The following is a 55,675-nucleotide window of genomic DNA, read 5'->3' as shown; positions in this document are numbered from 1 at the left end:
GCCGAGCGCGCCCGAGGCCCAGTCGGCCCGCGTCGTGTCGTCGGTGCCGAGCCGCTCCTCCGCGAGCCGCCGGAGGATCGGATCGGTCCAGGTGGCCGCGTGGACGCCGTTCGTCACCGAGCCGATCGGCACCTCCGCCGTCTCGAAGCCGGGCCAGAGGCTCGAGAACATCGAGCGGCTGACCTCGCCGTGCAGCGTCGAGACGCCGTTGGAGCGCTGCGCGAGCCGCAGGCCCATGTACGCCATGTTGAACGCCGTCCCGGAGTCCCCCGGCTCGGCGCCCAGCGCGAGCACGTCCTCGACCTGCACGCCCGGGAGCAGCTCCGTGGAGAAGTACTCCTCGATCATCCCGCGGTCGAAGCGGTCGATGCCCGCCGGCACCGGAGTGTGCGTGGTGAAGACCGTGCTCGCCCGCACCACCTGAAGAGCCTGGTCGAAGTCCAGACCCGCGCCGATCAGGCCGGAGATGCGCTCGAGCCCCTGGAAGCCGGCGTGCCCCTCGTTGGTGTGGAACACCTCCGGGAGGACGCCGCCCGAGACCTCGGCCCAGAGCTCGAGCGCGCGGACCCCGCCGATGCCCAGCAGCAGCTCCTGCAGCAGGCGGTGCTCGCCGCCGCCGCCGTAGAGGCGGTCGGTGACGGAGCGGAGCGAGTCCTCGTTCTCGGGGATGTCGGTGTCGAGCAGGAGGAGGGTCACCCGGCCGACCTCCGCGCGCCAGACCCGGGCGTAGAGCGCGCGTCCCTCGGGGAGCGCCATCACGATGCGGGCGGGCGAGCCGTCGGCGAGACGGACGACGCGCAGCGGCAGCCCGTCGGGATCGAGCGAGGGGTAGGACTCGAGCTGCCAGCCGTCGGCGGAGAGCTTCTGCGAGAAGTAGCCCGACCGGTAGAAGAGGCCCACGCCGGTGAGCGGCACGCCCAGGTCCGAGGAGGCCTTCAGGTGGTCGCCCGCGAGGATGCCGAGTCCGCCGGAGTACTGGGGCAGCGCCGCCGCGATGCCGAACTCCGGCGAGAAGTAGGCGATCGAGCGCGGGGCGGACTCCGGCAGCGACTGGTACCACCGCGGCTCGGTGCGGTAGCGCTCCAGCTCGTCGCGGAGGCGCCACGCCTCGTCGACGAAGCCCTGGTCCCCCGCCAGCTCGGCGAGGCGCTCGGGGCTCACTGCTCCGAGCAGAGCGGTGGGGTCCGCTCCCCCGCGCCGCCACAGCTCCGGATCGACCCGCTCGAACAAGCGCCGGGCGGGCTCGTGCCAGGCCCAGCGGAGATTGCCCGCCAGATCGCCCAGAGCCGAGAGCTCGGGCGGGAGGACGGAGCGGACGATGAAGCGGCGGATCGCCTTCACGGCACCCCTCGACTCTCTGCGGACCCCGGAGCGCCCGGTCGCGGAGCACCGGGGCGGTCGCGCTCGGTCACCCTAGCGGACCCCGACCACCGCGGATCGGCGGGACGCGGACCCGCCGCGACCCTCCGGCACGCGCTCCCCGGGTCCGTTTGCACAGGCCCGAGCGCGGGCGCAACCGTCGTGTGCGAGCCGCCGCCGGTCGCTACTGTCGTGACGTGGCTCAGATACCTTTCGGCAAGGCTCAGAACGGCAAGGACGCACGGCGAGCGGGTCGCGGACGCGCACCCCAGGAGGCGTCGGCGCCTCCCGAGACGGCCGCTCCGGCGCCCGCCGCCGCCCCCGAGGCGACTCCTGCTCCCCCCGCGGCCGACAGTGCTCCGGCCGCCCCGGTGACCGCGGACGCACCCGACGCGTCGCCGGCGCCCGCGACGACCGGGAGCGGCTACCGCGTCCGCGCCGAGCGCCTGCCGATCATCGACCCGCAGCCGCGGCTCGAGGACGACCGCTGGCCCGCGAAGGCGTTCGTCGGCGAGGTCGTCCCCTTCGCCGCCACGGCCTTCCGCGAGGGGCACGACCTCATCGGCGTCGACCTCCTGCTGAGCTCGCCGTCCGGGGCCGAGTCGGAGCACCGCATGTCGCTCCTCGCGACCGGCACCGACCGCTACGGGCGCCTCGTGGCCCTCGACGAGGAGGGCGACTGGAGCTACCGCATCCGCGCCTACGCCGACGACTGGGCGACCTGGCTCCACACGGCCGAGGTCAAGATCCCGGCCGGCCTGGACATCGACGTCACCTTCGCCATCGGCGAGGGCCTGCTGCGCAGCGGCGCCGACGACTCCTCGCGGCCCGAGGGCGAGCGCAGCCTGCTCTTCGACACCGCCGCCCGAGTCGGCGACACCACGCTGAGCGCCGAGGAGCGCCTCGCCGCGGCGACCGATCCCGCCGTCCACGGCGCGCTCGACGCCCGCCCGGTGATGAGCCTCACCAGCGTCTCGGAGCCGCGCACCGTCCACGTCGAGCGCACCCGCGCCGGCGTCGGCGCCTGGTACGAGTTCTTCCCCCGCTCCGAGGGCGCCGTGCGCCACGAGGACGGGACCGTGACCAGCGGATCCTTCCGCACCGCGATCGACCGCCTCCCCGCGGTGGCCGCGATGGGCTTCGACGTGCTCTACCTGCCGCCGATCCACCCCATCGGCCGCTCCTTCCGCAAGGGCCCGAACAACACGCTCGACGCCGGCGAGAACGACCCCGGCTCGCCGTGGGCGATCGGCTCGGCCGAGGGCGGCCACGACGCGATCCACCCGGACCTCGGCACCGAGGACGACTTCCGCGCCTTCCACGCCGCGGTCGAGGCCGCGGGCCTCGAGCTCGCCCTCGACTTCGCCCTGCAGGCCTCGCCCGACCATCCCTGGGTCACCAGCCACCCCGAGTGGTTCACGACGCTCCCCGACGGCTCGATCGCCTACGCCGAGAACCCGCCGAAGAAGTACCAGGACATCTACCCGATCAACTTCGACAACGACCCCGAGGGCATCCGTCAGGAGTCGCTGCGGGTCCTGCGGCACTGGATCGACCTGGGCGTGCGGATCTTCCGCGTCGACAACCCCCACACGAAGCCGCTCGACTTCTGGGAGTGGATCATCCACGAGGTCAACGCCGAGCACCCCGAGGTCGTCTTCCTCGCGGAGGCGTTCACCCGCCCCGCGATCATGCGCGCGCTCGGCAAGGTCGGCTTCCAGCAGTCGTACTCGTACTTCACCTGGCGCAACACCAAGGAGGAGCTCGGCGAGTTCTTCACGAGCATCTCCCACGAGACGGCCGACTACATGCGGCCGAACCTCTTCGTGAACACTCCGGACATCCTCACCGAGTACCTCCAGTACGGCGGCCGCTCGGCGTACAAGGTGCGGGCGGCCCTGGCCGCGACCGCGTCGCCGCTGTGGGGGGTCTACGCCGGCTACGAACTGGTCGAGAACGTCGCTCGCCCCGGCGCCGAGGAGAACATCGACAACGAGAAGTACGAGTACAAGACGCGCGACTGGGCCGGCGCCGAGGAGTCGGGCCGCTCGCTGGCGCCGTACATCACGCGTCTCAACGAGATCCGGCGCTCGCACCCCGCGCTCGGGCAGCTACGGAACCTGCACGTGCACGGCAGCGACGACGACGCGATCCTCGTCTACTCCAAGCACCTGCAGGCCGCGTTCACGGGCACCGGGACCGACGACACGATCATCGTCGTCGTCAACACCGACCCGCACTCGGCCCGCGAGACCACGGTCCACCTCGACCTGCCCGAGATCGGGCTCGACTGGAGCGCGACCTTCGAGGTCGAGGACCTGATCACCGGCGCCGTCTGGACCTGGGGCAGCGACGACTACGTGCGGCTCGACTCGTTCGTCGAGCCCGTGCACATCCTGAGCGTGAAGGCGGACGAGCGATGAGCGGAACCACCCCCGAGGGCACGAGCCCGGCCGCGGAGGCGGGCCTCGGCGCGCACGCCGAGACGGTCCCCACGACGGGCACCAGCTCGGCGTCCACCTCCGGCCACGGCGCGCACGTCGCCGACGCGGCGTCCGACGCACGACAGCACCCCGGAGCGGACGGCGAGAACGCGCGCAGCTACGCGGTCGAGACGGTCCCGGAGGCGCCTCAGCCGGTCGCGGGCGACGACGCCGTGACCGTCGAGCGCGACGCCGACGACGCGGAGTCCGCTCCGGTCGGCAGCGGGGCCGAGGGCGACCTGCCCGACGACACGGACGCCGCCGATTCCGTCGCAGCCGACAGCGCCGCTCCCGTCGAGACGACCGCCGGCCCCGCCGAGACGACCGCGGACCCCGCCGAGACGACCGCGGACCCCGCGACCGCTTCGGGCCCCGTCGACGGCACCGCGGCGATCGCGCTGCCCGACATCCCGGAGTGGGTGCTGCAGCAGCTCGCCACCGGCAGCAACGCGCTCCCCCACGACGTCCTGGGCCAGCACCTCGTCGCGGCCCCCGGCGTCTCCGACCCGGTGACGGTCGTCCGCGTGCGCCGCCCGCTCGCCGAGAAGGTCGCCGTGGTGCTCGCCACCGGCGCCCGCGTCGAGCTGAGCCACCTCAGCGACGGGATCTGGCAGGGCTTCCACGTCCTCGGTCCGCAGGCGTACACGGTCGAGGCCCGCTACGGCGGCGGCGGCGAGTGGACCGCGGAGGACCCCTACCGGTTCTCGAAGACGGTCGGCGACTTCGACCTCTACCTCATCGGCGAGGGCCGCCACGAGCGTCTCTGGGAGGCGCTCGGTGCCCGCCACCGCGAGCACGAGGGGGTCTGGGGCACGAGCTTCGCCGTCTGGGCCCCGCACGCCCAGGCCGCTCGGGTCGTCGGCGACTTCAACGACTGGAACGGCGAGGGCCACTCCCTCCGCAACCTCGGGACGACCGGGGTCTGGGAGATCTTCGTCCCGGGCGTCGAGCCCGGAGCCTCCTACAAGTTCGACCTGCTCTCGCGCGACGGCCACTGGGTCCGCAAGGCCGACCCGATGGCCCGCGCCACGGAGGTGCCGCCTGCGACCGCCTCGAAGGTCCCCGTCTCGCACCACCAGTGGGGCGACTCCGGCTGGATGGAGAAGCGAGCCTCGGTCGATCCGCACACGCAGCCGCTCAGCGTCTACGAGATGCACCTCGGCTCCTGGCGTCCGGGACTGGGCTACCGCGACCTCGCGGACCCGCTGATCGAGTACGTCACCGAGCTCGGCTTCACGCACGTGGAGTTCATGCCGCTCGCCGAGCACCCGTTCGGCGGCTCCTGGGGCTACCAGGTCACCGGCTACTACGCCGCCTCGAGCCGCTTCGGCACGGCCGACGACCTCAAGTACCTGATCGACCGTCTGCACCAGGCCGGCATCGGCGTCATCGTCGACTGGGTGCCCGGGCACTTCCCCAAGGACGACTTCGCCCTCGCCCGCTTCGACGGCGAGCCGCTCTACGAGCACCCGGACTGGCGCCGCGGTGAGCAGATGGACTGGGGCACCTACGTCTTCGACTTCGGGCACACCCAGGTGCGCAACTTCCTCGTCGCGAACGCCCTGTTCTGGCTCGAGGAGTTCCACGTCGACGCCCTGCGAGTGGACGCCGTCGCCTCGATGCTCTACCTCGACTACTCCCGCAAGGAGGGCGAGTGGCTGCCGAACCAGTACGGCGGACGCGAGCACCTCGAGGCGATCAGCTTCCTCCAGGAGGTCAACGCCACGGCCTACAAGCTGCACCCCGGCATCATGATGATCGCCGAGGAGTCGACGAGCTGGCCCGGCGTCACCCAGCCCACCAGCTCCGGCGGCCTCGGCTTCGGGCTCAAGTGGAACATGGGCTGGATGCACGACTCGCTCGACTACATGGCGAACGACCCGCTCTGGCGCCAGTACCACCTGGGCGAGATCACCTTCTCGTTCGTCTACGCCTTCAGCGAGAAGTTCGTCCTGCCGATCAGCCACGACGAGGTCGTGCACGGCAAGGGCTCGCTGATCCAGAAGATGCCGGGCGACCACTGGCAGCAGCTCGCGAACGTGCGCGCCTACCTCGCCTTCATGTGGGCCCACCCCGGTAAGCAGCTGCTCTTCATGGGCCAGGAGTTCGGCCAGTACTCCGAGTGGAGCGAGGAGCGGGGCCTGGACTGGTGGATCCTCGATCAGCCGAGCCACCGCGGTCTCTGGAGCCTCGTCGGTCAGCTGAACCGCGTGTACCGCGACTCGCCGTCGCTCTGGGAGCTCGACCACGAGCAGTCGGGCTTCGAGTGGATCGACGGCGGCGCGGCGGCGGCCAACGTCGTCTCGTTCCTGCGCAAGGACAGCGAGGGTCGCCCGATCGCCGTCATCGCCAACTTCTCGGGCTCGCCCGTGCACGGCTACCGCGTGAGCCTGCCCACGGCCGGCCGCTGGGAGGAGCTCGTCAACACGGACGCCGAGATCTACGGCGGCAGCGGAGTCGGGAACTTCGGAGCGGTCGAGGCTCGCGAGGAGCCGTGGGCCGGCCGCCCGGCTTCCGCCGAGCTGGTCCTGCCCCCGCTGGCCGTGCTCTACCTGCGACCCGCCGACTGATCGGTCCCCGCACGGAAGAGGCCGCCCGCCGCGACGATCGTCGCGAGCGGGCGGCCTCTCGGCGTTCCGGCCGGCGTCAGTAGAGCAGGCCGGTGAGCCGGGCCCGAGCCTTGTTGACGCGCGGGTCGGTCTGACCGACGATCTCGAAGAGCTCCAGGAGGCGCGCGCGGACGGCGGCCTTCCCGTCGGCGTCGAGGCGCGGGAACATCGAGAGCAGCCGGTCGAAGGCGTCCTCGACGTGGCCACCCGAGACGTCGAGGTCGGCGACGGCGAGCTGCGCGTCGAGGTTCGACGGCTCCGCCGCGGCGGTCGAGCGGATGTCGTCGAGCGTGCGGCCCTGGAGGCGGGCCAGTAGCCGCACCTGAGCGAGACCGGCGACCGCGAGGTCGTCGCGCGGGTTCTGCGCGATGGCGGTCTCGTACTCGGTGATCGCCGCGGCGTAGTCGCCCCGGTCGATCGCGTCGTAGGCCTCCTGGTGGTGCGGCGGCAGCGGCTCCGTCTCGGGCTCCGCGCCCTCGGCGGGAGCGGCTCCCTCCACCGGCACCGTGCCCGTCACACCGTTCTGAGCGGCGAGCTGGAGGACCTGCTCGAGCAGGTCGCGCAGCTGCTCCTCGGCGACGAGGCCGCTGAACAGGGGCACCGGGCGGCCGCCGATGATCGCGGCGACCGTCGGCACGGACTGCACCTGGAACGCCTGCGCCAGCTGCGGGCTCGACTCCACGTCGACCCCGACGAGCACGAACGCGCCGGCGTACGAAACGACGACCTTCTCGAGCAGCGCGGTCATGCTCTGGCTCTGGTCCGACCAGGAGCCGCGCAGGTCGACGATCACCGGCACGCGCGACGAGAGCTGGACCACCTGGTCGAACTCGGCGTCGCCGGCGGTCAGCAGCAGCGGATTCGCGCCGGGCGCGCCTCCGGGAGCGGCGGGCGCGGCCGGGGCGCCGGCGGAGGCGGCGGGCGGGGTGCGGCGGTTCACCAGCGACGAGAGGTCGACGGCGCCGCGGAGGTTTCCGGGCAGGGGCGGGACGGTGCTCACGGCAGCTGCACCACCGAGACGAGTCCCTGGCTCCATCCGAGCATCACGATCTTCTCCTCCGATCCGACGGGCGGTACGTAGAACAGCAGTTGGTATCCGTAGGTGGTCTCGATGCCGGTCGTCGACTTGTCCGTGCCCAGCAGGGTCTGCGAGGCGCCGGAGGTCGAGACGGTCGAGCCCTCGGCAGTGGGGCGGACGGTCGACGTCTCGGCGATGCTCGCCGCGACGAGGGCCCCCGAGTCGTTCGTCGCGAGCGCGATCGTCGGCGACGTGCCGGCGGCGTTCGAGAACTCGATCGAGGCGGTGTCCGGCAGCGCCTCGCGGTCGGCGTTCTTCTTGTCGACGCCGACCTGCCCCCGGAGGGTGTCGCCGTCGGCCGCGAAGAGCTCGGCGTACTGGCTCGAGTCGCCGTTGGCGAGCACGTCCGCGTACGCGGAGCCGACGGTCTGCGGGGCGAGCTTCATCAGGCGCGAGTCGGGCGCCACGATCGACGTGCCGACGGTGACGGGCGCGACGTCGGGGATGCGCGCGTTGGCCTCGAGCGAGATGGCGTAGTCGACCTTGTAGTCGACGCGCGGGCTCGCCTGGCTCATCATCAGCGCGATCGGGGCCTGGGTGGAGTCCGTCGAGTTCTGCACGACGGCGGTCACCAGGCGCGGCCACGACTCCGTGTCCTGCGGGAGCACCAGGCTCACCGGGGAGGCCGGGATCGTCTGCGGCGGGTCGATCGTCCCGCCCTTGGCGACGACGTCGTAGTTGGTGGTGCGCTCGGTGAGCGCCTCGCCCTGGAAGCGCTCGGCGAGGATCCCGGCGTCCCGGGCGGCGTCGGCGCGCGACGCGACATCGGCGACCTCGGCGACGACGGCCTCCGCCTGCTGCGTGGTGACCACGGGGGTCGGCTCGGCCGAGACCGGCTCTGCCCCCGCGGTCGCCGTGGCGGACGCGGTCGGCGCCTCGCTCGCGCCCGCGGCGAGATCCGGCCAGTAGTCGGAGCTGCAGCCGGAGAGGAGGACCGTCGTCCCGAGGACGACGGGCAGCACCAGGGCGGCCCGGCGGCGCGAGGGCGCCGGCGACGCCGTGGAGGCCTGGATCCCGGCACGCGGCCGGGGGCGGCGGGTTCCGCGGGGGATCCGACCCTGCGGTCCCTTCCGGCGCGGGCCGTGCTGGCGGCGCAGGTGGACGAAGGCCCAGATGTAGAGGACGAGGCCGAGGAGGAGGAACACGGCTCCTCCGAGCAGCAGCGGGCCGGCGAGGGGCGTCGCGGTGTCCACGGGCCAGCTGACGCGCACGGAGTCGGCTGCCGGCGCGGTGCCGTCGCTCGCGATGAGGATGGAGACGTCCTCCGGCACGTCGAGCGCCAGGGTCACGCTGCCGCTCCCCTCGAACTCCTCGAGCCAGAGGTCGGAGCCGCGCGGATCGACGACCGCCGCGTCGGCGGTCTCGACGTCGGAGGAGAGCTGGACGCGCTCGCCCGTCTCCTCCGCGGAGGTGAGGGTGTCGTCGGCGCGCTCGTAGCCGATGGCGTCGTAGCTCGAGCCGCCCACCCAGCCCAGCACGTCGGAGGTCCGGGCGTAGGCGACGACGAGGTCGCCGCTGCCCTCGACCGTGATCGTCTGGCGTCCCGGGTTGGCGCCCAGGGTGCTGCCGTCGATCACCGCGTAGGGAGCAGAGGAGTCGAGCGCGGTCTCGGCGGTGAGGGACTCCGGAGGAGCCCAGACCGTCCGCTGACCGATGCCGAGCACGATCATCGCGGCAGCGATGACGGTGGCGATGATGGCGAAGACGAACCGCACGAAAGAACTCCTCCTGCGTTGCCGGATCGGGGTGACGGCCGGGGCCGGCTCGGGGTACGCAGCCGGACCGGGGCGCGACGGCAACAGACAAAGACAGTCCACGATAGCCGATGCCCTCCCTTTGATGCCCGGGAGAAGCCGAGAGTGCGGCCCGAGCGGCGCGCGGTGCGGGTGTCGCCCCGGCCGCGGCCTCCCTGCTGAATACACTTTCCCAGTGCCGCGAGCCCCACCGCGGTCCTGCTCTGAAGGAGACGACGTGGCGAACGACGAGGCCGAATTCACCCAGGTGTTCCGTGGCTACGACCGGGACGAGGTCGACAAGGCCGTCCAGGGCCTGCGCCGCGAGCTCATCCACTCGAACACCCAGGCGGCCGAGAGCGGCCGCGAGGTGAAGCGCCTGTCCTCCCGGATCGAGGGCCTCGAGAAGGAGCTGCAGCAGGTCGGCACTCCCACCTACGCCGGCCTGGGCGCCAAGCTCGAGCACACCCTGCGCGTGGCCGAGGAGCAGTCCGAGCGGATCATCGCCCAGGCCGAGAACGACGCCTCCGCCCTCCGCCGATCCACCCGCGACGACGGCGACCGCATCCTCCAGGAGGCGCGCGACGAGGCCGAGCGCCTGGTGACCGAGGCGCGCCGCCGTGCGGACCGGACCCGCGACGAGTCCGAGGCGCAGGCCGCGGCGACGCTCGGCAAGGCCGCCGACGACCGCGACGTGATGACCCAGGACGCCGTCCGCGAGGCCGCTGCGATCCGCGGCACCGTGGCGACCGAGGCCGCCGAGACCCGCGCCACCGCGAAGCGCGAGGCCGCCGCGATCCGCTCCGAGGCCGAGCGCGAGGCTGCGGAGATGCGCGCCGTCGCCGCCCGCGAGATCGAGGTCGCCCGCGCCGAGGCCGCTCGCCTCGCCCAGGCCAACGAGCTCCTGCGGGCCGAGGTCGCCTCCGAGGTGGACCGGCTCCGGGCGGCCGTCGAGGCCGAGGTCGCCCAGGCTCGCGCGGCGGTCGAGGCCGAGGTGCTCTCGACCCGCGCCGCGCTCGACGCCGAGGTCGCCGCCGCCCGCGCCGAGGGCGCCCGCGAGATCTCCGACCAGCGCACCCGGCTCACCCAGGAGCGCGCCGAGGCCGTCGCCGTGCTCGACGCCGAGCTGGCGGGCCTGCGTGCCGCGTCCGCCGACGAGGCCGCTGCGCTCTCGCGCGAGGTCGAGCAGGCCCGGATCGACCTGGTGGTCGAGCTCGCCGCGCGCCGCGAGGAGGCCGACCGCGACGACCTGCTCCGCCACCAGGAGGCCGTCGCGCAGACCCAGCGCTACCTCGACGAGTCGAACCTGCAGCTCGCCGACGCCATCCGACGCGCGAACGACAAGCGCCTCGAGGCGGACGCCCTCCGCAGCGACGCCCTCGACGACACGACGCGACTGCGCCGGAAGGCCCAGGACGACTCCGACGCCCTGCTCGACGACGCGCGCGACCAGGCGCAGAAGCTCGTCGCGGACGCGGAGCGCCGCAGCCGCGAGCTGATGGACACCGCCGAGCGGCGCCTCGACGAGATCCGCACCGAGCGCGACGCGATCGCCGGCTACGTGTCCGGACTGCGCGGGCTCATCGGCCACATCGACGGACTCGCGGACGACAGCGACGGCGACGGCTCCGACGGCAGCGGCTCTGACGGCGACGGCTCCGACGGCGGCTCGTCCGGCCGCTAGGCGGCCGCCGCGCGGGTCGGCTCAGCCGAGCTCGCCCGCCCACTCCGTCGGCAGCGGGGACGAGGCGGGCGCGACCACGCGCACGATCTCGTCGAGGACGCGCCGGGTCTGCGCCTCGCCGACCCAGAGGTGCTTCCCGCCCTCCACAGCGACGAGGTCCAGCTGCGGCACGCTCGCGAAGCGCTCGGCGGCCGCCTCCGGCCGCAGGTAGTCGTCGAACTCCGGGACGAGCGCCACGAGCGGGCGGCCGTCCTCGCCCCAGGCGGCGACCTCCTCCGCGCTCGTGCGGTGCAGCGGCGGCGAGAGCAGGATCGCTCCCTCGACGGGGTGCTCCCTCCCCCACTTCAGCGCGAGCTCGGTGCCGAAGGACCAGCCGACCAGCCAGGGGTGCGGCAGTCCGCGGTCCGCGACGAGGGCCAGGGCTGCGGCGACGTCGGCGCGCTCCTCGATGCCGTGTCCGAACGCGCCCTCGCTCGTGCCGCGCGGCGACGCGGTGCCGCGGGTGTTGAAGCGGAGGACCGCCAGGTCGGCGAGCGCGGGCAGCCGGGCGGCGGCCTTCCGCAGGATGTGCGAGTCCATGAAGCCGCCGTGGGTGGGCAGCGGATGCAGGGTGACCAGGGTCGCGACCGGCTCGTGCTCCAGGGGCAGCGCGAGCTCCCCCACCAGGGTCAGGCCGTCGGAGGTGTGCAGCTCGACGTCCTCGCGGCGGGCGGGGAGGACGACGCCTCCGCGGATCTCGTGGGTCATCGTGCTCCTCGGATTCTCCAGCAGTGCGTGTGCCAGTGGCGGCGGCCGGCCAGGTCGGCCGCGTCGCCGAGCGCGCCGTCGGCCCGCCAGGTGACCAGGTGCGGCTGGCCGATGTCGATGGTGAGCCCGCAGCCCGGGCAGAGGTAGTTCTTCACGGCCCGCGCTGCGGAGACGGGCTGGACGTTCCACTCCCGGCCGGCGTGCGACTCGGTGCGCCGGAAGCCGGCGAGCATCTGCGAGAGATCGCGCTGCTCGTCGTCGTCGTCACGGCGGCCGCCCCGGGGTCTGTTGCTGCGCGGCATCTCCCCAGTCTAGGAGGCCGCCGCCGGGCCCCTCCCGTCAGTGGGAGCTGTCGTCCATCTCGAGCCGGGTCTCCTCGGCGTCGAGCATCAGCTGCGCCCGCCGCAGCGTCCGCGAGGAGTAGACCCCGCGCCCCCGGGCGTCCAGCAGTGCCTCCCGCTCGGCGAGCAGGACCGCTCGGCGCAGCCGCAGGTACTGCGCGTGCGGGCCGAGGGGCGCATCCTCCGCGCGGCCGACCTGTTCCCACGCCACCTGCGAGCGGGTCAGAGTGTCGCGGCGCACGCGCTCGAGGACGCGCTCGCCCGCCTCGCCGTCGGGCAGCTCCGCCACCGCCTCGGGGAGGGCCTGGATGCCCGTGGCCGCGACCTCGTCGAGCAGCGTCGCGAGCTCGCGGCGGTCGGCCTCTCCGTCGGTGCCCTGGATGCCGGTGAGCCGGATCAGCGCGGGGAGCGTCGCACCCTGCAGGAGCAGCGTCACGACGGCGACGGTGAAGGCGATCAGGATCAGCTGGGAGCGGTAGGGAGTCTCGTCCGGCAGCGACTGGGCCGCGGCGAGCGTGACCACGCCGCGCATCCCGGACCAGGACAGGACGACTCCGCCGCGCCAGCCGAACGCCTCGCTCGCGGTCGCGGCCAGGTCGGTCTCGCGCCGGAGGTAGAGCCGCTCCGCTCTCACCTGCCGCCGCCGGAAGCGCTCATCGCTGGTGGCGCTGTTGCGCAGTCGCATGAGGCCCACCGCCAGCCGCCGGTTGATCCGCTCCGCCCGCCGACCGGAGCTGCGCAGCCACAGGAGCAGCGGCCACACGAAGAGGGCCCGCAGCACGATCAGGATGACCACGGTGGCCAGACCCAGCAGCACCGCGGTGCCCACTCCGAACTCGCCCGGGTCCACGACCCCGGAGACGATCGCCTTGATCTCGGCGCCCATGAGCAGGAAGACGCCGTTCTCGAGCAGGAACTGCGCCGTCCGCCAGTTCACCCGCTCGCTGATCCGCGACTGCGGCGAGAGGAAGCGCGCGCTGTTGTGCCCCGTGTAGATCCCGGTGACCACGACGGCGAGCACCCCGGACGCGCCCAGCTCCTCGGCCGGGATGTAGGCCAGGAACGGCACGGCGAAGGACACGGCGGTGTCGAGCACCGGGTCCCGCAGCTTCGAGCGCACGAAGACGGTGAGCACGCCCATCACCAGTCCGAGGACGATCGCCATCAGGACGGAGTAGACGAAGAGGACCCCCACCTCGCCCACGTCGATCGCGTCGGTCGTGACGGAGGCGCCGACCACGGCCGCCGCAGCCGTCGCGGCGCGCAGCAGCACCAGCGCCGACGCGTCGTTCACGAGGCTCTCGCCCTCGAGCACCGTCACCAGGCGGGGCGGGAGTCCGAGCTTCTTGCCGATCGAGGTCGCGGCCACCGCGTCGGTCGGGCTCACGACGGCGCCCAGAGCGATCGCTGCGGGCAGGCTCAGATCGGGGAACACGAGGTAGAGGAAGCCGCCCACCACGAGGGCGGTCACGACGACCAGCAGCACCGAGAGCCCGAAGATCGAGCGCAGGTTCCGCCGGAAGTCGGTGAGGGGCACCTGGATCGCGGCCGAGTACAGCAGCGGCGGCAGCACGCCCGCGAGGATCAGCTCAGGCTCGACCTCGATGTCCGGGACCCCGGGGAGGTAGGACGCGCCGATACCGATGACGACCAGGAGCAGCGGTGCGGCGATCCCGAGGCGGCTCGAGAACCGCGCGACGGTGACGACCGTGATGATCCCGACGACCCCGAGCAGCGCGTAATCCACGGCACCAGGGTAGCGAGAGCCTCAGCCCGCCGGACGCGGTGCCGAGCGGAGGGGAACGATCAGTACCAGCCGACCGATTCGGAGTGGGCCCAGGCACCGCAGGGCGAGCCGTAGCGGCCGGAGATGTAGCCGAGGCCCCAGGTGATCTGGGTGCTCGCGTTGGTCGCCCAGTCGGAGCCGGCCGACGCCATCTTGCTGCCGGGGAGTGCCTGCGGGATGCCGTAGGCACCGCTGGACTTGTTCTCGGCGTAGACGTTCCAGCCGGACTCGCGGTTCCAGAGGAGGACGAGGCAGTCGTACTCGCTGTCGGCCCAGCCGCGCTGCACGATCATGTCGTACGCGATCGCCTTCGCGGATCCGGGATCCGGAGCGGCGGCGCGCTGGACGGGAGCGGCGGTCTCGGCCTCGGCGGAGCCCGACTCCTCCTCGTCGACGGTCGCGGAAGCGGTCTGAGTCTCGGTCGGAGTGGGCGTCGGGGTCGGAGTGGGCGTCGGCTTCGCCTCGGCGCCGAACGAGTCGCGCTGGACGGTCCGCTCGACGGCGTCCGCGACGACGAGCCGCTGCGCGGAGTCGCCGTTGAAGCGCGCCGGGGCCTGGTAGTAGGGGGAGGCGACCGCGCCGCTGGACGGATCGACGACGTTCACCATGGCGAACGCGATCGACGCCGTGAAGGCCAGCACCGTCACCGGGATCCGAGCCCAGGAGCGCCGCACCGGGGTCTGGTGCGGGACCGCCGGGCGACCGCTGGTGCGGTTCGCGGGCGTGTGGGCGACGGAGGTCTGAGGATGCTGAGCCACGATTACGAAAGCATAACGGACGATGACCTGATCGGCCAGCAGATCCGGCTCCGGTCAGCGGACCGCCAGCATCACATCGACGACCGTGTCGAGCAGCAGGTCGACCTGCGCCTCGGCGTACCCGCCGCGCTGCGGGGCGAAGGAGACGGTCCGCACGTCGTCCACGGTCAGCACCGATCCGTCGCGGAAGTACCCGGAGATCCGGTCGGCGAAGGCGTCGACCTGGCGGATGTTGTAGCCCGTCGTGAGAGCGCCGGCCCGGGTGAACCGCTCGCGGGGAGCGCGGGCCAGCCGGTTCACGATCTCCTGGGCGGTCGACCGCGCGTCCGCGAGCCACGCCTCCTCGCCCCGGGCCGCGATCGCGTACTGGCGCTCCCGCAGGGCGAAGGCGTCCTCGAGGCGCTCGAGCGCCGCATCGACGTGGGGCGCGGAGTAGCCGCCCTTGCGCAGGGTGAACGCGGTGTGGCGCAGGTCGGCGGCGCGGAGGTCCGCCGGTCCCCCGGAGAGCTGCGAGTAGGCCTCGCGCGCCGACGCGAGGAAGGAGTCGACCTCGGCCGTGTCGTAGCCGGGACGGGACTCGCGGGCTCGGGGGAAGGGAGCGGTCATCCCGACATCATGCCAAGCCGCGCGCCGGGAGCGGAATCGGCACGCCCCGGTGAGGCGTGCGCTCAGTGGGCGAAGAGGAAGTACAGCACGTAGGCTGCTGCGGCCGACGGCAGGATCGAGTCCAGCCGGTCGAGGACTCCTCCGTGGCCGGGCAGCCAGGAGCTCATGTCCTTGATGCCGATGTCGCGCTTGATCAGCGACTCGGCGAGGTCGCCGAGCGTCGCGGTGAGCAGCACCACGGCCCCGAACACCGCACCGACCCACCAGGGCTGGCCGAGCATCAGCAGGGCGAGCAGGACGCCGACGACGATCCCCGCGACGGCCGCACCGGCGAACCCCTCCCAGGTCTTCTTCGGGCTGATCCGCGGTGCCATCGGGTGCTTGCCCCAGGTGAGTCCGCTCACGTAGGCGCCGGTGTCGACGACGATCACGAGCACCAGGAACGCGAACGCCCAGAGCTGGCCGCCGGGCTCGGCGACGAGACGGATCGCGAAGGCGCCGAGGAAGGTCGTGTAGCCCTGGACGAACGCGCCGAGGCCGATGTCGAGGGCGAGGTCCCTCCGGCTGGAGGCGGTGCGCCGGAAGAGCTGCTCCCCCAGCCGCCAGAGGCCGACGAGGACGGATCCGCCGAGGACCGTGGCCCACGCGGCGCCGAGGCCGCCGTAGTAGGCGGCCGGCACGGCGACGACCGCCACGATCCCGGTCGGGATGCGCGGGATGTCGCGACCGGCGTGGCGCAGGGCGTTCGAGAGCTCCAGCGCCGCGAGCAGCACCACCACCCCCGCGAGCACCATGAAGAGCTCCTTGACCAGGAGGAGGCTGACGACCATCGCGCCGCCGCCGAGGAGTCCGATCGCGGTCGCCGACACGAGGTTCCGGCCCGAGCGCGCGGTGAGACGGTCGTTCGTCGCCTCGAGCTGGGCACGGGTCGCCTCGAGCTGGCGCTCGACGTCGGCCCGGCCCTGCTGGGCGCGCGCACGCAGCGCGTCGCGGGTGACCATCCGGGATCCCCGGGCACCCGGGACGTGCGGAGACGGTCTCTTCTCGCCGCCCTCGGGTCCTTCGGGGATCTCGGGCACCGCTACACCTCGAGCAGTTCGGATTCCTTGCGCTTGAGCGCCTCGTCGATCGCGTCGACGTGCTGCTTCGTGAGCGCCTCGAGCTCCTTCTCGCCGCGGGCGAGCTCGTCGTCGCCGATGTCGCCCTTCAGCGCGTCGAGGTCGTCCTTGCCCTTGCGGCGGATGTTGCGCACCGCGATCTTGGCGTCCTCGGCCTTGGTGCGGACGATCTTGACGAACTCCTTGCGGCGCTCGGCGGTGAGCTCCGGCAGGGTCACGCGGATGATCGTGCCGTCGTTGGTCGGGTTCGCGCCGAGGTTCGGCATGTCCCGGATGGCCTGCTCGATGTCGCGCAGCGAGCCCTTGTCGTAGGGCGTCAGGACGAGCGTGCGGGCCTCCTGGTTCTGCATCGAGGCGAGCTGCGACAGCGGCGTCGGGGTGCCGTAGTAGCTCACCAGCACCTTCTGGAACATGCCGGGGTTCGCGCGTCCGGTGCGGACCGTGGAGAAGTCCTCCTTGGCGACCTCGACGGCCTTGCCCATCTTGGTCTTCGCGTCGGCCAGTACATCCGAGATCACAGGGAGCTCCTTAAGAGAGGGAAGTGGTCAGTCTAGTTCGAGACGAGCGTGCCGAGCTCGGCGCCGCGGATGGCCTTCGCGACGTTGCCCGAGGGCTCCATGCCGAAGACCTGCATCGGCATGCCGTTGTCCATGCAGAGGCTGAACGCGGTGGAGTCGACCACCTTGAGGCCCCGCTGGAGCGCCTCCTGGTAGGTCAGCGCGTCGAGCTTCTTCGCGTCGGGGTTCGTCCGCGGGTCGGCGTCGTACACGCCGTCCACGCCGTTCTTGGCGACGAGGACCACGTCGGCGTGCGTCTCGAGCGCGCGCTGCGCGGCGACCGTGTCGGTCGAGAAGTACGGGAGTCCGGCGCCGGCGCCGAAGATGACGACGCGGCCCTTCTCCATGTGCCGGATCGCCCGGCGGGGGATGTAGGGCTCCGCGACCTGCGTCATCGCGATCGCTGACTGCACGCGCGTCTCGGCGCCCGCCTGCTCGAGGAAGTCCTGGAGGGCGAGGGCGTTCATCACCGTGCCCAGCATGCCCATGTAGTCGGCCCGGCCGCGGTCCATGCCGCGCTGCGAGAGCTCGGCTCCGCGGAAGAAGTTGCCGCCGCCGACGACCACCGAGATCTCCACCTCGGTCGCGGCATCGGCGATCTCGCGCGCCAGGGCGCTGATCACGTCAGGGTTCACGCCGAGCGTGCCGGCTCCGAACGCCTCCCCCGACAGCTTCAGAAGCACCCTGCGGCGCTTGCCCGTCGTCATCGCATCCGTCTCCGTCATGGACGTTTCCTCCCGTAGACCCGTACAAACCTATCCCGCGCGGAGCGGGCCCCGCGACCACGCCCGGGACCGCCCCGGGCAGAGCGAAGGGAGCCCGGGTCGACTGAACGACCCGGACTCCCTCCTGCAGTGCTGTTAGGCGCCGACCTTGAAACGGGCGAAGCCCGACACGGTCAGGCCCGCGTCGCTCAGGACCTTGCTGACGGACAGCTTGTTGTCCTTCGCGTAGTCCTGGTCGAGCAGGGCGACCTGCTTGAAGTACGCGTTCACGCGTCCCTCGATGATCTTCGGCAGGGCGGCCTCGGGCTTGCCCTCGCCGCGCGAGATCTCCTCGACGATGCGGCGCTCGTTGTCGACCTCGGACTGCGGCACGTCCTCGCGCGAGAGGTAGGACGGGTTCGCGAACGAGATGTGCTGGGCGACGGAGCGCGCGGTCTCGGCGTCCTCACCCGCGTAGCCGACGACCACGCCGACCTGCGGGGGCAGGTCCTTGTTCGTCTTGTGGAGGTAGATCGCGAAGTGCTCGCCCGAGACGGAGGCCACGCGGCGCAGCTCCACCTTCTCGCCGAGGATCGCGGCCTCGTCGTTGATGAGGTCGGCGACGGTCTTGCCGTCGGCGGGGGCCGCGAGGGCCGCCTCGACCGTGGTGGAGCCGGCGGCGACCACCGCGGTGAGCACGGCGTCGGCGAGGGCGATGAACTTCGTGCCCTTGGCGACGAAGTCGGTCTCGCAGGCGAGCTCGATCATCGTGGCGACGCCGTCCTTCTCGGCGGCGGCGACGAGGCCCTCGCTCGTCGAGCGGTCGGCGCGCTTCGCGTTGCCCTTGGCGCCCTTGAGGCGGAGGATCTCGACCGCCTTGTCCAGGTCGCCGTCGGCCTCGACCAGCGCGTTCTTCGTGTCGACCATGCCGGTACCGAGCTGCTCGCGCAGCGTCTTGACGTCAGCGAGGCTGAAATTTGCCATGTTCTCGGAACTCCTCTTGGTTCGGAAACCCTGTGGCGCCGTCACTCGCGGCGGGCTCACGGGAGGAGCCCAGCACGCCGAGGTGACGGCGGTTCTTACTCGTGGTGAACGTGCACCGACCGAGCGGGGGCCGGACGACCGCGGGTGCGGCGTCCGACCCCCGTCACGGAACGGGGTGTCAGGCGGTGGCGGTCTCGTCGGTCGAGGTCGCGGCGGCGTCGGCCTCGGGGGCCTCCTCCGCGGCGGGGGTCTCGGCCTCGACGACGGCCTCGTCGGCGGTCTCGGCCTCGGCGTCGGCGACCTTCTCGGTCTCCGCGCCGGCCTGCTCGTTCGGCTCCTGCACGTCGGCGGCGGGCGCACCGGTGGAGAGCAGCTCCTGCTCCCACTCGGCCAGCGGCTCGACGGCGGAGACGTTGCCCTCGGCCTCGGGCTTCTGGTGGCGCTGGATGAGGCCCTCGGCCGCGGCGTCGGCGACGATGCGGGTGAGCAGGCTCACCGAGCGGATCGCGTCGTCGTTGCCCGGGATCGGGTACTGGACCTCGTCCGGGTCGCAGTTCGTGTCGAGGATGCCGATGACCGGGATGCCCAGCTTCTTGGCCTCGTCGATCGCGAGGTGCTCCTTCTTGGTGTCGACGACCCAGAGGGCCGACGGCGTCTTCGAGAGGTTGCGGATGCCGCCGAGCGACTTGTGCAGCTTGTCGAGCTCGCGCTTCTTGATGAGGAGCTCCTTCTTGGTGAAGCCGCTCTTCGACGTGTCGTCGAAGTCGAGCTCCTCCAGCTCCTTCATGCGGGCGAGGCGCTTCGAGACCGTCTGGAAGTTGGTCAGGAGGCCGCCGAGCCAGCGCTGGTTCACGTAGGGCTGGCCGACGCGGGTCGCCTGCTCCGAGATCGCGTTCTGCGCCTGCTTCTTGGTGCCGACGAAGAGGATGGTGCCGCCGTGGGCGACCGTCTCCTTGACGAAGTCGTAGGTCTTGTCGATGTAGGCCAGCGACTGCTGGAGGTCGATGATGTAGCTGCCCGAGCGCTCGGTCAGGATGAAGCGCTTCATCTTCGGGTTCCAGCGACGGGTCTGGTGCCCGAAGTGGACGCCGCTGTCGAGCAGCTGGCGCATGGTGACGACTGCCATGAGTCGTTCTCCTTGTCTCGGGGCCTGGGCGCACGACGGCGCCGAACTCCCGTTCGGTTGTCTGCGACGGCCGGTCGGCACGTCGCCCTGGCGCCCGGCGCACTCCCGCCCCGGCCGCGTGAGCGGAGAGGGACCGTGGGGAGCGGAGGCCGAATGGGCGCGCGTAGTCACCCCGACGAGCGAGGTGCTCCGTGGAGTCTAGCACCAGGACGGCCGCCTCCCCCGCTGCTGCGGGAGGGCGGCCGTCGGGGCGCGGGAGGCCGGTGCTACTTGCGCGCCGACTTCATCACGGTGCGGATGTGCAGGGTGTCCATCTCCTCCAGCGAGCGGCCCTTGGTCTCGGGCACGAACATGAAGACGAAGACGAACGAGATCGCCGCGAAGGCGGCGTAGAGGCCGTAGGCCAGGGTGAGCGACACGTCCTGCGAGAGGATCGGGAAGGTCACCGTGATGGCGAAGTTCGCGATCCACTGGGCCGAGGCCGCCAGGCCGAGGGCGGCCGCCCGGATCCGGTTCGGGAAGATCTCGCCGAGGAGGACCCACACCAGCGGGCCCCAGGTCGCACCGAAGAAGACGACGAACGCGTTCGCCGAGACGAGGGCGATCGGCCCCCACGCGCCGGGCAGCGAGACGTCCTCTCCGCTGATCGTCGACTGGCTGAAGGCGATGGCCATCAGCGCGAGCGAGACGGCCATGCCGGCCGAGCCGACCAGCAGCAGCGGCTTCCGGCCGACCTTGTCGACCAGAAAGATCGCCACGAAGGTGACGACGACGTTCACGACCGAGGTGAAGACCGAGATCGCGAAGGAGTTGGACTCGTCGAATCCGACCGCGCTCCAGAGCGAGGTGGAGTAGTAGAAGATCACGTTGATGCCCACGAACTGCTGGAACACCGACAGCAGGATGCCGACCCAGACCACGGGGAGCAGGCCGAGGGCGGGGCCGCGGAGGCTGGAGCGCTTCGCGTTCTCGGAGTCCTCGTCGATCTTCTTCTGGATGTCCGCGAGCGCCTCGTCGACCTCGTCGCGCGGCGTGACCGTCGCGAGCACCGCGCGGGCGTCCTCGGAGCGGCCGCGGGTCGCGAGGTAGCGGGGCGACTCCGGCAGGGTCAGGGCCAGGAGGCCGTAGATGACGGCCGGCACGGCGCAGGCGATGAACATCCAGCGCCAGGCGGCGACGCCGAACCAGAAGGGCTCGGAGGCGCCGTCCGCGCCGTTCGCGATGAGGGTGTCCGAGAGCAGTGCGGCGAAGATGCCGAGCGTGATCGCCAGCTGCTGCAGCGACGCGAGGGCTCCGCGGATGGCCTTGGGCGCGATCTCCGAGATGTAGGTCGGAGCGATCACGGAGGCGATGCCGATGCCGAGGCCTCCGACCACGCGCCAGAGCACGAGGTCCCAGACCGCGAACGCCGCGCCGGCGCCGATGGAGGAGATGAAGAAGAGCCCGGCGCCGAGCAGCATGACCTTGATGCGGCCCCAGCGGTCGGCCAGGCGCCCAGCGAGGTACGCGCCGAGCGCACAGCCGAGCAGCGCGGAGGCGACGGCGAAGCCGATCAGGGCGGCCGAGAGCTGGAACTCGCCCTGCACCGCCTCCACGGCACCGTTCACCACCGACGAGTCGAAGCCGAAGAGGAAGCCGCCGACCGCCGCCGCGATCGCGAGGCCGATCACCTTCCTCTTCAGCTTCGCCGCCGAGGGGTTCGGGATGTCCGCTCTCCCGCTGGTCGTGTCAGATCGTCCGCTGGTCATGGTCGTCTCCGATTCTCGCCGCCGGTGGGGGCGGGGTGCCGCTCCCGAGCCGGATCACCGGCACGTTACTCCTCGCCGCGGCACCGCCGGGACGGGTTGCGCTCTCCCCCGGCCGATGTCCTCCCTCCACAGCCGGGCCCGTCGCGCTCTCCTCCCCTGATCCGCTCGGCCGACCACCGGTCTCGGACCGGCTCCAGGAGGGTGGCCGCATGCTCCGATCCCGACTCCTGCGCCCGGGCGTGTTCGCCCTCGCCGCTCTGCTCGTCGGGGCGCCTCTCGGCGCCTCGCCCTCCGGCACCTCGTCCCCCGGCCGGTCCGACCCGCGGTGGACCTCCCCCGTCGCGGGCTTCTCCGTCGTGGAGCCGTGGGGCGCGCCAGCGCACCGCTACGCCCCCGGGCACCGCGGGATCGACCTCGCCGCAGCGGCCGGGCAGCCCGTGGTCGCCGTCGCTGCGGGTACCGTGTCGTTCTCGGGCAGGGTGGTCGACCGGTCCGTGGTGAGCATCGTGCACGCGGACGGTCTGGTCTCGACGGTCGAGCCGGTCGACGGATCGGTGACGGCGGGGCAGGTCCTCACCGCGGGCCAGCCCGTCGGAGCAGTGGGTGCGGGCGGCCACTGCGACGGGAGGTGCGTGCACCTCGGCGTCCGCGAGGGTGGCGACTACGTTTCGCCGATGCGGTTCTTCGGCGGGATCCCCCGGGCGGTGCTTCTGCCGATGGACGACGTGGCGCAGGGTGTTCAGCGAGTGGCGCGGAAGGGTGCGTCCAGCGACTCGCGCGTCCGGTCAGGCGCGGGGGTGGGCGAGGCGGTAGGCGTCGCGGATCCGCTCGGTCGAGACGTGGGTGTAGATCTGCGTGGTGCCCAGGCTCGCGTGGCCGAGCAGCTCCTGGACGGCGCGGAGGTCGGCTCCGCCGTCGAGCAGATGGGTCGCCGCGGTGTGGCGGAGGGTGTGCGGACCGGACGGTCCGGAGCCCTGCCCGCCGTCGAGGAGCCTCGCCACCACGCCGTAGACCGTGCGCGGGGTGAGGCGCGCGCCCCGCCGTCCCAGCAGCAGGGCCCCGCTCCCGTCGCCGGTGGCGAGAGAGGGTCGGGCGCGCTCCAGGTAGTCGACGAGCGCCTCCTTCGCGGGGACGCCGAACGGGACGACCCGCTGCTTGGCGCCCTTGCCGGTGACGAGCACGGTGAGCCGGCCGAGATCGACGTCGCCCAGGTCGACGGCGACCAGCTCGGAGACGCGGATGCCGGAGGCGTAGAGCAGCTCGACGATCGCGAGGTCCCGCAGCGCCACCGGGTCATCGGTCGCGCCTCGCGCCGCGACCGTGTCGAGCACCTGTTCCGCCTGCGGGAGCGTGAGGACCCGCGGCAGTGTCCGTCCCGACTTGGGCGTCTTGAGGCGTGCGGCGACGTCGACGGGGAGCCGCTCGGTCCGATGCGCCCAGGAGGAGAAGGAGCGGACGGCCGCGGTGCGCCGGGCGAGGGTCGCGCGGGCGATCCCCGACTCCGACTCTCGCCAGAGCCAGTCGCGCAGCAGCTCGAGGTCGAGCTCGGCGGTGAGGAGCCGCCCCTTCTCCTCCGTGTGGGCGATCAGGCGCGCCAGGTCGGAGCGGTAGCCCTTCGCGGTGGCGGGCGAGAGGGATCGCTCATCGAGGACGTACCGGAGGAAGTGCTCGACCGAGTCGGCGAGCGTCTCGCCGGTCATGATCCGTCCGGAATCCGCGACCAGAGGTCGATGCGCCCCTGCTCGTCGAGCCCCTCGAGCCGCTCGATCAGGTCGGTGCCGAACCGCGTCGCGATCGGGGCCGGTGCCGTCGGCACGAACGAGGCGGCCACCGTCTCCGGGTGGACGTGGACGAGCGAGAGGCTCTGCGCTCCGTCGACGCCGGCGAGCTCCCGCTCGGGCGCTCCGAGGTCCATCGTGTAGCTGGTGGCGCCGGCGACGAGCACGGGCACGCCCGCGAAGGTCGCAGCCGTGGGGTAGTGCAGGTGGCCGCCGAGGATCGCGCGGACGTCGGTTCCGCGCACCACCTCATCGAGGCGGTCGATCCCCCGCAGCTCGAGCACGGTCATCGCGCCGAGCGGCGTGGGCAGCGGAGGGTGGTGCAGGGCGAGGATCGTCCCCAGCGGGGCCGGTGCGGCGAGCTCGTCCTTCAGCCAGGCCAGCTGGGCGTCGGTGAGGTCGCCGTGGTGGAAGCCGGGCACCGCGCTGTCGAGCGCGATGAGCCGGAGCCCGCCGAGGTCGACGACCTGGTCCACGGGTCCCGCGCCCGCCGGGTCCTGCCCGAGGAGCACCCGCCGGAACGCTCCGCGCTCGTCGTGGTTGCCCATCACCCAGACGATCGGGCAGCCGAACCGCTCGCCGACCGGGTCGAGCTGCTCGCGCACGAGCAGGTAGGCGTCCTCCTCGCCACGGTCCGCGACGTCCCCGGTGACGACGATCGCGTCCAGGCGTCCGCCGCGCTCGGCCAGCCGGCCGACCGCCTGCGCGAGGCGGGCGGCCGTGTCGACCTTCCCGTAGAGCGGAGCGCCGTCGGCCAGCAGGTGCGTGTCGCTCAGATGCGCGATGACCCTGTCGGCGGCGCGGAAGTGCCCGAGCTGCGGGCGCTCTCCGCCGTGTCCTGCTGCCGTGGCGTCCATGCCGCTCCCCTCGCCGATGCCCCTTCAGCGTAGGGCGGACCGCCGACAGCGCCGCGGCGGCGGGGCCGCTCACCCGGGCGCCCGCTCCCAGTCCCCGTCCTCGGAACGGTGGACGCGTCCGTCTGCGAGGAGCGCACCCAGCGCCGACAGTGCCGAATCGAGCGATTCCCCGGAGAGCCGGGCGACGGTTGCGGCGTCACAGCCTCCTTCGGATTCGACGACGGCCAGGACTCGCGCCTCAGCCGCGGTCAGCGCTCGGCACGATCCGTCGGCGTCGCCGACGGCGAGCAGTTCGAGCACATCCGCCGGCGAGGTGACGCAGGTCGCCGCGTACTCGCGGAGGAGCCGGTGGCAGCCGGCGGAGGAGGCACTGGTGACCGGGCCCGGGACCGCACCGAGGGGGCGGCCCAGGGCAGCCGCGTGGCCGGCGGTGTTGAGGGATCCGGAGCGGGCGCCGGCCTCGACGACGACGGTGCCCGCGGTGGAGGCGGCGATGAGGCGGTTGCGCTGCAGGAATCGCCAGCGAGTGGGCGTGGTGCCCGGCGGGACCTCCGTTGCGACGGCGCAGCCGGGGGTGGCGATGATGCGGTGGAGGAGGTCGGCGTGGGCCGTCGGGTAGAGGCGGTCCGCTCCCCCGGCGAGGAAGGCGACCGTCCGGCCTCCGGAGCCGAGGGCGGCACGGTGGGCGACCGCGTCGATCCCGAAGGCACCGCCCGAGACGACGGAGACGCCTCGCACCGCGACGCCCGCGGCGAGCTCGGCGGCGACGTGCTCGCCGTAGCCGGTGGCAGCGCGGGCGCCGACGAGGGCGAGGCGGTGCGTCGGATCGAAGGCGGCGGGATCACCGCGCAGCCAGAGCAGGAGTGGCGCGTGCGGCCCGAGGTCGTCGAGCGACTCGGGCCACACGGGAGCCCCGGGCAGGAGCAGCCGGGCGCCGAGTCGCTCGGCGATCTCGAGACGTCGGAACAGGAGCCTGCGGTCCAGGCGCGGTCGCCAGCGCGCCAGCCCCGACTGCAGGGCGGCGACCTCGGAGTCGAGGGGCGCGGGTGCCGGGCCTTCTTCGTCGGAGGGAGCGCGATGCGGGGGCGCGAGGATCTCCTCCGCGGACGACGAGGACACGACGTGGGCGAAGGCCTCGGCCGCGCCGACCCTCTCGATGAGGAGGGCGGCGACGGAGTCGCCGGGCTCGGTCAGAGAGTTCCAGCCGCACCGGGCAGCAGCGTCGACGAGTGACCCCCGACCACCGTCAGACTCATCGGTCGCCTCGCCGTCGGCAGCTGACCGGGGCTCGGCTGCACCGCTCGGCAGCAGTCGGCGAACAGCGTCGAGCTCCGCTCCGTCGAAGAGCGCGTCGGGCCGGATCACGCGGCACCTCCTCGAAGGACGAGCGCGCGCGCGAGGTGGGCTGCTGACGGCCGGTCGGCTGCGTCGAGGTCCGCGAGCGTCCAGGCCAGGCGCAGGACCCTGTCGTAGCCGCGCATGGTCACCAGACCTCGCTCCAGAGCCCGGTCGAGCGTGCGGGACTCGGCACTGGTCGGGCGCACCGCGTCCGAGCGCAGCCAGGCGCCGGAGACCTCCGAGTTGAGCGTCCACGGCGTGGAGGCGAGGCGAGCCGCTGCGAGGGACCGCGCCGCGGCGACACGGGCGCGAGCCTGCGCCGTCGACATTCCGGACGTGTTTCGACGTGCGGCCAGCTGAGCCGCGCTGATCCGGCGGACCGTCAGGCGGATGTCGACGCGGTCGAGCAGCGGTCCGCTGAGCCGCGCGAGGTAGCGGCGGCGGACCGAGGGAGCACAGGTGCAGGTCTCTCCGGGGATGCCGAAGCGGCCGCACGGGCACGGGTTCGCCGCGAGGACGAGCTGCACCCGCGCGGGGAACTCGGCGACGGCGTTCGCGCGGTGGATGCGGATCACTCCGGATTCGAGCGGCTGGCGCAGCGCGTCGAGGGCGACGGACGAGAACTCGGGGGCCTCGTCGAGGAACAGCACTCCCCGGGTGGCGCGGGCGACCGCGCCGGGCCGGATGCGGCCGCTGCCCCCGCCGACGATCGCTGCGGACGAGGCGGAGTGGTGCGGACTCTCGAACGGCGGTCTGCGCACCAGCACGCCACCGGTCGGCGCTCCGACCAGCGAGCGCATGCAGGTGGCCTCCAGCGCTGCGTCGTCATCGAGGTCGGGGAGGATGCCTGGAAGGCGCGAGGCGAGCATCGTCTTCCCGGCGCCGGGAGGCCCGAGCAGGAACACGTGGTGCCCGCCCGCCGCCGCGACCACCATCGCCTCGGCCGCCTCCTCGTTCCCCACGACGTCGGAGAGATCGAGACGGGCCTCCGGCTCGGACACGACCGCAGGTGCCGGCGCGGTCTCGGGGAGCACCGGCACCTCCCACTCGGCGCCGTGCCAGATCGCGGCCGCCGCGAGCGACGAGACGGCGATCACCTCGACGCCGTCGACCAGCTCCGCCTCGAGCCGGTCCTCGACAGGGACCATCACGCGGCGCCTGCCCTCGCTAGCGGCCGCGAGCACCGCGGGCAGCACGCCCGGGACCGAGCGCAGCCTGCCGTCCAGCCCGAGCTCGCCGATGTGGACGACCGCGGCGACCGACTCCGCGTCGACCTCCCGGAGCGACGCGAGCGCGGCCAGCCCGATGGCGAGATCGAAGGCCGAGCCGTGCTTGGGCATCGCGGCCGGCGAGAGGTTCACCGTGATCTTGTACTCGGCGATCGTGCTGCCGGAGTTGATCGCGGCCGAGCGGACCCGCTCCTTCGCCTGCGCGAGAGCCGCGTCAGGCAGGCCGATGAGCACCATGCCGGGCGTGCCGTCGGCCGAGTGCGCCTCCACCCCGACCACGGCTCCGGCGAAGCCGACGAGACCGACGGCGGACGTCCTCCCCAGCCCCATCACGCCACCGCCCGCAGGTGACGGATCTGCGACGGGACTCCCCCGGGCGCGACGATGCCGACCGCGTCGATCCGCAGATGCCGGGAGCGCTCGTGGTGCTCGTCTGCCCAGGCGTAGGCGAGCCGGCGCAGGCGCTGAGCCTTGGCGCGCGTGATCGCCTCGACGGGGAGGCCGAAACGCGTCGACGAGCGCGTCTTCACCTCCACCACGACCAGCGCCGAGCCGTCGCGGGCGATGATGTCGAGCTCGCCCTCGCGCACCCGCCAGTTGCGGTCGAGGATCTCGAATCCGTTGTCTCTCAGGTGCGCCGCCGCGATCTCCTCGCCGCGCCGCCCCAGTTCGTCCTTGTCCATGCGTCCTCCTGCCGGAAGCGTGACGGAGCAGGCGGGCGCGCCGGGGTGGAGGGTGACGGTTCCGTGGAGAACGGGCCGGATCGACGGCTGTGGAGGGAGGCCGGGCACCGGCAGGACGGCGGACGGCGGCTGCTCGACCAGCACGTGACGGGGACGGGGGTCTCGATACGCCGCCGGAGGCGGCTACTCGACCAGCAAAGACGGGGGGCTGCTCGACCGGGACGTGACGGGCCGGGGGTCTCGATACGCCGCCGGAGGCGGCTACTCGACCAGCGAAGACGGGGGCTGGTCGACCGGGACGTCCGGGGACGGGGGTCTCGATACGCCGCCGGAGGCGGCTACTCGACCAGCAAGGAGTTCAGAGGCGGCTTCTCGACCAGCAAAGACGGGGGGCTGCTCGACCGGCGAAGACGGGCGGCTGCTCGACCGGCAAGGGGGCCGGAGGCTGCCGCGACAGCGCCCTACTCGTCGAGCGCGAGCTCCTTGGGGAGCTCGAACTCCTTGCGGGAGAGCTCCTCGACGTTGACGTCCTTGAAGGTCAGCACGCGCACCGACTTCACGAAGCGGTCGGAGCGGTAGACGTCCCAGACCCACACGTCGCGCATGGTGAGCTCGAAGTAGAAGTCGTGCTCGGTGTCGCGGCGGACCAGGTCGACCTCGTTCGCCAGGTAGAACCGGCGCTCGGTCTCGACGACGTACGAGAACTGCGAGACGACGTCGCGGTACTCCCGGTACAGTGCTAGCTCGACCTCGCGGTCGTAGTCCTCGAATTCGTCCTCATCCATCGTTGGACAATCCTACGCCGAGCCGACGGGCCCGAGCGCCGGGAGCGGCTCCTCGACGCTCTCCCGCGACTTCGACAGCCAGGTCACCCGGTGCAGCGGGGACGGGCCGACCCGCTCGATGCCCGCCCAGTGCGCGGCGCTGCCGTAGCCCTTGTTGCTGTCCCAGGCGTAGTCGGCGAAGTCGTCGTGGTGGCGCACCATCTGACCATCGCGGCCCACCTTCGCGAGCACGGAGGCGGCGGAGACGGCGGCGCAGTCGCGGTCGGCCTTCACGCGGGTGACGATCGTCAGCTCTGCCGCCCTCTCGCCCAGCGCGGGCGTCAGCCAGTCGTGGGCGCCGTCGAGGAGGACGACGGCGGTGGCGAGGTCGACGCCCTGGTCGGCGAGGCGCTCGATGCCCCTCGACGCGGCGCGGCCGAGGCCGGCGATGATCCCGGTCTCGTCGATCTCGTCCGCCGAGGACTCGCCGATCGCCCAGGCCGAGACCCACTTCGCGACTCCCGGCAGGAGCGCCTCGCGGCGGGCGGGAGCGAGCATCTTGGAGTCGCGGAGCCCCTCGGGGAAGCGCCCGCAACGGCTGCCGATCGACACGACACCGACCGACACCGGGCCGGCGATCGCGCCGCGGCCGACCTCGTCGCAGCCGATGACCGTCTCGTAGCCCTGCCGGAAGAGGCGCCGCTCCTGCGTCAGCGTCGGCTCGGCGACGACCACCTAGCCCTGCCCGCTCTGCGCGTCGTCCGAGCCCTCCTCGGAGGCCTCGGTGTCGACTCCGCGGAACACCGACGGGTAGTCGTCGAGCCACGCCCACTGCTGCACGGGCCAGGTCACGAGGATCGCGCGGCCCACGACGTTGTCGATCGGCACGAAGCCGCCGCCCGGCTTGTCGGTGTTGTAGCGGGAGTCGGCGGAGTTGTAGCGGTTGTCGCCCATCACCCAGAGCGAGCCCTCGGGCACGACGACGTCGAAGGGGGTGGCCGAGACGGCCTGCACCCCGTCGGGCAGCTTCACGTAGGGCTCGTCGATCGGGTTGCCGTTGATCTCGACCTGGCCGAGCGGCGTGCAGCAGGTCACGTGATCGCCGGGCAGGCCGATGACGCGCTTGATGAGGTGGTCGTTGCTGTCGGGAGCGGTGAGGCCGACGAGTGCGAGGGCGGAGTCGACCGCGGCCTGGAACGGCGGCACGGAGGGCTCGGAGCTCGGCGAGAGCCATCCGCCGGGATCGCGGAAGACGACGACGTCGCCCCGCGAGATCGGCACGACTCCGGGCACGAGCTCGTTCACGAGGATGCGATCGTTCTCGACGAGCGTCTGCTCCATGGAGGAGGAGGGGATGTAGAACGAGCGGATCAGGAAGGTCTTCACGAGGAAGGAGACGAGCACCGCGACCACGAAGATGATCAGCACGTCGCGGAGGAAGAGCAGGACTCCCCGGCGCTTGCGCGGGCGCTTCTCGGACGGATCCGCCGAGTGGCGGGCGTGGTCCTCGCCTCCGGGGAGGCGGACCGGGGCCGTGCTGTCTGTCATCGCTCGCCGTCGCCCCTACTGTGCATCACCGGGTGGACTCCCCGGACGGATCGCCCCCGAGAAAGGGAGGAACCCCGGTCCATCATAGGTGGACCGGGGTTCCCGAGAAGTCGTGCGGATGCCGCTCAGGCGTCGCGCTTCTCCTTGATCTTGGCCTTCTTGCCGCGCAGGTTGCGCAGGTAGTAGAGCTTCGCGCGACGGACGTCACCGCGGGTGACGACCTCGATGTGGTCGATGACCGGCGAGTGCACGGGGAACGTGCGCTCGACGCCGACCTGGAAGCTCACCTTGCGGACGGTGAAGGTCTCGCGGACGCCCTCGTTGGAGCGGCCGATGACGACGCCCTGGAAGACCTGGATGCGCGAGCGGGAGCCCTCGACGATGTTGACGTGGACCTTGACGGTGTCGCCGGCGCGGAAGTCCGGGACATCGCTGCGGAGGGACGCCGCATCGACGGAATCGAGGATGTGCATGCTGTATCGCTCTCCGTGCCCGCCACAGGTCGAACACCGTTTCGTTGATGGAAGTCGGTCGTGCCCACGTCGTCGCGGCTCCCCTGTGGCAGAGCCTGCGCGAGGCACAAGCGCTCATTCTGCCATGCCGCGTCGATCCGAGTCAAAGCAGGCTCGTCTGGAGGGCAGGGTCACCCTGAGGCCAGAGCCGCGCAGAGGGCGGATCCGTCGAGAGGGCCGAGCCGTGGAGCAGGGCGGGGCCCCGCAGGGGACAGCGCCTCTCGGGACGCCCGACCCCTCAGAGGACGATGGTCTGCCCGTCCTGCGGGCGCTCCGGGTCGAAGCCCTCCCCGGCGACGGGGCGGTGAGCGCCCTCGGCCTGCACGGACGCCGCCTCCGAGAAGGCGAGGAGAGTGGCCCTCGCGTCGGCGAGGAACCGCCACGCCGAGTGCCAGAAGGCCGCCACTCCGAGGACCACCGAGAGCAGGCCCAGCGCCCAGGCGCCGGGCGGGAAGAAGCCGAAGGCGATCAGGGAGAGGTGCCAGGCGCCGACCACGGCCACGTCGCCCCACGCGGGAGTGCGGGTGGGCCGGACGGTCACCCGGAATGCGACGATCGCGGCCACAGCCGCCAGCGCGACCGCCAGAATGGGGAGGGCGATCACCAGGCCGAGCACGGTCCAGCCGCTCGATCCTCCGAAGACCCCGTAGCCGAGGAGGATCCACAAGGGCAGCACGATCGCCGCCGGGAACTGCCAGGAACCGAATGCCCGTCGCGTGCGCATGCACCGACCGTACCCACCACCGCTGAGCGACGGCTCAGCGGACCCCGAGAGGATCAGGATGATCGAGCTACGCACCCCCGCCGAGATCGAGGAGATGCGTCCCGCCGGCCGCTTCGTCGGCGAGGTACTGAAGGCCACCTCCGCTGCCGCCGCGGTCGGCGTGAACCTGCTGGAGCTCGACCGGCTCGCCCACGACATGATCCGCACGGCCGGCGCCGAGTCCTGCTACATCGACTACCACCCCTCCTTCGGCGCGAGCCCCTTCGGCAAGGTCATCTGCACCTCCGTCAACGACGCGGTGCTGCACGGCCTGCCCTTCGACTACCGGCTGAAGGACGGCGACCTGCTCACCCTCGACTTCGCCGCCTCCGTGAACGGCTGGGTCGCCGACTCGGCCATCAGCGTCGTGGTCGGGACGCCGCGCGAGGAGGACCTCGCCCTCATCGACACCACCACACGCGCGCTCGAGGCCGGCATCGCCGCCGCGCAGCCCGGGAAGAAGATCGGCGACATCTCCGCGGCCATCGCGGCCGTCGCACACGCCGAGGGCCTGTCCATCAACACCGACTTCGGCGGCCACGGCGTCGGCCGCACGATGCACGGCGATCCGCACATCCCCAACGACGGACGCGCCGGCCGCGGCTACCCGCTCCGCCCGGGCCTCGTCGTCGCGATCGAGCCGTGGTTCCTGCAGACGACCGACGAGATCTACACGGACAAGGACGGCTGGACCCTCCGCAGCCGCGACGGCTCGCGCGGCGCCCACATGGAGCACACGATCGCCATCACCGAGACGGGGAACATCGTCCTCTCCGCGCGGGACTGACTGCAGATGGACAGTACCGCTATCGGATAGCGATACTGTCCACGTGCGAATCTCGGAGCTCAGCCGCAGCAGCGGCGTCAGCCTGCCTACGATCAAGTACTACATCCGGGAGGGGCTGCTGCCGCCGGGCGACGCCGCCGGCCCCCAGCGGGCGGAGTACGGGGACGCCCATGTCGCCCGCCTGACGCTGCTCCGGGCGCTCATCGAGAGCGGCGGCGTCGGTATCGCCGGCGCGAAGCGGATCACGGCCGCGCTCGACGCGGGCGTCGGTCCGACAGCAGCGTTCGAGGTGGCGCAGGACGTGGTCTCCGTGAGCGCCGACTCGACCGCGTCCGCCACCGAGGCGTCGACGCGGCGGATCGCCGAGGCCGCGGGCTCCGACCACTGCGGCCACCCTGCCGTCGCGACGGCGGCACGGGCGCTCGATGCGCTCGAGCTCTCCACCGGACCGATGAGCGCCGGCTGGCTCGAGATCTACGCCCGCGCCGCCGCCCTCGTCGCCTCCGCCGACCTCGACGAACTGCAGGCCCGCGAGAGCGTGAGCGAGCAGGCTGCCGTCGCCGCCGTCGGCACCGCGCTCGGAGACGTGGTGCTGCAGTCGCTCCGGCGCGTCGCCCAGGCGCGCGAGACGCAGAGCCGCTTCGGCTCGACGGAGGTGCCCCGATGAGCGCCGCGACCGAGACGCCCGCGCCCACAGCCTCCGCTGCTCCGCACCGGCCGCTCCTGGTGCTCGCTGCCGCGATGGCGCTCGGCGCCCTCCTCTGCGCGATCGCGCTGGTCGTCGATCCCCGCGAGCTCGGCGGACAGCCGCTCTGGGGCAAGCCGCTGAAGTTCTGCCTCTCGATCGCGCTGTACGCCGTGACGCTCGCCTGGCTGATCGGGCTCGTGCCCCGCCGGCGCCGCCTCGCCCGAGCGCTGGGCACGGTCGCGGCGGTCGGTCTGGCGGTCGAGATGGTCGTGATCGGAGGCGCCGCCCTGGTCGGCGAGCGCAGCCACTTCGACGTCTCCACTCCCCTGCACGCCGCGCTCTGGGCCTCGATGGCCGTCTCGATCATGGTGGTCTGGCTGGCGACGCTGGTCCTCGCCGCCCCCTGGCGCGGGTGCCGCTCGGCGACCCTGCGCTGACGCTCGCCGTCCGCGCCGGACTCGTGATCGGGCTCGTCGGGATGGCCCTCGCGTTCCTGATGACGGGGCCCTCGCCCGGCCAGATCAGCGACTACCAGGGCGTCGTCGGTGCGCACGCCGTCGGAGTCGCGGACGGCGGACCCGGCCTCCCCCTCCTGGGCTGGAGCACCACGGGGGGCGATCTGCGCATCCCGCACTTCGTCGGGATGCACGCTCTGCAGGGGCTCCCGCTGCTCGCGCTGCTGCTCGGACGGCTGGCAGCCCGGATCCCCGTCCTGCGCCCCGGATCCACCCGGCTGCGGCTCGTCGCACTGGCCTCGGCGGGCTGGGCGGCCGCGGTCGCCCTCACCTGCTGGCAGGCGCTGCGCGGTCAGGCGCTGACCGCACCGGACGCGCTGACCCTCGCCGTCGCTACTGTGGCCGTGGTCGCCCTCGCCGGAGGGACGATCCTCACCCTCGCACGAACGGAGGCCCGCGCATGAGCCGGCTGCACCGCGGCTGGACGCCGCTCGGGATCGTCTACCTCGTCCTCGCCCTCGCCGGGCTGATCGGGACCTGGACCTGGAACATGAGGGCTATGCAGGAGGGCGCGGACCTGCTCGCCGGCCTCGCCGCAGGCGGGCCGTGGGTGTCGTCGTTCTCGACCGACCTGCTGGTCGTCGCGATCGCGGCCGTCGCCTTCATGGTGGTGGAGGGCCGCCGGATCGGGATGCGCCGCGTGTGGATCCTGGTGCTGCTCGCGCCGCTGGTCGCCCTCGCGTTCGCGTTCCCCCTCTTCCTCGCCCTCCGCGACCGGCACCTGGCCCTCGCGGCCCGGTGACCGTGCGGCTCGGGGCTAGGGAAGCAGTTCGGGGCGGACGCGGCGCGTGCGCTCGACGCTCTGCTCGTGGCGCCAGGCGGCGATCGCCCCGTGGTTGCCGCTGAGGAGCACCGGAGGGACGTCGAGGCCGCGCCAGGAGGCCGGCTTGGTGTAGCTCGGGTACTCGAGCAGCCCGTCGGAGTGGCTCTCCTCGACCAGGCTCGCCGGATTGCCGACCACGCCCGGGACCAGGCGTCCGACGGCCTCGATCATCGCCATCACGGCGACCTCTCCTCCGTTGAGGACGTAGTCGCCGAGGCTGATCAGCCGGACCCGCGCGCGCTCGGCGGTGTGGTCCACGACGCGCTGGTCGATGCCCTCGTAGCGGCCGCAGCCGAAGACGAGGGTGGACTCCTCCGCGAGCTCGCGGGCGGTCGCCTGGGTGAACAGCTCGCCCGCGGGCGACGGGAAGATCACGACGGGGTCGTCCGCGCCGTCGAGGATCGTGTCGAGCGCCTCGCCCCACGGCTCCGGTCGCATCACCATGCCGGCGCCGCCGCCGTAGGGCGTGTCGTCGACGGTGCGGTGGCGGTCGTGGGTGAAGTCCCGCAGGTCGTGCACGCCGAGCTCGATCAGCCCGCTCTGCCGAGCACGGCCGAGCAGGCTGATGTCGAGCACGCCGAAGAACTCCGGGAAGATCGTGACGATGTCGATCCTCACGACCGGGGCTCCTCCTCGGAGGCGGCCGGGGGCTCGTCGTCGGCGGGCTCCTCGAGAGCGGCGTCCGCGTCAGCGGAGTCCGCGTCATCGGAGGCGTCCGTCGCGTCGGCGTCCGCAGGCGCGCTCAGCGCCGGGTCCGCGAGGTCGACACCGCTGAGGTCGACCGCGGCGGGCTCCTCCTCGGGGGCCTCCTCGAACAGGCCGATCGGAGGCGTGACCGTGACGATCCCGGCCGCGGCGTCGACGGAGGGGACGATCGCGTTCACGAACGGCACCATCACCTCGCCGGAGGGGGTGCCGACGATGAGCAGGTCCTGCGCGGGGAAGTGGTCGACGCGGCGGACGGTGCCGACCTCGACGCCGTCGCGGACGACCTTCATGCCGACCAGCTGGTAGTCGTACCAGGAGTCGTCCTCGCCCGGCTGGGTCTGCACCTCCTCGTCGATCCAGAGGATCGCCTTCAGGAGGGTCTCAGCGGCGTTGCGGTCGTCGACGCCTCGGAAGAACGCGACGGGGTGGCTGTTGTACCAGCGCAGCTCGACGAGCTCGAGCTTCTTGCCGTGCCACTCGGAGGTGCGCGGGACCTGCAGCGTGAACGTGGATCCGGGGGTGAAGCGCTTGTCGGGCTCGTCCGTGTAGAGCTCGAGCTTGATGGCGCCCTTGAGTCCGTGGGCCTTGGTGAGTCGGGCGACGCGGAGCTGCGTCGTGCCCGGTCCGGTGACCGACACCTCTACTTGTCGGTGTCGACGACGTCGACGCGCACTCGGCGCCCGTCGGCGAGCGCGGCGACGAGAGTGCGGACGGCCTTGGCGGTGCGACCGGAGCGTCCGATCACGCGGCCGAGGTCCTCGGGGTGCACGCGCACCTCGAGGACCTCTCCGCGCGGGGAGCTCGTGGCCACGACACTGACCTCATCGGGGTTCTCGACGATCCCCTTGACGAGGTGTTCGACGGCGGGAGCGAGCACTGACTACGCCTCGGTGGAGGTCTCGTCGGCGGTGTCCTCGACCGGGGCGGCCTTGGCCGGAGCCTCGGACTTCGGCTTGAGGACGGGCTTCTTCTTCGCGTCGACGACGAACGGAGCCTTGGGCTCCTTCACCTGGACCGTGCTGACGGCGTCGGCGTCGCCCTTGAAGCGGCCCCAGTCGCCGGTCAGCTTGAGGATCGCGGCGACCTGCTCGGTCGGCTGCGCGCCGACTCCGAGCCAGTACTGCGCGCGCTCCGAGTCGACCTGGATGAACGAGGGCTGCTCGGTCGGGTGGTACTTGCCGATCTCCTCGATCACGCGGCCGTCGCGCTTGGTGCGCGAGTCGGCGACGACGATGCGGTAGTAGGGCGCCCGGATCTTGCCGAGGCGCTTCAGACGAATCTTGACAGCCACAATTCTCCTGTGTGGTCGTTGACCGGTGTCCGGTCGATGATGGATGAACTGAGCCGTGAGCGTGGGGGCACACCCGGCGGAAGCTCGAGGGGGTTTCGTCGGCGGTGAGTAGAGGGTCGACCGCCTCGGACCCGACGGATCATTCTGCCAGAAAAACCGCCCCGGTGCGGGCCCGGCACGCCGCCGACCAGCGGCACCCTCGCGGGAGCGGGCCGCGCGGGACCCCGAAGGCCGCCGCCGGGGCTCTGCGTCCGCCCCGGCCGCAGGTGGCAGGATGGCGAGGCGCGTCCCGATCGGCGGACGCCCGGATCCGATGAGGACCACGCCATGGAGATCAGCTTCGCCGCATCAGACCGCTCCACGCTCGGGATCGAGTGGGAGGTCGCGATCGTCGACCGGCAGACGGGCGATCTCGCCAACGTCGCCGATGTGGTGCTGGAGGCGCTCCGCAGCGACGACGGCGCCCCGCACGCGCACATCACCGGCGAGCTCCTGCGCAACACGGTCGAGCTGGTCTCCGGCGTGCACTCCTCCGTCCGCGACGCGGTCGCCGACCTGCAGGATCAGCTGCGGCAGGTGCGCGAGATCACCGACCCCATGGGACTCGACCTCGTGTGCTCGGGCACGCACCCGTTCGCGCAGTGGTTCGACCAGGCCATCACGGACAAGGAGCGGTACCACCGCCTGATCGACCGGACCCAGTGGTGGGGCCGGAACATGATGATCTGGGGCATCCACGTGCACGTCGGCATCGAGCACCGCGACAAGGTGCTGCCGATCCTCAACTCCCTGCTCGACTACTACCCGCACCTGCAGGCGCTCTCGGCGTCGAGCCCGTTCTGGGGCGGAGTCGACACGGGCTACGCCTCGAACCGCGCGCTGATGTTCCAGCAGCTGCCGACGGCGGGCCTGCCTCCGCAGTTCGGTGCCTGGGCGAACTACGAGGAGTACGTCGACGACATGATGCGCACCGGCGTCATCGACGACCACACGGAGGTCCGCTGGGACATCCGCCCCTCGCCGCAGTGGGGCACTCTCGAGATGCGCGCGTGCGACGGCCTCTCCTCCGCGGAGGAGATCGGAGCGGTCGCCGCGCTGATCCAGTGCCTCGTCGAGCACCTCTCGTCGCGGCTGGACGCGGGCGAGGACCTTCCGACGATGCAGCCCTGGTACGTGCGCGAGAACAAGTGGCGCGCGGCCCGCTACGGACTCGACGCCGAGATCATCCTCGACGCCGCTGGAGCGGAGCGGCTGGTCACCGACGACATCCGCGACCTGCTCGTCACCCTCGCACCGGTCGCCGAGCGTCTCGACTGCGTGAAGGAGCTCGGCGACGTCGAGCTGATCCTGGTCGCGGGAGCGAGCTATCAGCGCCAGCTGCGGACGGCCGCGGCGAACGACGGCGACCTGAAGGCGGTGGTCCGGGCGCTCGCGGGCGAGCTGCGCGACGGGCTCCGGGATCCCCGCTCATGACGCGTCCCGTCCTCCTCGCCGCAGCCGCGATCGGCGCGCTGGCCCTCGGCCTCGCCGGCTGCTCGTCCTCGACGACGACCGGCCCGGCGACCGCGTCCCCCGCCGGCACCGCCACTCCCCTCCCGACCGTCACCGCCGATCCGCTGCCGCTCTCGATCGGCGGCTCTCTTCCCGTCGGCTCCCGGGTGACGATCGTCGGCGACAGCATCGTGCGCGGTCTGACGGTCGACCCGGAGCAGGCCTGGCCCGCTCTCCTCGGCGACGACCTCGGCTGGGAGGTCACGAACCTGGGCTGCGACGGCGGCGGCTTCATCGAACCGGGCGACTGCGGCGTCGCGATCGGCGACCGCGCGGAGGAGATCGCCGACACCCGGCCCGACGCGATCGTGCTGATCGCCAGCAGCAACGACCTGGGCTGGGATCCGGAGGACGTGGACGCCGCGATCGGGCCGGCGGTGGACGCGATCGTGTCCGCCTCGCCCTCGGCCCGGCTCATCGCGCTCGACTCGGTCTGGGGCCCCGACCCGCGCCCCTCCGATCTCGACGAGTACGACGCGGCGCTGGTCGAGGCCGTGACGGCCGCCGGCGGCGGTGCGCTGGAGTACCCGGACCCCCTCCGCGAGGACGGGCTGCTCGGCGAGGACGGCGTGCATCCCACCGTCGAGGGCCAGCGCGCCCTGGCCGACGCCTTCGAGGTGGCGGCCGAGAAGTCCGGCCTCGCCCGGGCGGTGCCGACCGGCCAGAAGGCGACGGACGCGCCGGCGGCCTGACTCCGACGCGGGGCGCCGCCGTGACGGCGCCCCGCCGGGTCAGCGCGCGGTGCTGTTCCGGCCGTCGCGCCAGCCGAGCAGATCGCGCACGGGCGCGAGGTCGATGTCCGGACCGGTGATGCCGAGCGTGAACAGGCGGGCGCCCAGGTCGTACTGCTGGTCGAGCACGTCGAAGGAGGCGTCGCCGACACCGCCGCGCACGCTCGCGCCGGTCGAGATCTCGATCGCGGCCGGGTCGCGGTCGACGCGGCCGCACCACTCCGAGAGCACACCGAGCTTGCGCTCGAGCGTCGGGACGTCCGAGAAGCTGTGCCAGATGTCGGCGTGCTCGGCGACGATCCGCAGCGTCTTCTTCTCGCCGCCGCCGCCGATCATCACCGGGATGTCGCGGGTGGGCGCCGGGTTGAGCATCGACCACCGGCTGCGGATGCGCGGCATCGCCTCGGAGAGCTCGTCGAGGCGGGAGCCGGGAGTGCCGAACTCGTAGCCGTACTCCTCGTAGTCGCGCTCGAACCAGCCCGAGCCGATGCCGAAGATCAGACGGCCCTCGGCGCCCTTGGCGCTGATGTGGTCGACCGTGCGCGCCATGTCGGCGAGGAGGTCGGGGTTCCGGTAGCTGTTGCAGGTGACCAGCGGGCCGAACTCGATGCGGCTGGTCTGCTCGGCCCAGGCCGCGAGCATGCTCCAGCCCTCGAAGTGCAGGCCGTTCGGCTCTCCCGAGAGCGGGAAGAAGTGGTCCCAGTTGAAGGCGATGTCGACGCCGAGGTCCTCGAGCTCGGCGAGCGTGTCGCGGATGACCTCGTAGGGGACGTGCTGCGGTGCGATCTGGACGCCGATGCGGACGGGGCGCGCGTGTGCGGTTGTCATGCCCTCACGCTAGCGAGCGGTGCGCCTCCCGGGGATCCCCGCTGCGGCCCCCGGAGGGACGGCGCGCTACTCCCCCGCCGGGTCCGGCGACGCCGAGGGCGCCTCGTCGCTCGTGGAGCGGGCGAGCTTGACGACGGTGGCCCCCTCCTCGTCGAACAGGCGGAGCCGTCCGCCGTCGATCGAGGCCATCGCCGCCTCCGAGAAGATCATCGGCAGCGCGACGCCGTCGCAGGCGATCAGCGTGCTCGGCCCGGCCGAGACGGTGAGCGCGCCCGTCTGGTCGATCGACCACTCGCCCTGCGCGCCGTTGCAGCCGTCGGAGCCCGTCCAGGACCCGTCCTCCGCGATCAGGAGGAACGGCACGTCGGGCGCGTCGTAGGAGACGCCCGTCACCCAGCGGCCGACCAGGTCCTCCGGGGAGGGCGCCGTCATCGCGTCGACCCCGGAGCCCTCGGCGCAGCCGGTGAGCCCGAGCACGGCCGCGAGGACGAGGATCCCGCCCGCGCGTCCGGCCGCGACCCGCCTCATCGCCCGAGGAGCTTCTGCAGCTGCTCGAGCTCCTCCGGCGTGGGCTGGGCGCCCTTGCCGGCGCCGCCGCCCAGGCCGAAGCCGGAGCCGCCCGCATCGCCCGGGCGGGGCCCGGAGGTGATCGCCGCGTTCTCGGCCGCGCGCTTGGCGGGGTTGCCGGACTTGCTGCTCTTCTTCTTCTGCGGCTTCGGGCGGCCCTGGTAGCCGGCGCCGGGCACGGGGCCCATGCCGGGGACCGAGGGCATGCCGCCCTTGGCGACCGTCTTCATCATCTTGGCGGCCTGCTCGAAGCGCTGGACGAGCTGGTTGACGTCCGTGACCGTCATGCCGGAGCCGCGGGCGATGCGCAGGCGCCGCGAGCCGTTGAGCAGCTTCGGGTTGACCCGCTCCGCCTTCGTCATCGACTGGATGATCGCCTCGGTGCGCACGATCTCGCGCTCGTCGAACTGGTCGAGCTGCTCTCGCATGCCCTTCGCGCCGGGCAGCATGCCGATCATCTTCTTGATCGAGCCCATGTTGCGCAGCTGCTGCATCTGGCCGAGGAAGTCGTCGAGGGTGAACGTGTCCCCCATGATCTTCTCGGCGATCTTGCGCGCCTCGTCCTCGTCGAACGCGGACTGGGCCTGCTCGATGAGGGTCAGCACGTCGCCGAGGTCGAGGATGCGGCTCGCCATGCGGTCGGGGTGGAACTGCTCGAAGTCGTCGAGCGACTCGCCCGTGGAGGCGAAGAGGATCGGGCGGCCGGTGAGCGAGGCGACCGAGAGCGCCGCGCCTCCGCGGGCGTCGCCGTCGAGCTTGGAGAGGACGACGCCGGTGAAGTCGACTCCCTCCTGGAAGGCCTTGGCGGTCGCGACCGCGTCCTGGCCGATCATCGCGTCGATGACGAACAGGACCTCGTCGGGGTTCGTGACGCGGCGGATGTCGGCGGCCTGCTTCATCATGTCGGCGTCGACGCCGAGGCGTCCGGCCGTGTCGATGATGACCGTGTCGTACTGCTTGTCGGTCGCGAAGCGGATCGCGTTCTGGGCGACCTTGACCGGGTTGCCGACGCCGTTGCCCGGCTCCGGCGCGTAGACCGCGACTCCGGCCTGCTCGCCGACGACCTGCAGCTGCTGCACGGCGTTGGGGCGCTGGAGGTCGGCCGCGACGAGCAGCGGGGTGTGGCCGTCCTTGCCGAGGTACTTGCCGAGCTTGCCCGCGAGGGTCGTCTTGCCCGCGCCCTGGAGGCCGGCGAGCATGATGACGGTCGGCGGGCGCTTGGCGAACTCGAGCCGGCGCGACTGCCCGCCGAGGATCGCGACGAGCTCCTCGTTGACGATCTGGACGACCTGCTGGGCCGGATTGAGCGCCTTGTTGACCTCGTCGCCGAGGGCGCGCTCGCGCACCTTGCCGGTGAACTCCTTCACGACCTCCAGCGCCACGTCGGCGTCGAGGAGGGCCCGCCGGATCTCGCGGACGGTGCCGTCGACGTCCGACGCGGAGAGCTTGCCCTTCGTGCGGAGGTTCTTGAAGGTCTCGACGAGTCGATCGGAGAGGGTGCCGAAAGTAGCCATGATGCCCGGAATTCTACCGGAGGCCCGGAGGGTCGGCGGGCGGGGCCGCCGATCCGCTCACGATAGGCGCGATCACCACGGAGCGGATTAACTGGTCCGGGTCCAAGAACAGGGCTAGGGTGGCCCGGTGATCGAGACACTGGTGGCGGGCGACTCCGCGGACCCCCTGGACTACTCCGACGGCTGGGAGCTGCAGCGCCGCCTGCACGCCGAGGTGGTGGCGGGCTCGAGGCCGGACACCCTCGTGCTCTGCGAGCACTCCTCCGTCTACACCGCCGGCAAGCGCACCGAGGCGCACGAGCGCCCGGACGACGGCTCGCCCGTGGTCGACGTCGACCGCGGAGGGCGGATCACCTGGCACGGTCCGGGCCAGCTCGTCGGCTACCCGATCGTGCGGCTCGGCGAGCCCGTCGACGTGGTCGCCTACGTCCGCTCGCTGGAGGGCGTGCTGATCGCCGCTCTCGACGACCTGGGCGTGCAGGGGCGGCGCGTCGACGGGCGCTCGGGAGTGTGGATCCCGTGGGACGGCGGCGCCGACAAGATCGCCGCGATCGGCATCCGCGTCGCCTCGGGCGTGACGATGCACGGCTTCGCCCTCAACGTCTCGAACAGCCTCGAGCCCTACGCCCGCATCGTCGCCTGCGGCATCGCCGACGCCGGGGTGACCACGCTCGAGCGCGAGCGCGGCGAGGCTCCGCCCATGGAGGCGGTGCGGGCGCGGGTGGCGGCGCGCTTCTCGGAGGCGGCCCCCGCCTTCTCCGCCCGCATCGAGGAGGTCGCCGCGTGAGCGCCGAGGCCGGCGGCCGCAAGCTCCTGCGGCTGGAGATCCGCAACGCCGAGACGCCGATCGAGCGCAAGCCCGAGTGGATCCGCACGAAGGCCTCGATGGGCCCGGAGTACCGGCAGCTGCAGTCGCTGGTGAAGAGCGAGGAGCTGCACACCGTCTGCCAGGAGGCGGGCTGCCCCAACATCTTCGAGTGCTGGGAGGACCGAGAGGCGACCTTCCTCATCGGCGGCGCCCAGTGCACCCGCCGCTGCGACTTCTGCCAGATCGACACCGGGAAGCCCGCGGACTACGACGCGGACGAGCCCCGGCGCGTCGGCGAGTCCGTGGCGCGGATGAACCTCCGCTACGCGACCGTCACCGGAGTCGCCCGCGACGACCTGCCGGACGAGGGCTCCTGGCTCTACGCCGAGACCATCCGCCAGATCCACGCCCAGGCTCCGGGCACGGGGGTCGAGATCCTGGTCCCGGACTTCACCGGCCGCGCCGAGCACCTGCAGCGGGTGTTCGACGCGGAGCCGGAGGTGTTCGCCCACAACGTCGAGACGGTGCCGCGGATCTTCAAGCGCATCCGGCCGGCCTTCCGCTACGAGCGCTCGCTCGACGTGCTCACCCAGGGCCGGGAGGCGGGGCTGATCACGAAGTCGAACCTCATCCTCGGCATGGGCGAGGAGCGGGAGGAGATCTCGCAGGCGCTGCAGGACCTCTACGACGCCGGCACCGACATCGTGACCATCACGCAGTACCTCCGCCCGACGCCGCGGCATCTGCCGGTGGACCGCTGGGTGCACCCGGAGGAGTTCGTGGCGATCAAGGAGGAGGCCGAGGACATCGGCTTCCTCGGCGTCCTCGCGGGGCCCCTGGTCCGCTCCTCCTACCGGGCCGGCCGGCTCTGGGCGCGCTCGATGGAGTCGAAGGGGCTGCCGGTCCCGGAGCACCTGCGCCACCTCGCCGACGCGGCACTGGGCTTCTCGCAGGCCGTGTAGCCCGCCACCGGGACGGCGCCGGCGCGTCGTCCCGGGCGGGGCCGCTCAGCTGACGAGCTGCTGGGCGAAGACGTGGGGGGTGAAGCCGGTGAGGTCGCCGATGCCCTCGCCCTGGCCGACGAGCTTGATCGGGATGCCGGTGCGCTCCTGGACCGCGAGGACGAAGCCGCCCTTCGCGGAGCCGTCGAGCTTGGTGATGACCAGGCCGGTGACGCCCGCGTGCTCGATGAACGCCTCGGCCTGGCTCAGCCCGTTCTGACCGGTCGTCGCGTCGAGCACGAGCAGGATCTCGGAGATCGGGGCCTGCTTCTCGATGACGCGCTTGATCTTCGTGAGCTCGTCCATCAGCCCGCCCTTGGTGTGCAGGCGGCCGGCCGTGTCGATGATGACCATCTCGACGCCGGTGTCCTTCGCGAACTGCACGGTCTGGAAGGCGACGGACGCCGGATCCTGGCGCTCCTGCTGCGGGCGGACGATCTGGGCGTCGGCGCGCTGCGCCCAGGTGGCGAGCTGGTCGACCGCCGCGGCGCGGAAAGTGTCGGCCGCGCCGACCACGACGCTCCGGCCGTAGTTGCGGAGGAACTTGGCGAACTTGCCGATGGTCGTGGTCTTGCCGACGCCGTTCACGCCGACCACGAGGATCACGGCGGGGCGCTCGCTGAGCTTGAGGGTCGTGTCGTACTTCGACAGACGCTCCTCGAGGGACTCGCGGAGCATCCGCTGCAGGTCGCGCGGGTCGGTGGTGGAGTAGCGGGCGACCTTGGCGCGGAGGTCGTCGACGATCTCCTCGGTGATGTCGGGGCCGAAGTCGGCGGTGATCAGCGCCGTCTCGAGGTCGTCCCAGGTCTGGTCGTCGATCGTGCGCTTCTCGAACAGGCCGCGCAGTGCGCGGCCGAGCGACCAGGAGGTGCGTTCTGCCATGGGTCCAGGCTACCGGCGGGCGCGCCTCCGAGCGGTCGGGGAGGCGGGTTCAGGCCGGGGGCGCGGCGACGCGCTGGCCGACGACGGCCGAGACGCCGTCCTGCCGCATCGAGACGCCGTAGAGGGCGTCCGCGATCTCCATGGTCCGCTTCTGGTGGGTGATGACGATCAGCTGGCTCGAGGTGCGCAGGTCCTCGAAGATGCTGAGCAGTCGGCCGAGATTCGCGTCATCGAGGGCGGCCTCCACCTCGTCCATGATGTAGAAGGGGCTCGGCCGCGACTTGAAGATGGCGACCATGAACGCCACGGCCGCGAGCGAGCGCTCCCCTCCGGAGAGGAGCGACAGCCGCTCGATCTTCTTGCCGGCCGGCCGCACCGCGACCTCGATGCCGGTGGTGAGCAGGTTCTCCGGGTCGGTCAGGCGGATGCTGCCGGTGCCGCCGGGGAAGAGGACGGGGAACACGTCCGCGAACGCCGCCTGCGTGTCGTCGAACGCGGAGGCGAACACGGTCTGCATCGTCTCGTCGAGCTCCTCGATGATGGTGAGCAGGTCGCGCCGGGTCCCGGTGAGGTCGGCCAGCTGCTCGGTCAGGAACGCGTGCCGCTGCTCCAGCGCGGCGAACTCCTCCAGCGCGAGCGGATTGACGCGGCCCAGCTGCCCGAGCTGCTTCTCGGCCTTCTCGAGGCGGCGGCGCTGCTCCTCGCGGACGTAGGGCCGCGGCTCCTGCTCCACGTCCGTCTCTTCGGGGACGCCGACTCCGGGACCGTACTCCTCCACCAGCACGTCCTCGGTGAGCCCGAGCTCGGACGCGGCGCGCTCGAGCAGACCGGTGAGCTGCAGCCTCTTCTCGTAGATCTGCAGCTCGAGGCCGTGGACGCTCTCGGTGACGGACTGGAGCCGGTCGCGCACGCTCCCCTCCTCGCGGCGGAGCCCCTGCAGCTCGGCGTTCTGCTGCGAGCGCGCCGCCTCGGCCGCGACGAGCTCGGCCCGGGCCTGCTGGACGGAGCGGTCGACGGAGGCGAGGACGGCGGGGAGCGCGGCGGTCACCTCGGCCGCCGCGTCGCGCTGGCGACGGCGGATCACGGCGCGGCGCGCGGCCTCGTCGGCGGCGGCGCGGTCGGCGGCCAGCTGGCGGGCCAGCGCCTCCCCGCGGGACTGCTCCGCCCGCACCCGCTCCTTGGCGGTCTCGACGCCGAGCCGCGCCTCGATCTCGCGCTCGCGTGCGGTGTCGACGTCGCGCTGCAGACCGTCGCGCGCGCTCGCGTCGAGCACCGGCCGGGGCCTGGCGCGCGCGGCGTCGAGCGCCGACCTCGCCTCCTGGGCCGCGCGCTCGGCGTCGCCGACCCGGTCCGAGGCGACGGCCAGCGCCCTCGAGCCCCGGCCGTGCTCGGCGGTGGCCGCCTCGAGCTGGGCGCGCACGCCGCCGAGCCGCTCGGTGTGGGCGGCACGGGCGGCGTCGTGCTCGCGGAGGGCCGAGAGCGCGCTCGCGGCCTGCTCCTTCGCGCCGCGGAGCGCTCCGGTCTGCTCGGCGAGTTCGAAGCGGAGCCGGTCGATCCCGCCCTCGACCTCCTCCAGCCGGGCGGCGGCGGAGTCGCGCTCGGAGACGAGCTCGATCCGGCTGCGCTGCCCGCCGGAGCCGGCGCTCTGCACGGCGTCGGAGACGGTCGCGCCGTCGCGGGTGACCAGGACGGTGCCCGGATCGATGCGCTCCCTCAGGCGCCGCGCCGCGGCGAGGTCCTCGACCACGAGCACGCGCTCGAGGAGCGAGAGGACCCCGGCCGGCGCCGAGACGAGGTCGCCCGCGCGTTCCGCCCCCTCGGGAACGGTGAGAGCGACGTACGGCCGGGCGGCGTCGGCGACCAGCAGCTCGACGCGTCCGAGGTCGCGCTCCAGCGCGGCGTCCAGAGCCGCGTCGGCCCGGGTGGTCGACTCGACCAGCACGGCGTCGGCGACCGCGCCGAGGGCGGCGGCGATCGCGGCCTCGGAGCCCGGCCGCACCTGGATCCGCTCGGCGACCCGGCCGCGCACCCCCTCGATCCGGGCGGCGATCAGCTCGGCCGAGCCGTCCGAGACGTCGAGGGCCAGCGACAGGGCACCCGTGCGGGCGGCCAGCGCCTCGCGCTCGCGCTCCAGGGCGTGCAGCTCCTCGCGCAGCCGCTCGATTCCGGCCTCGGCGGCCGAGACCGCGGACTGGGCGAGCTCGTAGCCCTCGTCGAGGCCGCCGTCGGGGCCACGGCCCGCGTCGTCCAGCTCGGCCTCCAGAGCGTCGAGCGCCCGCCGCGCCGCCTCCTTCCGCCGGTCGGCCGCGTCGAGGGTGTTCTGCGCGCGCAGGACCTCGCCCCGGACGGACGCGAGACGGGAGGCGGCGGTGTCGGCCTGCCCCGAGAGGGTGGAGAGCTCGAGGTCGTAGCGCGAGACGAGGGCCGCCTGCGCGGCGATCTCCTCGTCGACCGCGTCGAGGGCGGAGCGGGCGGCGACGGTCGTGCGCTGCGCCTGGACCCACGCCGTCTCCGCGTCGAGGACGGCCTGCCGCAGGCGCTCCAACTCGACCCGCGCCTCCTCCACCTGCGCCGGCGTCACGCGCGGCTGGATCTGCGGCTGCTCGGACTCGAGCTCGAGCATCGCGAGCCGCTGCCCGGCGAGGGCCGAGAGGTTGCGCAGCCGCTCCTGCACCGACTCCAGCTCGAACGAGGTGCGCCGGGCGTCGTCGACCGCGTCGCCGACCACCTCCGCCTCGATCCGCGCTCGCCGGAGCGTCGCCTGCTCGAGCCGCTGCTGCAGGACCACCCGCTCGCTGTGCCGCTCGCTCTCGGTGCGGGCGAAGCCGTCCAGAGCGGTCCGGAGCTCGACCACGTCGTCGGCGAGCAGGCGCGCCCGGGCGTCGCGCACCACGGCGGCGATCGTCTGAGCCTGCCGTGCGACCTCGGCCTGGCGCCCGAGGGGCTTGAGCTGGCGCCGGATCTCGCCCGCGAGGTCGGAGAGGCGGGTCAGGTTCGCCTGCATCGCCTCGAGCTTGCGGAGCGTCTTCTCCTTGCGGCGTCGGTGCTTGAGGATCCCGGCGGCCTCCTCGATGAACCCGCGCCGCTCCTCGGGGGTCGCGTGCAGCACGGCGTCGAGCTGTCCCTGCCCCACGATGACGTGCATCTCGCGCCCGAGACCGGAGTCGCTCAGCAGCTCCTGCACGTCGAGCAGCCGGCAGCCGCGTCCGTTGATCGCGTACTCGCTGCCGCCGTTGCGGAAGAGGGTCCGGGTGATCGTCACCTCGGTGTACTCGATCGGCAGGGCGCCGTCCGAGTTGTCGATGGTGAGCGCGACCTCGGCGCGGCCGAGGGGTCCGCGGGTGGAGGTGCCCGCGAAGATGACGTCCTCCATCTTGCCGCCGCGGAGCGTCTTCGCCCCCTGCTCCCCCATCACCCAGGCGAGCGCGTCGACGACGTTGCTCTTGCCCGAGCCGTTGGGGCCGACGACGCAGGTGACCCCCGGCTCGAAGGCGAACGTGGTCGGCTGAGCGAAGGACTTGAACCCCTTGAGGGTCAGGCTCTTCAGGTACACCCGGCCGCCTCGCTCCCGTCCACAACGCCTCCACGGTAGCCGACGGCCGCGGCCGGGCCGGGAGGCGGAGCCCCGACCGGCCGACGGACCGCCGCGATCCCGCACCGGAACAGGCGCAGGAGGCCGCCGCGGGCGCCGGGACGTGCACACTGGGGTGGTGAACCGCACCCCCGACCCGGCGCTCCGGATCCGCGAGCTCGCGATCCCCGAGGCCGTGGGCGCCGACGGCTGGAGAGACTTCCTCGCCCTGACCGCGATCGGCGATGCGGTGGGGACCGCCCCGGACTGCCGGGCCGTCTACACCTGGAACGCCGAGGAGAACCGACCGATGCTCGCCGTGAACGAGGCCGTCGGCTTCACCCCCGTCACCCACGAGGGCCAGTGGAGGAAGGAGCTCTCATGACCCCGCTCGTCGAGCCCGGACCGCCGCTGACCGCCGCCGAGCGCGAGCGGTTCGCCCGGCAGATCCGCCTGGCGCCCCTCGGGGAGCTCGGACAGCGGCGCCTCCGGAACGCGCGCGTGCTGATCCTCGGCGCGGGCGGCATCGGCTCGCCGGTGATCACGGCGCTCGCCGCGGCCGGGATCGGGCGGCTCGGCATCGTGGACGGCGACGTCGTCGAGCTCTCGAACCTGGCGCGGCAGACGGCGCACGACGACTCCTCGGTGGGCCGGTCGAAGGCGGAGTCGGCGGCGGCGACCGCGCGGCGGCTCTCCCCCGGCATCGACGCCCGGGCCTTCCCGGTGTCGCTGACCTCGGCCAACGTCGACGCCCTGGTGGCGGGCTGGGACGTCGTGGTCGACGGCTTCGACACCTTCGGCGCGCGCTACCTCGCCTCGGACGCGACGACGCGCGCCGGGATCCCGCACGTGTGGGGGTCGGCGCTCGGCTTCGACGGGCAGCTCTCGACCTTCTGGGCCGGCGCTCCGGGCGGAGGGGTGACCCTGCGCGCGCTGCACCCCGAGGCCGAGGACGCGGGCGACAGCTGCTCGACGGTGGGCGTGCTGGGCGCGCTCTGCGCGCTGATCGGCTCGGCCATGGCGGCCGAGGTCGTCAAGCTCGTGACCGGGGCGGGCGAGCCGCTGTTCGGTCGCGTCCTCGTGCACGACGCCCTCGACTCCTCCTGGGCCGAGCTCCCACTCGAGCGGCGGGTGCCGCCGGTCCCGGAGCGGCGGGCCGCGGCGGGCTCGATCACGGCGGCCGAGCTGCGGGAGCGGCTGGCCTGGCCGACGCCCCCGACCGTCGTCGACCTCCGCGAGGACGACGAGGACCGGTCCGTCGCGGTGCCCGGTGCCGTGCGGATGCCGATGTCGCGCTTCGACCCCGTCGCTCTGCCGGCCGGTCCGCTCGTGCTGCACTGCGCCTCCGGGGTCCGGTCGCGTCTCGCAGCGGAGCGCGCGGCGGCGGCGGGCGTGGCGTCCGACTCGCTCGACGGCGGGATGGCGTCGTGGCGGGAGCGGTGACCCGCGCCGCGGCCTCGTGCGCCGCGGAACGGGTGGGGTGAGGCGCACCCAGCGCCCTGCCGATCGGCGACCCGGGATGTTCGGTGCTCGCAGCGGAGAGGATCCGTCCTTCTCCGCGGATCAGGGCGGAGCAGTGTCCGAAGCTGAGCGGCGGTGGCGTGCTCGCGGCCACCGTTCCGAGGAGAGCACCCATGCCGACGCCTTCACCGCACTCCGCGCGGCAGGCGGCGCTGCTCGATCCTCCCGACCCGCTCGACCGCGGCGCGGAGGCGTGATGCCCGAGGTCTGGAGTCCCGCCGAGAGGCGGCTGCGTCGGCTCGGCTGGATTCCGCGGCGCCCCCTGCCGCGAGGTGCCGTCTGCGACGCGATCGTCTCGCCGCGCCTCAGCCTCAGCCGCGCCTGGCTGCAGACCGGGGAGTTCGAGGTCCTCCCCCATCCCGGAAGGCTCCGCGTGCTCTTCAGCCTCGACGGGACCGGCCGCCTCTCCGCCCGGGGCCGCGACCACCGGCTCCCGGCCGGCAGCGCTCTCGTGACCCGCGCCTCGACGGTGCAGTACGCGGCGGCGCTCAGTCCGTGGGCGCGCTTCGAGTGGCAGCTGCGCCCCTCGGTGCTCCGCGCGAGCGAGTTCGCCTCGCTCACGGACCGGGTCCTCGCCCTCCCCGAGGCCTACTGGCGCGCACTCACCGGTGCGGCGAACACCGTCCTCACTTTCGGCGTCGAGCCCTCGGACGCGGCCTTCGAGCACTTCGAGATCGCGAGCGAGCACCTCCTGGCCTCGGCCTTCTCGGCGCTGCTGCCCTCCTCCGACCGGGAGGACCGGTCCCCCGCCGCCGTGTACGCGAACGGCACGCGCCTGATCGAGCGGCACTACCGCGACCGCTCCTTCACGGTGGAGACGCTCGCGGAGAGTCTCGGCGTGTCGGTCAGCCACCTGCACCGGGCGTTCTCGGCCGCCGGCACCACCCCTCGTCAGCGGATCGAGCGCGCGCGGGCCTTCGAGGCGCAGCGCCTCCTCGACGAGCTCGGCCCGCGGGCGGCGACGGACCTGGACCGCGTGGCGCGGTCGGCCGGCTTCAGCTCGCGGATCCACATGCAGCGGACCCTCCGCCGGATCGACGACGCGGGCTGACGTGCGCCGCCGCGTCCCCCGCGCCGGACGGGCTCCCGGCGAGGAGGCGCCCTGAGCGGCTCCCCCGGTCCGGCGGCGCGACGGAACGTCCACGGTCGGGCATGGAACCTCGTCGCGGCCCGTTCCGCGTCGACCGGAGGCCGGACGTTCGGCAGGATCGGCGCGTCCACCACCCCTCGCACGAAAGAAAGAAAAGGAACACCATGACGGACACCAACGCCCTGGACCCGACGGCAGCGCACTCGCGCTCCCTCCCACCGCGGATCGACTCGACCGGCGGGGGGCCCGCCCGGCGGACGATCATGTCGGGTGCGGCCTGGTCCGTCCCCGTCGTCGCCGCGGCGGTCGCGACCCCCGCGGCCGCCGCGTCCACCGGCCTCACCCTCGCCTTCGACGCCCCGATGTACTCCTTCCCCGCCTGCACCACGAGAACGGTCTCCGTCCTCGCCACGACCAACGGCGCTCCCGCTGCCGGCGACACGGTCACCATCACTCTCCCCGCCGGCCTGACCAGCGGCGGCGCGCAGACCGTCAGGGCGACGACCGGCGCGGACGGACGCGTGAGCATCCCGGTCACGGCCGGGAACGTGGCGCAGAACGGCATCACCCTCTCCGCCGTCTCCGGCGCCGCGGGCGCGACGGCGACCGCGAGCACCACCGCGACCACGGGGACCGCCGTCCGGTACGTCACCGACGGCGGACGGACGACGACGGAGTCGAACGGCAACGTGCCCTCGGGAGCCAAGACCGTCGGACCCCGGTACTACCTGACGGAGTCGGGCGAGCTCTATCACGGCGGGGGGCGGATCGCGCGCGGCGTCACCAGCGTCGAGGGCTTCCGCGACGAGCAGAACCGCGACGTCGCCGACTTCGTCGTCGACGGCGTCTTCTACCGCTTCGTCACCGGAGAGGCCGCGCCGAAGGCCATCGGGAGCGGCGTGCCGGCCGGATCGACGGTCCATGCGCCCGCCTTCTACGTCACACCGAACGGCGAGCTGCGGCGCGCCGGCGGAGCCCTCGTGACCACCGGAGTGACGAGCGCGGACTCCTTCCGCGACCAGAGCAACAACGACGTCATCGACGTGATCGTCGGCTCGGAGCTCGTCCGCTACATCTCCTCCACGAAGAACCAGGTCTACGCCAGGAACGTTCCGGCAGGATCGACGGCCTTGGCGCCCTCGTACCACCTGACGCCGGACGGGCGCCTCTTCAACAGCAGCATCCTGGTCGCCACCGGGGTGACCAGTGCCGACGCCTACCGCGATCGACAGAACCGTGACGTCGTGGACGTGATCCAGAACGGCGCTCTCGTCCGGTACGGCGCGTTCGCGGACAGGACGCAGCCGCAGATCCGCGTCGCCTCCGGTGTGCCCTCCGACGCCACCATCTTCGCGCCGGACGCCTACGTGACCCGGGACGGCCGGGCCTTCGTCAGCGGCGTGCTGGTCGCCACCGGAGTCTCCTCGGCGTTCGGATTCCTCGACGTGCAGAACCGCAACGTGCTCGACACGATGACCAACGTCCTGTGCCCGTGACGCACGGAATCGGCCGCTGATCCGGTCCTGCCCCGCCGCACGCGGGTCCGAGGGAGGCGTCCCGCGGGTCCCTGTGCGGCGGGACAGGACCAGTCCGTCCTCGGGATGCAGCGTCCTCCAGAAGCGCGGACGCACCTGCTGCGGACCGCCCGGAGCGGACGCACCGGTCCGGTCGAGGACGGCTCGTCACGGAGGGCTCTTCGGGGTCAGCCGCCGGCGAACGGCGGCAGGACGTCGACCGCGGCATCGCGACGCAGCGGCGTGGCCCTGTCCGCGGTCGACACGCCGTCGACCAGGTAGGTGCACCGTGCGAGCACGTCGGCGGCCGAGGGCGCGGAGGCGACGAGTCTCTCCTCGAGAGCGCCCAGGTCGGGCACCTCGTCGAGCTCGTCGGAACCACGGCCGAGGGCGGCTTTAGCCGCCGCGAAGTAGCGAACCCGCATGCTCATCCGCCGATCGCGCTCATCGTGCGCTCGGGCTGCACGAAGCCCGCCCTGTTCATCTCGTGTCCCGCGGGCTTGGCCCACATCGCCCCACGCCAGAGCTGGGCGACCTCGTGGTCGTCCGCGCCCGCGCGCATCGGGCCGAGCAGGTCCGTCTCCTCGTTCGAGAAGAGGCAGCTGCGGACACCGCCCTCGGCGGTGAGCCGGGTGCGGCGGCAGTCGTCGCAGAAGTTCTCGGTGACGGACGCGATGATCCCCACCTGGCCGAGCACCTCGGACCCCCCGGCCTCGCGGACGTCGAAGAGCTCGGCGGGGGCGCCGTCACGGGGGGCCGCGTGCGGGCTGAGCGAGAAGCGCTCCGAGAGCAGCGCCCGGATGTCCGCGGCGGTGATCATGGTCGCGCGGTCCCAGCCGTGGTCGGCGTCGAGCGCCATCTGCTCGATGAAGCGGAGCTGGTGGCCTCCCGCGAGGGCCCAGGCGAGCAGCTCCGGGGCCTCGTGGTCGTTGATCCCGGGCAGGAGCACCGCGTTGATCTTGGTCTGGTCCAGGCCGGCGGGACCGAGCGCGTCGATGCCCGCGAGCACGCGGTCGAGGAACGGGCGACGGGTGACCTTCGCGAAGGTCTCGGCGCAGATCGAGTCGAGCGAGACGTTGACGCGGTTCAGGCCGGCGTCGGCGAGCGCCGCCGCCCGACCCGACAGGCCGATCGCGTTCGTGGTGAGCGAGATCTCGGGGCGCGGGTCGAGGGAGGCGACGTCGCGGATGATGTCGACGAGGTCCTTGCGCAGGAGCGGCTCGCCGCCGGTGAAGCGGATCTGGCGGACGCCGAACTGCTCCACGGCGATGCGCGCGAGGCGGAGGATCTCCTCGCGGCTGAGGAGGGACGCGGGCGGCTGGAACGGCAGGCCCTCCGCCGGCATGCAGTAGGTGCAGCGCAGATTGCACTTGTCCGTCAGCGAGATCCGCAGATCGTCCGCGACGCGCCCGTAGGTGTCCAGGAGGAGCGGGGTGGCGGGGCGGTCGGCCGGGAGGACCGCGCTGCGCTGTCGGGGCCGGAAGCCCGGGATCCCCAGTGCTGTGCTCATCCGCTCACACTACGCCGCGGAACCGGGCGCGACCCGGCAAGATGGACTCGGTCCCGCCGCCGGTCGGGCTCCGCCGCTCGCGAGAGGACACGATGACCTCGATCGACCTGCACGCCGCCCGGGTGCGGGCGCTGCTCGCGCCGCTGGCCACGCGGGGCGCCCGCGAGACGCTGAGCCTGGAGCCGGCCGCCGTCGCCGCCGATCCGGGCGCGTACGACCGGCGGGTCCTCGCCCGCTCCGTCGACTCCCCGCTCGACCTTCCGCGCTTCGACAACTCGCAGATGGACGGCTTCGCGGTGCGGGCGGCCGACCTCGACGCGGCGGCGCCGGAGCATCCCGTCGCCCTGCCCGTCTCGGCGCCGATCCCGGCGGGCGACCGGGCGCCGCGGCACGAGCCCGGCACGGCGACACCGATCATGACCGGCTCGCCGCTGCCGGAGGGAGCCGACGCCGTCGTCCCGGTCGAGCGCGTCGATCCTCCGCGCTTCCCCGCGGCGGGCAGCGTCGCCTTCGCGCATCCGGTGGTGCCGGCGACCTTCGTCCGCGCCCGGGGCAGCGACGCCCGCCGCGGCGAGCTCGCCCTCCCGGCCGGCACGGTCCTCCGCGCGGCCCACTACGGACTCCTCGCCTCCCTCGGGTTGACCGAAGCGGAGGTGCTGCCGCGACTCCGGGTGCTCGTCGTCCCCACCGGCAACGAGATCCGTCCCGCAGGCGCCGTCCTCGAGGAGGCGCAGATCCACGACGCGAACGGCGCCCTGCTGGCCGAGGCCGTCCGCGAAGCGGGCGCGCTGCCCGTCGTCGCCGCCTGCACGAGCGATCGGGCCGAGGACCTCCTGGCGCTGCTCGAGGAGCACGCGGGCGCGGCCGACCTGGTGATCACGGTCGGCGGTGTCAGCGCGGGCGCCTACGAGGTCGTCCGCGACGCGCTCGGCCCGGCGGGCTCGGAGTTCGGCCACGTCGAGATGCAGCCGGGCGGCCCGCAGGGCCTCGGTCTCGTGCGCGTGGCCGAGGGTCTGCACCTGCCGGTCGTCTCGCTTCCCGGGAACCCGGTGAGCGCCCTGGTCTCGTTCGAGGTGTTCCTCCGGCCCGTGCTGCGCTCGCTCGCGGGACGGACGCCCGCCGAGCGGCCGCGGCTCCGTGCGCGCCTCGGCACGGCGCTCGACTCGCCCGCGCACCTGCAGCAGATCCGCCGCGGAGTCCTCGACGACGAGGGCCTCGTGCACCCGGTGGGCGGGCCCGGCTCGCACCTGCTGGCGTCCTACGCCCGCTCCACCGTGCTCATCCACGTCCCCGTCGGGACGGACCACGCAGCGACCGGCGACACGGTCGAGATCTGGAGGATCGATGACTGAGAGCGATCGGCTCACCCATGTGCGCGGCGACGGAGCCGTGCACATGGTCGATGTGAGCGCGAAGGAGGTCACGGCGCGCACCGCCGTCGCCGAGGGCTACGTCGAGACCTCACCCGAGGTGGTGCGGCTCCTCGAGCAGGGCGAGCTGCCCAAGGGCGAAGCGCTCGGCGTGGCGCGGATCGCCGGGATCCTCGGCGCGAAGGCGACCTCTACCCTCATCCCGCTCTGCCACCCGCTGGCGCTGGACGGCGTCGACGTGGACCTCGAGCCGCAGGACGGCCGCGTCCGGATCGAGGCGCGCGTGCGCACGACCGGGCGCACCGGCGTCGAGATGGAGGCGCTGACCGCGGTCAGCGTGGCCGCCCTGACGGTCTACGACATGATCAAGGCGGTCGATCGCGATGCCGCGATCACCGGTATCCGTGTGCTCGCGAAGGCGGGCGGGAGGAGCGGCTCGTGGACGAGCGGAGGAACCCCGTGACGCGGCGGGCGGTGGCGGTCGTCGCCTCCACCCGTGCCGCCTCCGGCGTGTACGAGGACCGGACGGGACCGGCGCTCGAGGCCTGGTTCACCACCCGCGGCTGGGAGTCCCGGGTGGTCGTCGTGGCCGACGGCGACGCGGTGGGCGAGGCGATCGCCGACGCGATCGGCAGCGGAGTCGACGTGGTCGTGACCACCGGCGGGACGGGCGTCGCCCCGAGCGACGTCACCCCGGAGCAGACCGCCCCCCTCCTGGAGCGGCCCCTGCCCGGCCTCGCCGAGGCGGTGCGCGCCAAGGGCGCCGCCCACGTCCCGACCGCCGTGCTCAGCCGCGGGCTCGCCGGCGTCAGCGGCCGCACCGTCGTGGTGAACCTCCCCGGCTCCCCCGGCGGCGTCCGCGACGGGATCGACGTGCTCGACCCGGTGATCGGGCACCTCCTCGATCAGCTCGGAGGCGGCGACCATGCCCGCTGAGCCGGTCGCCCTCGCCCGGCTCGCGGCCGAGGCCATCACCGTCGACGAGTGCGAGCAGGCGGTCGACTCCCCGACGCACGGCGCCGTCGTGACCTTCGCGGGCGTCGTCCGCGACCACGACGAGGGCCGCGGCGTGCTCCGGCTGTCCTACGAGGCGCACCCGGACGCCCCCGCCGCACTCCTCGCCTCCGCCCGCCGCATCGCCGAGCGCTGGCCCGACGTCCGGATCGCCGCCGTGCACCGGGTCGGCGACCTCGTGGTCGGCGACCTCGCCCTCGCCTGCGCCGTGGCCTCAGCCCACCGCGCGGCGGCCTTCGAAGCCTGCGCGGCACTGGTCGACGACATCAAGGCGTCGGTGCCGATCTGGAAGGAGCAGTCCTTCGTCGACGGCAGCTCGGAGTGGGTCGCGAGCCTCGGCTGAATCCCGAGCCCGTCCCTGCCGGGCTCGGCGCAGTCGGCTTTTCGGGGTGGATGCGATTCGCAGAGCGGGGAGCGATCGCCTAGATCGATCCGCTGGCACGCGGATCGATCGTTCGGCTCGGGGGGAGAGCGGAGGGGTGGCGGGTCGACGTCGGG

General features: G+C 72.8%; 55 protein-coding genes and 1 pseudogene (1 of these 56 cut by a window edge). 21 read left to right on the top strand and 35 right to left on the bottom strand.

Features of this window, described 5'->3' with window-relative positions:
- Positions 1-1,341 carry the 5' portion of an alpha-glucan family phosphorylase gene (glgP, locus tag C5C36_RS12565; RefSeq protein WP_104260595.1) on the bottom strand. 1,233 nt of this gene lie to the left of the window's left edge, so only the first 1,341 of its 2,574 coding nucleotides appear in the window; the start codon lies at positions 1,339-1,341; its stop codon lies off the left edge, out of view.
- A 470-nt stretch (positions 1,342-1,811) separates the two neighbouring features.
- Here glgP and C5C36_RS12560 point away from each other — a divergent pair, with 470 nt between their 5' ends.
- Together C5C36_RS12560 and glgB are read left to right on the top strand one after the other, a co-directional pair.
- Positions 1,812-3,782: an alpha-1,4-glucan--maltose-1-phosphate maltosyltransferase gene (locus tag C5C36_RS12560; RefSeq protein WP_258072290.1), complete on the top strand. Its 1,971-nt coding sequence runs from the start codon at positions 1,812-1,814 to the stop codon at positions 3,780-3,782.
- Positions 3,779-6,412: a 1,4-alpha-glucan branching protein GlgB gene (glgB, locus tag C5C36_RS12555; protein WP_181133812.1), complete on the top strand. Its 2,634-nt coding sequence runs from the start codon at positions 3,779-3,781 to the stop codon at positions 6,410-6,412. Before C5C36_RS12560 ends, glgB begins: the two co-directional genes overlap by 4 nt.
- A gap of 76 nt (positions 6,413-6,488) precedes the next feature.
- Here glgB and C5C36_RS12550 read toward each other — a convergent pair whose 3' ends face one another.
- Together C5C36_RS12550 and C5C36_RS12545 are read right to left on the bottom strand one after the other, a co-directional pair.
- The gene (locus tag C5C36_RS12550; RefSeq protein ID WP_104260593.1) at positions 6,489-7,451 is read right to left on the bottom strand and encodes a tetratricopeptide repeat protein; all 963 of its coding nucleotides are present in this window, start codon (positions 7,449-7,451) and stop codon (positions 6,489-6,491) included.
- Positions 7,448-9,244: a hypothetical protein gene (locus C5C36_RS12545; protein ID WP_104247619.1), complete on the bottom strand. Its 1,797-nt coding sequence runs from the start codon at positions 9,242-9,244 to the stop codon at positions 7,448-7,450. The genes C5C36_RS12550 and C5C36_RS12545 overlap by 4 nt, the downstream gene beginning before the upstream one ends.
- Positions 9,245-9,500: 256 nt before the next feature.
- Between C5C36_RS12545 and C5C36_RS12540 the strand changes: the two genes are divergently transcribed.
- The gene (locus C5C36_RS12540; protein ID WP_104260592.1) at positions 9,501-10,946 is read left to right on the top strand and encodes a DivIVA domain-containing protein; all 1,446 of its coding nucleotides are present in this window, start codon (positions 9,501-9,503) and stop codon (positions 10,944-10,946) included.
- A gap of 21 nt (positions 10,947-10,967) precedes the next feature.
- On the opposite strand, the gene C5C36_RS12535 is transcribed toward C5C36_RS12540, so the two are convergent.
- The 11 genes from C5C36_RS12535 to C5C36_RS12485 all read right to left on the bottom strand — a co-directional run bounded on the left by C5C36_RS12535 (position 10,968) and on the right by C5C36_RS12485 (position 21,421).
- Positions 10,968-11,693, bottom strand: coding sequence for an alpha/beta hydrolase (locus C5C36_RS12535; protein ID WP_104260591.1), 726 nt, complete (start codon positions 11,691-11,693; stop codon positions 10,968-10,970).
- Positions 11,690-11,995, bottom strand: a complete 306-nt coding sequence (locus C5C36_RS12530) for a hypothetical protein (protein WP_181027199.1) — start codon at positions 11,993-11,995, stop codon at positions 11,690-11,692. The genes C5C36_RS12535 and C5C36_RS12530 overlap by 4 nt, the downstream gene beginning before the upstream one ends.
- A 37-nt stretch (positions 11,996-12,032) precedes the next feature.
- Positions 12,033-13,781: a sodium:proton antiporter gene (locus C5C36_RS12525; RefSeq protein ID WP_104260590.1), complete on the bottom strand. Its 1,749-nt coding sequence runs from the start codon at positions 13,779-13,781 to the stop codon at positions 12,033-12,035.
- Between the two features lie 59 nt (positions 13,782-13,840).
- Positions 13,841-14,578, bottom strand: coding sequence for a lytic transglycosylase domain-containing protein (locus C5C36_RS12520; RefSeq protein WP_244229431.1), 738 nt, complete (start codon positions 14,576-14,578; stop codon positions 13,841-13,843).
- Between the two features lie 54 nt (positions 14,579-14,632).
- On the bottom strand, positions 14,633-15,184 hold the full coding sequence (locus C5C36_RS12515) for a DivIVA domain-containing protein (RefSeq protein ID WP_104226865.1): 552 nt from the start codon (positions 15,182-15,184) through the stop codon (positions 14,633-14,635).
- Positions 15,185-15,246: 62 nt separating this feature from the next.
- Positions 15,247-16,185, bottom strand: a complete 939-nt coding sequence (locus C5C36_RS12510; protein ID WP_104232500.1) for a phosphatidate cytidylyltransferase — start codon at positions 16,183-16,185, stop codon at positions 15,247-15,249.
- A gap of 80 nt (positions 16,186-16,265) precedes the next feature.
- Positions 16,266-16,820 carry a ribosome recycling factor gene (frr, locus tag C5C36_RS12505; RefSeq protein ID WP_104232499.1) on the bottom strand — a complete coding sequence of 185 codons (555 nt, stop codon included), beginning with the start codon at positions 16,818-16,820 and terminating at the stop codon, positions 16,266-16,268.
- 32 nt (positions 16,821-16,852) lie between these two features.
- Positions 16,853-17,566 carry a UMP kinase gene (gene pyrH / locus C5C36_RS12500; RefSeq protein ID WP_374952923.1) on the bottom strand — a complete coding sequence of 238 codons (714 nt, stop codon included), beginning with the start codon at positions 17,564-17,566 and terminating at the stop codon, positions 16,853-16,855.
- 153 nt (positions 17,567-17,719) lie between these two features.
- Complete coding sequence (tsf, locus tag C5C36_RS12495; RefSeq protein ID WP_104272926.1) at positions 17,720-18,547, bottom strand: translation elongation factor Ts; 828 nt, start codon at positions 18,545-18,547, stop codon at positions 17,720-17,722.
- Between the two features lie 178 nt (positions 18,548-18,725).
- Entirely contained in the window at positions 18,726-19,673 is a 948-nt protein-coding gene (rpsB, locus tag C5C36_RS12490; protein ID WP_104223896.1) for a 30S ribosomal protein S2, read from the bottom strand.
- A gap of 266 nt (positions 19,674-19,939) precedes the next feature.
- Complete coding sequence (locus tag C5C36_RS12485) at positions 19,940-21,421, bottom strand: sugar porter family MFS transporter (RefSeq protein ID WP_104223897.1); 1,482 nt, start codon at positions 21,419-21,421, stop codon at positions 19,940-19,942.
- A 209-nt stretch (positions 21,422-21,630) separates the two neighbouring features.
- On the opposite strand from C5C36_RS12485, the pseudogene C5C36_RS18270 reads away from it, so the two are divergent.
- A pseudogene (locus tag C5C36_RS18270) lies at positions 21,631-22,083 on the top strand (murein hydrolase activator EnvC family protein); the annotation flags it as partial.
- 123 nt (positions 22,084-22,206) lie between these two features.
- On the opposite strand, the gene C5C36_RS12475 reads toward C5C36_RS18270, so the two are convergent.
- The 10 genes from C5C36_RS12475 to C5C36_RS12430 all read right to left on the bottom strand — a co-directional run bounded on the left by C5C36_RS12475 (position 22,207) and on the right by C5C36_RS12430 (position 30,854).
- On the bottom strand, positions 22,207-23,121 hold the full coding sequence (locus C5C36_RS12475) for a tyrosine recombinase XerC (protein WP_104288326.1): 915 nt from the start codon (positions 23,119-23,121) through the stop codon (positions 22,207-22,209).
- Positions 23,118-24,056: a phosphodiesterase gene (locus C5C36_RS12470; RefSeq protein ID WP_104309829.1), complete on the bottom strand. Its 939-nt coding sequence runs from the start codon at positions 24,054-24,056 to the stop codon at positions 23,118-23,120. The genes C5C36_RS12475 and C5C36_RS12470 overlap by 4 nt, the downstream gene beginning before the upstream one ends.
- Positions 24,057-24,125: 69 nt before the next feature.
- A complete protein-coding gene (gene dprA / locus C5C36_RS12465; protein WP_258072288.1) occupies positions 24,126-25,421 on the bottom strand; it encodes a DNA-processing protein DprA in 1,296 nt (431 codons plus the stop codon).
- On the bottom strand, positions 25,418-26,953 hold the full coding sequence (locus C5C36_RS12460; RefSeq protein WP_104309837.1) for a YifB family Mg chelatase-like AAA ATPase: 1,536 nt from the start codon (positions 26,951-26,953) through the stop codon (positions 25,418-25,420). Before C5C36_RS12460 ends, dprA begins: the two co-directional genes overlap by 4 nt.
- Entirely contained in the window at positions 26,953-27,306 is a 354-nt protein-coding gene (locus C5C36_RS12455) for a YraN family protein (RefSeq protein ID WP_104309828.1), read from the bottom strand. Before C5C36_RS12455 ends, C5C36_RS12460 begins: the two co-directional genes overlap by 1 nt.
- A gap of 461 nt (positions 27,307-27,767) precedes the next feature.
- Positions 27,768-28,091 (bottom strand): DUF2469 domain-containing protein, encoded by a 324-nt coding sequence (locus C5C36_RS12450; RefSeq protein WP_055792576.1) that lies wholly within the window; start codon positions 28,089-28,091, stop codon positions 27,768-27,770.
- 12 nt (positions 28,092-28,103) lie between these two features.
- Positions 28,104-28,805 (bottom strand): ribonuclease HII, encoded by a 702-nt coding sequence (locus C5C36_RS12445; protein WP_104288324.1) that lies wholly within the window; start codon positions 28,803-28,805, stop codon positions 28,104-28,106.
- Positions 28,806-29,618 carry a signal peptidase I gene (gene lepB / locus C5C36_RS12440; RefSeq protein WP_104250528.1) on the bottom strand — a complete coding sequence of 271 codons (813 nt, stop codon included), beginning with the start codon at positions 29,616-29,618 and terminating at the stop codon, positions 28,806-28,808.
- Between the two features lie 125 nt (positions 29,619-29,743).
- A complete protein-coding gene (gene rplS, locus C5C36_RS12435; RefSeq protein WP_104223904.1) occupies positions 29,744-30,091 on the bottom strand; it encodes a 50S ribosomal protein L19 in 348 nt (115 codons plus the stop codon).
- Between the two features lie 277 nt (positions 30,092-30,368).
- Positions 30,369-30,854, bottom strand: a complete 486-nt coding sequence (locus C5C36_RS12430) for a hypothetical protein (RefSeq protein ID WP_104223905.1) — start codon at positions 30,852-30,854, stop codon at positions 30,369-30,371.
- Positions 30,855-30,912: 58 nt separating this feature from the next.
- Here C5C36_RS12430 and map point away from each other — a divergent pair, with 58 nt between their 5' ends.
- The 5 genes from map to C5C36_RS12410 are packed head-to-tail and all read left to right on the top strand — an operon-like array spanning position 30,913 to position 33,625.
- Positions 30,913-31,680 carry a type I methionyl aminopeptidase gene (gene map / locus C5C36_RS12425; RefSeq protein WP_104223906.1) on the top strand — a complete coding sequence of 256 codons (768 nt, stop codon included), beginning with the start codon at positions 30,913-30,915 and terminating at the stop codon, positions 31,678-31,680.
- Positions 31,681-31,723: 43 nt separating this feature from the next.
- Positions 31,724-32,347 (top strand): MerR family transcriptional regulator, encoded by a 624-nt coding sequence (locus C5C36_RS12420; RefSeq protein WP_104309827.1) that lies wholly within the window; start codon positions 31,724-31,726, stop codon positions 32,345-32,347.
- The gene (locus C5C36_RS18105) at positions 32,344-32,805 is read left to right on the top strand and encodes a hypothetical protein (protein WP_258072287.1); all 462 of its coding nucleotides are present in this window, start codon (positions 32,344-32,346) and stop codon (positions 32,803-32,805) included. Before C5C36_RS12420 ends, C5C36_RS18105 begins: the two co-directional genes overlap by 4 nt.
- Positions 32,781-33,287, top strand: coding sequence for a hypothetical protein (locus tag C5C36_RS18100; RefSeq protein WP_258072286.1), 507 nt, complete (start codon positions 32,781-32,783; stop codon positions 33,285-33,287). The genes C5C36_RS18105 and C5C36_RS18100 overlap by 25 nt, the downstream gene beginning before the upstream one ends.
- Complete coding sequence (locus C5C36_RS12410; RefSeq protein WP_104309826.1) at positions 33,284-33,625, top strand: DUF2834 domain-containing protein; 342 nt, start codon at positions 33,284-33,286, stop codon at positions 33,623-33,625. The genes C5C36_RS18100 and C5C36_RS12410 overlap by 4 nt, the downstream gene beginning before the upstream one ends.
- Before the next feature lie 15 nt (positions 33,626-33,640).
- Here the strand turns inward: C5C36_RS12410 and trmD are convergent, their stop codons facing one another.
- Genes trmD through rpsP form a run of 4 tightly spaced genes read right to left on the bottom strand, consistent with a single transcriptional unit; the run spans position 33,641 to position 35,705 of the window.
- Positions 33,641-34,324, bottom strand: coding sequence for a tRNA (guanosine(37)-N1)-methyltransferase TrmD (trmD, locus tag C5C36_RS12405; protein ID WP_104226875.1), 684 nt, complete (start codon positions 34,322-34,324; stop codon positions 33,641-33,643).
- Positions 34,321-35,052 carry a ribosome maturation factor RimM gene (gene rimM / locus C5C36_RS12400; protein WP_104260575.1) on the bottom strand — a complete coding sequence of 244 codons (732 nt, stop codon included), beginning with the start codon at positions 35,050-35,052 and terminating at the stop codon, positions 34,321-34,323. Before rimM ends, trmD begins: the two co-directional genes overlap by 4 nt.
- A gap of 2 nt (positions 35,053-35,054) precedes the next feature.
- Complete coding sequence (locus C5C36_RS12395) at positions 35,055-35,291, bottom strand: RNA-binding protein (protein ID WP_068210678.1); 237 nt, start codon at positions 35,289-35,291, stop codon at positions 35,055-35,057.
- A gap of 3 nt (positions 35,292-35,294) precedes the next feature.
- Complete coding sequence (rpsP, locus tag C5C36_RS12390) at positions 35,295-35,705, bottom strand: 30S ribosomal protein S16 (RefSeq protein ID WP_104223912.1); 411 nt, start codon at positions 35,703-35,705, stop codon at positions 35,295-35,297.
- Between the two features lie 327 nt (positions 35,706-36,032).
- Here rpsP and C5C36_RS12385 point away from each other — a divergent pair, with 327 nt between their 5' ends.
- Positions 36,033-37,178, top strand: coding sequence for a glutamate--cysteine ligase (locus tag C5C36_RS12385; RefSeq protein WP_104309825.1), 1,146 nt, complete (start codon positions 36,033-36,035; stop codon positions 37,176-37,178).
- Positions 37,175-37,948 carry an SGNH/GDSL hydrolase family protein gene (locus C5C36_RS12380; protein ID WP_104309824.1) on the top strand — a complete coding sequence of 258 codons (774 nt, stop codon included), beginning with the start codon at positions 37,175-37,177 and terminating at the stop codon, positions 37,946-37,948. The genes C5C36_RS12385 and C5C36_RS12380 overlap by 4 nt, the downstream gene beginning before the upstream one ends.
- Before the next feature lie 39 nt (positions 37,949-37,987).
- Here the strand turns inward: C5C36_RS12380 and C5C36_RS12375 are convergent, their stop codons facing one another.
- From C5C36_RS12375 to ffh, 3 genes are all read right to left on the bottom strand, one after another.
- Positions 37,988-38,815 carry an LLM class F420-dependent oxidoreductase gene (locus tag C5C36_RS12375; protein WP_104223915.1) on the bottom strand — a complete coding sequence of 276 codons (828 nt, stop codon included), beginning with the start codon at positions 38,813-38,815 and terminating at the stop codon, positions 37,988-37,990.
- A gap of 66 nt (positions 38,816-38,881) precedes the next feature.
- Positions 38,882-39,343 carry an META domain-containing protein gene (locus tag C5C36_RS12370; protein ID WP_104309823.1) on the bottom strand — a complete coding sequence of 154 codons (462 nt, stop codon included), beginning with the start codon at positions 39,341-39,343 and terminating at the stop codon, positions 38,882-38,884.
- Positions 39,340-40,896 (bottom strand): signal recognition particle protein, encoded by a 1,557-nt coding sequence (gene ffh, locus C5C36_RS12365; RefSeq protein WP_104226882.1) that lies wholly within the window; start codon positions 40,894-40,896, stop codon positions 39,340-39,342. The genes C5C36_RS12370 and ffh overlap by 4 nt, the downstream gene beginning before the upstream one ends.
- Positions 40,897-41,023: 127 nt before the next feature.
- On the opposite strand from ffh, the gene lipB reads away from it, so the two are divergent.
- Both lipB and lipA read left to right on the top strand, forming a co-directional pair.
- Positions 41,024-41,683 (top strand): lipoyl(octanoyl) transferase LipB, encoded by a 660-nt coding sequence (gene lipB, locus C5C36_RS12360; RefSeq protein WP_104309822.1) that lies wholly within the window; start codon positions 41,024-41,026, stop codon positions 41,681-41,683.
- Positions 41,680-42,666, top strand: coding sequence for a lipoyl synthase (gene lipA, locus C5C36_RS12355; RefSeq protein ID WP_104226884.1), 987 nt, complete (start codon positions 41,680-41,682; stop codon positions 42,664-42,666). The genes lipB and lipA overlap by 4 nt, the downstream gene beginning before the upstream one ends.
- Positions 42,667-42,711: 45 nt before the next feature.
- Here the strand turns inward: lipA and ftsY are convergent, their stop codons facing one another.
- Together ftsY and smc are read right to left on the bottom strand one after the other, a co-directional pair.
- Positions 42,712-43,587 (bottom strand): signal recognition particle-docking protein FtsY, encoded by an 876-nt coding sequence (ftsY, locus tag C5C36_RS12350; RefSeq protein ID WP_104223920.1) that lies wholly within the window; start codon positions 43,585-43,587, stop codon positions 42,712-42,714.
- A gap of 49 nt (positions 43,588-43,636) precedes the next feature.
- Positions 43,637-47,140, bottom strand: a complete 3,504-nt coding sequence (smc, locus tag C5C36_RS12345; protein ID WP_104309821.1) for a chromosome segregation protein SMC — start codon at positions 47,138-47,140, stop codon at positions 43,637-43,639.
- A gap of 157 nt (positions 47,141-47,297) precedes the next feature.
- Here smc and C5C36_RS18195 point away from each other — a divergent pair, with 157 nt between their 5' ends.
- The 4 genes from C5C36_RS18195 to C5C36_RS12325 all read left to right on the top strand — a co-directional run bounded on the left by C5C36_RS18195 (position 47,298) and on the right by C5C36_RS12325 (position 51,265).
- The gene (locus C5C36_RS18195) at positions 47,298-47,543 is read left to right on the top strand and encodes a hypothetical protein (protein WP_181133811.1); all 246 of its coding nucleotides are present in this window, start codon (positions 47,298-47,300) and stop codon (positions 47,541-47,543) included.
- Positions 47,540-48,601: a ThiF family adenylyltransferase gene (locus C5C36_RS12335; RefSeq protein WP_104309820.1), complete on the top strand. Its 1,062-nt coding sequence runs from the start codon at positions 47,540-47,542 to the stop codon at positions 48,599-48,601. The genes C5C36_RS18195 and C5C36_RS12335 overlap by 4 nt, the downstream gene beginning before the upstream one ends.
- A gap of 274 nt (positions 48,602-48,875) precedes the next feature.
- Entirely contained in the window at positions 48,876-49,730 is an 855-nt protein-coding gene (locus C5C36_RS12330; RefSeq protein WP_104226887.1) for an AraC family transcriptional regulator, read from the top strand.
- Between the two features lie 203 nt (positions 49,731-49,933).
- Entirely contained in the window at positions 49,934-51,265 is a 1,332-nt protein-coding gene (locus tag C5C36_RS12325) for a hypothetical protein (protein ID WP_104309819.1), read from the top strand.
- Between the two features lie 206 nt (positions 51,266-51,471).
- On the opposite strand, the gene C5C36_RS12320 is transcribed toward C5C36_RS12325, so the two are convergent.
- Together C5C36_RS12320 and moaA are read right to left on the bottom strand one after the other, a co-directional pair.
- Complete coding sequence (locus C5C36_RS12320) at positions 51,472-51,714, bottom strand: MoaD/ThiS family protein (protein WP_104269056.1); 243 nt, start codon at positions 51,712-51,714, stop codon at positions 51,472-51,474.
- A complete protein-coding gene (moaA, locus tag C5C36_RS12315; protein WP_104226889.1) occupies positions 51,711-52,793 on the bottom strand; it encodes a GTP 3',8-cyclase MoaA in 1,083 nt (360 codons plus the stop codon). The genes C5C36_RS12320 and moaA overlap by 4 nt, the downstream gene beginning before the upstream one ends.
- Before the next feature lie 92 nt (positions 52,794-52,885).
- Between moaA and glp the strand changes: the two genes are divergently transcribed.
- Genes glp through C5C36_RS12295 form a run of 4 tightly spaced genes read left to right on the top strand, consistent with a single transcriptional unit; the run spans position 52,886 to position 55,520 of the window.
- Positions 52,886-54,145, top strand: a complete 1,260-nt coding sequence (gene glp / locus C5C36_RS12310) for a gephyrin-like molybdotransferase Glp (protein ID WP_104309836.1) — start codon at positions 52,886-52,888, stop codon at positions 54,143-54,145.
- Complete coding sequence (gene moaC, locus C5C36_RS12305; protein ID WP_104309818.1) at positions 54,138-54,626, top strand: cyclic pyranopterin monophosphate synthase MoaC; 489 nt, start codon at positions 54,138-54,140, stop codon at positions 54,624-54,626. The genes glp and moaC overlap by 8 nt, the downstream gene beginning before the upstream one ends.
- Positions 54,602-55,099 carry a molybdenum cofactor biosynthesis protein B gene (locus C5C36_RS12300; protein WP_244229433.1) on the top strand — a complete coding sequence of 166 codons (498 nt, stop codon included), beginning with the start codon at positions 54,602-54,604 and terminating at the stop codon, positions 55,097-55,099. Before moaC ends, C5C36_RS12300 begins: the two co-directional genes overlap by 25 nt.
- The gene (locus tag C5C36_RS12295; protein WP_104226891.1) at positions 55,089-55,520 is read left to right on the top strand and encodes a molybdenum cofactor biosynthesis protein MoaE; all 432 of its coding nucleotides are present in this window, start codon (positions 55,089-55,091) and stop codon (positions 55,518-55,520) included. Before C5C36_RS12300 ends, C5C36_RS12295 begins: the two co-directional genes overlap by 11 nt.
- Positions 55,521-55,675: the final 155 nt, after the last annotated feature.

The organism is Rathayibacter sp. AY1G1 (genome assembly GCF_002932095.1).
Lineage (GTDB): Bacteria > Actinomycetota > Actinomycetes > Actinomycetales > Microbacteriaceae > Rathayibacter.
This window is presented reverse-complemented; position numbering and strand designations above follow the sequence as displayed.

Excerpts from the sequence above, each read along its gene's own strand:
- C5C36_RS12485 (WP_104223897.1), bottom strand. The coding sequence starts at position 21,421 with ATGACCAGCGGACGATCTGACACGACCAGCGGGAGAGCGGACATCCCG.
- C5C36_RS12515 (WP_104226865.1), bottom strand. The coding sequence starts at position 15,184 with ATGACCGCTCCCTTCCCCCGAGCCCGCGAGTCCCGTCCCGGCTACGAC.
- C5C36_RS12510 (WP_104232500.1), bottom strand. The coding sequence starts at position 16,185 with ATGGTCACCCGCGACGCGCTGCGTGCGCGCGCCCAGCAGGGCCGGGCC.
- glp (WP_104309836.1), top strand. The coding sequence starts at position 52,886 with ATGACCTCGATCGACCTGCACGCCGCCCGGGTGCGGGCGCTGCTCGCG.
- C5C36_RS12460 (WP_104309837.1), bottom strand. The coding sequence starts at position 26,953 with ATGGGGCTGGGGAGGACGTCCGCCGTCGGTCTCGTCGGCTTCGCCGGA.
- C5C36_RS12470 (WP_104309829.1), bottom strand. The coding sequence starts at position 24,056 with ATGGACGCCACGGCAGCAGGACACGGCGGAGAGCGCCCGCAGCTCGGG.
- moaA (WP_104226889.1), bottom strand. The coding sequence starts at position 52,793 with ATGAGCACAGCACTGGGGATCCCGGGCTTCCGGCCCCGACAGCGCAGC.
- lepB (WP_104250528.1), bottom strand. The coding sequence starts at position 29,618 with ATGACAGACAGCACGGCCCCGGTCCGCCTCCCCGGAGGCGAGGACCAC.
- tsf (WP_104272926.1), bottom strand. The coding sequence starts at position 18,547 with ATGGCAAATTTCAGCCTCGCTGACGTCAAGACGCTGCGCGAGCAGCTC.
- C5C36_RS12320 (WP_104269056.1), bottom strand. The coding sequence starts at position 51,714 with ATGAGCATGCGGGTTCGCTACTTCGCGGCGGCTAAAGCCGCCCTCGGC.
- C5C36_RS12450 (WP_055792576.1), bottom strand. The coding sequence starts at position 28,091 with ATGGATGAGGACGAATTCGAGGACTACGACCGCGAGGTCGAGCTAGCA.
- C5C36_RS12370 (WP_104309823.1), bottom strand. The coding sequence starts at position 39,343 with ATGAGGCGGGTCGCGGCCGGACGCGCGGGCGGGATCCTCGTCCTCGCG.
- C5C36_RS12325 (WP_104309819.1), top strand. The coding sequence starts at position 49,934 with ATGACGGACACCAACGCCCTGGACCCGACGGCAGCGCACTCGCGCTCC.
- C5C36_RS12335 (WP_104309820.1), top strand. The coding sequence starts at position 47,540 with ATGACCCCGCTCGTCGAGCCCGGACCGCCGCTGACCGCCGCCGAGCGC.
- C5C36_RS12330 (WP_104226887.1), top strand. The coding sequence starts at position 48,876 with ATGCCCGAGGTCTGGAGTCCCGCCGAGAGGCGGCTGCGTCGGCTCGGC.
- moaC (WP_104309818.1), top strand. The coding sequence starts at position 54,138 with ATGACTGAGAGCGATCGGCTCACCCATGTGCGCGGCGACGGAGCCGTG.
- rpsB (WP_104223896.1), bottom strand. The coding sequence starts at position 19,673 with ATGGCAGTCGTCACCATGCGCCAGCTGCTCGACAGCGGCGTCCACTTC.
- C5C36_RS12455 (WP_104309828.1), bottom strand. The coding sequence starts at position 27,306 with ATGGACAAGGACGAACTGGGGCGGCGCGGCGAGGAGATCGCGGCGGCG.
- C5C36_RS12535 (WP_104260591.1), bottom strand. The coding sequence starts at position 11,693 with ATGACCCACGAGATCCGCGGAGGCGTCGTCCTCCCCGCCCGCCGCGAG.
- ftsY (WP_104223920.1), bottom strand. The coding sequence starts at position 43,587 with ATGGCAGAACGCACCTCCTGGTCGCTCGGCCGCGCACTGCGCGGCCTG.
- map (WP_104223906.1), top strand. The coding sequence starts at position 30,913 with ATGATCGAGCTACGCACCCCCGCCGAGATCGAGGAGATGCGTCCCGCC.
- rplS (WP_104223904.1), bottom strand. The coding sequence starts at position 30,091 with ATGCACATCCTCGATTCCGTCGATGCGGCGTCCCTCCGCAGCGATGTC.
- C5C36_RS12380 (WP_104309824.1), top strand. The coding sequence starts at position 37,175 with ATGACGCGTCCCGTCCTCCTCGCCGCAGCCGCGATCGGCGCGCTGGCC.
- C5C36_RS12375 (WP_104223915.1), bottom strand. The coding sequence starts at position 38,815 with ATGACAACCGCACACGCGCGCCCCGTCCGCATCGGCGTCCAGATCGCA.
- C5C36_RS12475 (WP_104288326.1), bottom strand. The coding sequence starts at position 23,121 with ATGACCGGCGAGACGCTCGCCGACTCGGTCGAGCACTTCCTCCGGTAC.
- pyrH (WP_374952923.1), bottom strand. The coding sequence starts at position 17,566 with ATGACGACGGGCAAGCGCCGCAGGGTGCTTCTGAAGCTGTCGGGGGAG.
- C5C36_RS12410 (WP_104309826.1), top strand. The coding sequence starts at position 33,284 with ATGAGCCGGCTGCACCGCGGCTGGACGCCGCTCGGGATCGTCTACCTC.
- C5C36_RS12530 (WP_181027199.1), bottom strand. The coding sequence starts at position 11,995 with ATGCCGCGCAGCAACAGACCCCGGGGCGGCCGCCGTGACGACGACGAC.
- C5C36_RS12385 (WP_104309825.1), top strand. The coding sequence starts at position 36,033 with ATGGAGATCAGCTTCGCCGCATCAGACCGCTCCACGCTCGGGATCGAG.
- C5C36_RS12430 (WP_104223905.1), bottom strand. The coding sequence starts at position 30,854 with ATGCGCACGCGACGGGCATTCGGTTCCTGGCAGTTCCCGGCGGCGATC.
- glgB (WP_181133812.1), top strand. The coding sequence starts at position 3,779 with ATGAGCGGAACCACCCCCGAGGGCACGAGCCCGGCCGCGGAGGCGGGC.
- ffh (WP_104226882.1), bottom strand. The coding sequence starts at position 40,896 with ATGGCTACTTTCGGCACCCTCTCCGATCGACTCGTCGAGACCTTCAAG.
- C5C36_RS12295 (WP_104226891.1), top strand. The coding sequence starts at position 55,089 with ATGCCCGCTGAGCCGGTCGCCCTCGCCCGGCTCGCGGCCGAGGCCATC.
- C5C36_RS18105 (WP_258072287.1), top strand. The coding sequence starts at position 32,344 with ATGAGCGCCGCGACCGAGACGCCCGCGCCCACAGCCTCCGCTGCTCCG.